The organism is Desulfomonilia bacterium, from assembly GCA_036567785.1.
Classification (GTDB): Bacteria; Desulfobacterota; Desulfomonilia; order UBA1062; family UBA1062; genus DATCTV01.
The window spans coordinates 115,344-173,014 of sequence record DATCTV010000060.1 but is presented as its reverse complement, the minus strand read 5'-3'; the positions used below and the strand labels follow the sequence as shown (position 1 = coordinate 173,014).

The following is a 57,671-nucleotide window of genomic DNA, read 5'->3' as shown; positions in this document are numbered from 1 at the left end:
CCAGCGACTATATGGACCTGTACAAAAAAATTCAGGCCGCGGGCAAGGGAATCCAGCTGCAGGAGGTCGAGGTCGACGAGGTGGACATTCTGATAGCCGGGCTCAGACCCGAAGGCGTATGGATGCATGTGAACGTTGCCGACAGGGACCAGGCCGAAACCGTGCTGAAGAAATTCAACAGGTGGAAATAGGACAAAATATCCACGAGTAGTTCCCTGCGATGCCTGTGAAAAACAGACAAGGGGATGTCAAATATGCAGTAAAAGAAACCGATCTTGCAATTATTAAGCCCTAAGCAAGGATCAGTCCTGGAACCGGAAATTTCATGCAGAATTCTTCGATCTCCTGCTTCATATTGCGGATCAATTCTTCATCCCGTGCATTTTTAAGAAGCCTGCTGATCCAGTTACCGATCTGAACCATTTCCGGCTCTTTCATGCCGCGGGTTGTTGCGGCAGGCGTTCCGAGGCGGATGCCGCTCGGTTTAAGAGGCGGGTTTGTGTCATCCGGAATAATCTGTTTATTGGTGGTTATGGATATGCGGTCGAGAAGCCATTCCGCCTCTTTCCCGTCTATTCCGAAACTCTTTACCGCATTTATCACCATCATGTGATTATCCGTGCCGTTGGTAATCAGTTTTACTCTGTTCTTCATGAGCGTTTCTGCAAGCACCCTGGAATTCTTTAAAATCTGCGCAGCATATTCCTTGAATTGAGGGGAAAGAGCCTTGCCCAGTGTCACGGCGATTGCTGCTATTGTCTGCATGTGAGGCCCGCCCTGGAGCCCCGGAAATACGGACTTATCTATTGCATTGGCGTATTCGGACCTACACATGATCAGGGCGCCTCTGGGGCCTCTGAGGCTTTTATGCGTCGTCGTGGTAACGATATCGAATCCGCTGTCAAAGGGGTTTTTCATGACCCCGCCTGCGATCAGCCCTCCGATGTGGGAGATATCCGCCATGGTGATTGCGCCGACCTTATCTGCCACCCTTTTGAAATCCTCATAGTTATAGTCTCTCGGGTATGATGTATAACCGCAGAGCACAATCTTCGGCTTCGTTTCCATCGCTGTTTTCATTAAAAGATCGAAATCGATCCTGCCCGAATTCTCGGGATCGGTTTTATATCTGACAAAATTGAAGAGCTTCCCCATATGGGATACCGGTGCGCCGTGCGTAAGGTGCCCTCCATGGGAAAGGTCCATGCCGAGGATTGTGTCGCCAGGCTTCAGAAAAGCCAGATAAACAGCCTGGTTCATGGGAGAGCCCGAGAGCGCCTGGACGTTTACATGGTCACATCGGAAAACCTTTTTTGCCCTCTCGATTGCCAGGCTCTCGATTTTATCCGTAAATTCCTGTCCGCCGTAATAGCGCTTTCCCGGGTATCCTTCGGAATACTTGTTCGTGAATATGGAGCCGTTGGCGGCCAGAACTTCCGGATAGGTGTAGTTTTCAGACGGGATCAGTTCAATCCCTTTTCGTTCCCTTTGCTCTTCACCCAGAATGGCCTGAAATACTTCAGGATCGTTTTGCTCAAGAGCCTCCCAGTTGCTGTTGATCTGATTTTCATGATTTTCAAAATGAGATTTTTCGATTGTTGCGTCTTGTCTCTTTTTAACCATGGGTCCCTCCATTTATTTTGAATTGTTGTCTCCTGCCCAGGCGTACGGCAGAAGAATGGAGCTTCCCGATGGTTATTTCCATCTAGAACGCCAGTTGCGACTGAAGTGTATTTTAAAGAATTGATAATTTTTTGCAAGTTTTTTGCTTAAATCATGAGGTTATTAAACCCGGTTTTACAATGCATTTTTTTCTGTGGCCTTCAGACATTGGCAGTTTTTATTTACGCTCGAAGCGCGTGCCGGGTCTAAAGCTGTTGACCTCTGAGTTAAGGCTTGGTCCCGCAGTTGTTACTTGTTGACCCCCGCCATCTCTTCAGGCGAGTACCGGTCTCCTAACACCCGATCCGCCAGTTTATTGAGTTTAGCTCGATCCTCTTCTGTTAGGCGGCAGTCAAGCGCCCCGAGGTTGGTCTCAAGATTGGCTAGCTTGGTCGTGCCTGGAATAGCTACGACATGATCTCCTTGGTCCAGCACCCAGGCCAAGGCAACCTGCGCCGCCATGCATCCCTTTTGAGCGGCGATCTCATTTACAGCTTCCACCAGCTTGAGGTTGGACTCGATATTTCCCGGCTGAAACCGGGGCTGCATCTGTGACCGGTAATCATCATCACTGGTTGGCCTATCACCGATTGATGTATAACGGCCGGTCAGCATCCCCCTGCCCAGGGGCGAGTAGGCTACCAGACTGATACCGAGTTTTACGCAGATGGGGAGGATGTCCTTCTCAATATCACGGCTGAATATGGAGTACTCGGTCTGAAGCGCTGCAATGGGATGAACGGCATGCGCCCGCTCGATGGTTTTTGCAGAAGCCTCTGACAGGCCAAGGGCCCTTATCTTGCCCTCTTGAGCCAGCTTAGCCATCTCGTAAACTGTATCTTCAATTGGCGTCGACGGATCGACACGATGGAGATAATAGAGGTCAATCCTTTCGGTACCCAGACGCTTTAGACTCTTTTCGCAGGATTTCCGGACATTGGCTGGAGAGCCGTCCACCCCCAAGAAGGCCCCTGTGGCCTGGTCTCTTTGCGGACCGAATTTGGTAGCCAGAACAATCCGGTCCCAGCGTCCGGCAAAGGCCTTACCCAGCAGTTGCTCATTGCGTCCCAGGCCGTAGATTTCCGCAGTATCGAAATGAGTGATCCCTAAATCTAGAGCCTTGTGGAGCAGATAGATCGCATCAGATTCCTGCGCGGGTTGTCCGTAAAATTCGGAAAGCCCCATACATCCAAGTCCGATGGCCGATACTGAAATCCCTGATTGTCCAAGATTACGTGATAGCATAACGCCTCCTGATACTTTATCATTAAACCCGGACTTGTTCCCAGGTCCCATATTCAGCACCTGACAATTAATACACCTTATTGCTTTTTTCTTGGAAGACCTTATGTATCAGACCGTGAAATGAGACGAAATGGTCAATTTGTCATGGATCAAGGCCTGCAGAATAATAAAATCCCGAGCCAGAGAGAAAGCCTTAGCTTCTTATAATAATTTGGCGATAATATCTTTTGTTCTCTTTTTGTTAATTCCATTCATTTCCTCCTAATAAATTTGTATTAACATTAAAGGACATAATCCCAAGTATCCTTTGATATCTTATTCCCATAGTGCATACCTGAGGCCGCTTGCTCTGAGTGCTGTCCTTTTCGAAGCAGTCTCCAGAATATCGGGATTCGTCCATATCTCAAGGGTGTTTCTGGCGCGGGTGATCCCGGTGTAGATGAGCTCTTTTGTGAGCACCTCGGAATCCTTTTCGGGCAGGATAAGAAGGACATTATCAAATTCCGAGCCCTGCGACTTGTGGACAGTCATGGCAAAGACGGGTTCGTTCTCCGGAAGCCTTGCCACCGGGATATTCCTAATCGTCTGCACATTGCCTGATGTCTGGGAGAACCATGCCTCCAGCCTGCCGTCCGGCCTCTTCGCAACTATGCCTATGTCACCGTTAAAGAGCCTCAACGTGTAGTCATTTCTGGTTATCATGACAGGCATCATATCATAGTATTCGCCGCGGGGAGAGATAAGTCCGGCCGAGGCTAGTATGCCCTCGACAGCCGCATTCATGCCCGATACGCCGTAAGGGCCTTCACGCAGCGCACACAGTATCCTGAACGAGTTGAAAAGATCGAGCTTTTCACCCATGTCCCTGGCCTTTATGTACGGCGAGAAGCGCTCTATCACGGTTTCGGCAAGTGCCTTTCTTATCCCGGCCCTTCCGGGCGAAGGCCTGATGACAACGCCGCCATCCTGCTCCGGCATTCCGGCTCTGAAGCGGCCCTCTTTTATGCATGTGCTCAAAAGGCCAATCCCGGAAGACGAAGAGAAGCGGTAGTTCTTCCTGAGTTCGACAATGGAATCCTGCAGGGATTTTCCGCCGTGCTGTAGTTCATGGCTTGTCAGGTCTTTCACTAGCAGGGAGAATTCCCTCGAATATTCATGGACGGTTCCGTTATCACATATGTCGCCAAGCACGAAGCCTGCCTCGACAGAAGAGAGCTGGTCCCTGTCGCCAAGGAGTATAAGGCGCGAGCCGTTCTTCATGGCCGAAACAAGCCTTGACATGAGCGGCAGAGACACCATGGAGGCCTCGTCGATGACGATGACGTCTGCAGCAAGGGGCCTTTTCTCGTTGTATGCAGGTCTGGACGGGTCGCTGCCAAGCCCTATGAGACGGTGAATGGTCAGGGCCTCGTACGGTACGGCGTCTTTTATGCTCTTTTCGCAGTCGAGCGCGCCGAGCGCATTCGACACCGCCTCGCCCAGACGCTTGGCGGCCTTTCCGGTGGGCGCGGCAAGGGCTATCTTAAGCGAGGGGTCCTGCTCCAGGATAAGGCAGAGTATCCTGGCCACGGTCGTGGTCTTGCCCGTTCCCGGCCCGCCCGTGATAACGGAAAAGCTCCTTGTGGCCGCGGCTATGGAGGCGATCTTCTGCCAGTCGATCTCATCTGCATTTCCGGGGAAGAGTCTGGCGAGGCCTTCTCTGAGCCTGCGCGCGTCAAAACATACAGGCTGTGATGCGAGCGAAAGAATTCTACCGGCAAGTCTCTGTTCATACAGGAAATATCTCATCAGGTAGAGCCTGCCCGCGTTATCGAGTACGAGAGGGGCGATATCATCACCTTGGCTCACGACGCCTGAAGCCAGAAGCTCCTTTTCCCATGACGCGGCATCGGGCAAGACTCCGATGCTTTCAATTTCTCTGCCAGCGTATCCGGCAAGGTCTGCGCAGATGTTACGCTCGCTCAAGGCCCTGCCTGCGAGCGCTGCCGCTGACCCAGCCGTACGGCTGCCGGAAAGCCTCTCTATCAGCCCGGCAAGGTGGAGGTCTATTTGGGCGAATGCTTCTTCAGACATTGTCCATCTCCCCCAGCAGTCCGGCGGCCAGCGCGCCGACGGTTTTCTCATCAGGCCTTGCGCGGTATATACCGGTCTGCTTCTTATTATTCACGCCCCTTAGAAAGATATAGAGCACTCCGCCGAAATGTCTTTCATAGCTGTATCCGGGGAGCCTCAGCATGAGGTATCTGTGAAGGGCCAGGGTATAGATATGGTACTGCAGCACATAATATTCGGCGGTCATTTCATTTTTCAAGGCTTCATCACCATAGTCTTCCGGCTCGGGTCCGAGATAGTTCGATTTCCAGTCGACGATGTAGAACTTGCAGTTCAGTTCAAACACGAGATCAATGAAACCCCTTAAAAACCCGCGCGAAGGTTTTATGTCGAGCGCCTCGAGGATGGACTTCAGGTCGGTGTCCATATATGAACGTTTCAAGACCGGGTTCAGGTGCTGTGAGTCAAGGCTTGCGACTGGAAGCATGAATTCGAGTTCCGAAAGCCTTTTATCCATGCCTATGCCTTCCAGCCTGGAACCCGGCTCAACCTCCACTGAAAGGACGTTTTGTATAATTAAACTTACAGCATCGAGCCACTTCTCATCGAAACCGTGTCTTTTCATTACCTCTTTGATGAGGTCTGCATCCGGATTTTTAAAGTCGATAAGCTCCATTACTTCATGGAGCATGTTGCCGGTTGCAGCGCCTTTGGGCATGGACGGTATGCCGAGGCCCGCGGGCTGGTCTCCGCGGCGGTTGGTGGATGCATCCACATCGCGGCCTTCCGAATAAACGCCCTTGCTGAGCGATGTATAGCTCATGATGCCGAAGCTCATGTCAATGCCTGCCTCGAACTGCCTTGCAGCAAGTTCAGGTGCTGCCTTTTCAGGGGGTACACTTTTTATGACATCTGTTTGCGGTGCAGGTTCGAGTCTTATGTAATCCGAGTTGAGCGATGATGCGTCTTCGCCCAGCAGAAGCGTTTCAAGCGCCGTATTATAGCTCCTGTGGATATTGCAGTTCATCAGATAGCACCTGTCGGTCGCGCGTGTGAGCGCCACGTACAGAAGGCGCATGCTCTCCTGCATGGATTCTTCGGTGCTTTTTTGTCTGTTCAATGCCATATCCTCGGAGCCCAGGTCGAGGACGCGCGTACCGCTGTCATTGAAGACGACGTCTTTTGTATCGGTTTCGTCCCAGGCGAACGGGATGAAGACCACCGGGTACTGCAGGCCCTTGCTCTTGTGGACCGTGGTTATAATTACCGCATCCTCGTCGCTTTCAAGCCTCAGCTCGGATTCGCCGGATCCGGTATTTCCGCCAGTCTTCTCGTTCAGCCAGACTATCAGGGAATCCATTCCGGTTTTACCGGAGGTCTCGGCCAGGTGCAGAAGCTCGGCCAGGTGCTGCATGTTCGTAAGCCTCCGCTCGGCCCCGGGCAGCGCGGCAAGCCTTTCTCTCGCACCGCCGCCGTAGAACTCCCTGAACATGCGCATGAAACCATAGTCCCTCCAGAGCTCGTGATATTGCAGAAATCCGGTTATAAGAACATCCCTGGCGACGGAATCTTCATCAAGTGTCGCCAGTTCATCAGCCGACATACCGAAAAGGGGGCTTGCCAGACATGCCTTTATAAGGTCGAACCTGGAAGGTTCCCTTGCTGCGTCGAGGAAGAGTCTCATCAACAGAGCCTCCGGGCTTGAAAAGACTTTTTCATCGCTCGTTATGATGCACTTTATGCCTCGACGGACAAGGGCATCACGGACAAGATCTGCCTGTCGCCATTTGCGTGAAAGCACGGCTATGTATCCCGGCCGCAGGTGTTCAATGTTTATGAGTCTGGCCGCCTCGGCCGCAACCGCCTCAGCCGCCTGTCGTGCAGCATCATCCTTGTTCATTTCCGCTGAGGGGTCTCCCAGCGTCCATATCCTGAGAGGCTCTCCTGTGAGCCCTGTCTGCGGCTCTTTTCCATAGGGCTCGACCCTTTCATAAGGTATGCCCGCATGACCGAACGGCCCTTTTGCGAACAGCCTGTTGACCGCTTCCACCAGAGGGCTTACAGACCTGCGGTTCGTATCGAGCCGGTGGATGTTTTTTTCGGGAATGCCCTTCTTGGCATCTAGATATGTGAATATGTCAGCACCCCTGAAGCCGTATATGGACTGTTTGGGGTCACCGATGAGGTACATCGTGCCGTCCGAGAAAATCGTGCTGAATATCTCCCACTGCACGGGGTCAGTGTCCTGGAATTCGTCAATGAGCGCGGCCTTGAATTTCTCCCTCACGGCGTTCTTCATGCCTTCGCCGCCTGAAGCGAGCGCCTGCCTCATCTTGAGGAGCAGGTCGTCGAAATGAAGACTGCCGAGCGATTCCTTTTTAAGAGGCATGTTGCTCATATAAAAGTCTGTGAACTTACGCTTGAGCCATATTGTCATGGCATTGAATGCATCGTTCAGTCCGGTGAAAATCTCGGCAAAACCGTCACAGTGTTCGAAAAACGGGTGAAGCGGCCTGTCGATGTGAATTTCCGCCCTGTTCGACATTTCCGCCATAAAAGAATGTCTGAAATATTTGAACCTGTCGAATAGGACCGTGGTGAAACCATCTTCAACAAAACCGTCCATTTCCTCTATGGCTTTTGCGACTGTTTTTCTCTGGTAGGATTTTCTGTTCAGGAGACTTGATGTCTCGAGTATGCCGCAGACCTGATGCCTCGACTGCTTCCATGTCGCCTGGATATCGCTGTATGCTGTCTTGGCAGAGACTATCCCGCTTTCGATGCCGGGCCTTGCAACCTCTGGGATTATGCGTGTTCCCGGGCCTGCCATGCGGGCTGTTTTCAGGAAATCGTCTGGAGACAGCTTAGCCCTGGCGAGGTACTCCTGCGGCAGATTGTAGATATATTTCCTGAAGAAGTCCCAGACCGTATCCATTGCGATGTCCGTCTGATCCGTGATGAGTTCGAGTGCATATGCGGAGCCCGTTTCAAAGGCCATCTCGTTCAGCATGCGGTAGCAGAACCCGTGTATGGTGAATATGGCCGCAGTATCGAAAGCAAGTACGGCAGAGCGCAGGAGACCGGCCTTTCCGCTGTCGCCCTCTTTTTCCCGCATGGACTGATTTTTTCTGAGGCGCGTGCGAATCCTGTCCCTCAATTCCGATGTAGCGGCCTCGGTGAACGTTACCACGAGTATCTGATCCGGCCTCAGACCGCTTTCTATGAGCCTTATGTAGAGCCCTTCTATCGAGTATGTCTTTCCTGTGCCTGCGCTGGCTTCGATCAGATGAACGCCGTGAAGGGGAATTTTTTCAAGGTCGAAAATCATAATTCTTCCCACGTGCAGTTTTCAAGAAGTTCGCTGAAGAAGGCTGCGCTTGCTTCCTTGAAGCCTTCGTCTATGGGGGATGTCTCGCCCGGATATATGAGGTAATAAGGGTCTTTATCCTTTTCTCCCTGATCGAAATCGTTTCCGATCCATGCGTTTTTTGCTGCTATGAACGCCTTATCCTCGCCTTTTTTCCTTATGCTTTCGACATAGTTCATGGATATCTCGGGGAAGAAATGGACAGGACGGGAAATGCCGGATGAGAAAAGTTCAAGAATGTTCCCGAGTGTTTTTTCGGGATCCGTGAGGGGTCCGAATCTTATTACGGCAGGTACGCGCTGTTTATCCTTTTTCTCGAATCCTGCAAGGAGAGATGTCCCGCCCTCATTGAGAACGTTGAACATGACATGCGTAAGCCAGGCGTTTAAGATATGCTTGGCACTTATGACAGAGGGCCTGAAGGAAAACGGGCACCCGCCTTTGAGTTCGAAGCTGCCCGATATTACACGGCCGTTATGGTTCAATTCAAAAGCTTTAATCTCGGTAGGGCCCGAGCCTGCAATATTCATCACGGTCGCGATCAGCTCTTTTGCCTGTCCGAGAAGCTCCCTGTAAAGGGCCTCTCCCAGCGAGCCATGCGGAAGCAGGCCGCTTGCCATAAGCAGGGGCAGGGGATCCGTTTCCTTCATGAGGCTTTCCACGATAGTCTGGCTTATTTTGAAATTCTGGAGGCTGCCGGTTTTTATGGCCTCCCTGTCCTCGATCTCTTCATCGCTGCCCCTTATGCTTATACCGAGCCTTCTTCTCAGGAAGAACCTTACAGGGTTTCTGAAGAACTCGGCGAGAGTCTCTGCGGAAAGGTTTCTGAATTCCGCAGGATCACACTTTACAGGTGAGCAGATAAACGGCTTTATGGGGATTGGATCCTTGCGGATAAGAGCCTTTGCGGTTTCGCAGTCGCCTTTCGAATAGCTGAAAAGCCTTCCGTCTTCGCCCGTGAAATATTTCGGGGAAAACCCCTGAAGTCTGTGTTTTGTGACGAACCTGTCTTCAAAGGCCTTGTCTCTTTCATCCGGATCGTCCTCTTTGAGTCCGTCTATGTAGAAATTAGCTTTTATATGGTCAAGCAGTTCGCTTACCAGAACTGACGGCGGCCTCTTCGAATTGTCCCGTATGTCCTGTCCTGTATAGCTTATGTATAGCCTCTTGCCTGCAGAAATAATGGATTCGAGGAAAAGGTACCTATCGTCATCTCTCAGCGAGCGGTCGCCCTTTCTGGGGTTTTTACGAATCAGGTTGAATCCGGCGGGGATATCCTGCCTGGGATAGGCGTCGTCGTTTATGCCGATGAGGCAGATGATCTTCATAGGTATGCTCCTCATTGGAAGCAGAGAGCAGAATGTAACACCTTTTGTGAGGAACCGTCCCGTTACGGGTTTTCTAATCGAGGTCTTAATCAGGTACTCGACTGCCTGTATGCAAAGCCTGCCATGATAACCGTTTGTTTGCGCCAGCTCCGATATTGCGGACCTGAGACTTGCTGCCCCCTGAATGCATTCACTGGTATCGAGCATGTCATCCACCATTTTCAGAAGGAGATCTTTCCATTCGTTAAGATCCAGTTTTTCCGAAAGCCTCATGCCGTAATGAAACGCCATATCGGTGAATGTGAGGAATCTCCCCAGCAGGTGGGCCCTCTCGCCCTCGATGCCGTGAGCGGTCAGGATGCCTTTGTAGAGGATGCCGCCAGGCATGGCGTATCCCAGGAGCAGACTGTCGAGGCCTGCCCGCCATGTGTTCTCGCCGGTCGCGTCGAAGCCCAGCCCTTTTCTGTTTTCCGCATCTATCCCCCAGCGTATGCAGGCTGCACTTATCCACTCCCTTATGACGGTGGTCTCATCATCTGTTATGTCGAATCTGGTCCTTATTACCGGCTCATCCAGCAGGGAGATGATATGAGAGGCCCTGAAGCGCCTGTCGGAAAGGCCGAGCAGGCCGAAAAAACCGTCGGAGAGGGGTCTTTCAATCTCCTGAGTATCGGAAATGTTAAACGGTATGTATGTCCCCGAACCCGTCTCGCCGCCGAATACGGCCTCCACATATGGCGCATACATGTTAATATCAGGCGACATAACGAGGATTTCTTCCGGTTTGAGTGAAGGGTCCTTTTCGAACATAGACAGGATATTGTCCCTGAGCACCTCCACTTCGCGCATCGGGCTGTGGCAGGAATGTACGGCAATGGATTCGTCGCGGGGGTCTATCATGCGTTTCGAGGAATCATTGCCGTCTGAAAGGTCGAGTATGCCTTTTTTTATCCGGCCCAGGACGGTGGCTTCATCAGGTTCTTCCCAGAGGCCCTCTTCATCCGTTATCGTTTCGTCCTGGCCGTAGAGGTACCCGAGAAAATCACCGCCCTGCTTTCCCATAGAGGCAAGCAGGCTGTTTCCTGTCTCAAGATGCAGTTCCTGTGATGATAACCCCGCCTTTTTTTCTTTTCCGAGGATATTCCTTTCGGATTCGATATCCATCCAGTACTGGCGGCAGGGATTGAGAACGAAGACATGCACGTCCGCAGTCAAGGCGTAAGCCTTCAGTATTTCAAGATGGAAATTGGGAAGATGCGATATTCCGAACATGGATATGCGCTCTGGATGATGAAGCGGTTTTTCAGAGATGAGCCTTGCTATAAGATCCCTCTTTAAACCTGCGGGATGGGGTCCAAGGCCGGAAATTATTTTTTTCCATATTATTGCCTGCCATTCCTCTGCCTCTTTTTCCTGGCCGTCCGCAAAGAACCTCTTGTCGTTTTCCCATCCAAGAATTATCTCAGGCCTGAAGATAAGGTACTGATCGAATGCATCCGCTATGTGCTCCGAGAGCTGTACTAGTCTGATGCCGGTATCGTCACCTGAGATGTATTTTTTAAGCGCCTTAAAAATCTTCTCTTCCCCTGCAGCCTCTATTATTCCCATTACCGCAAAAAGAAGACGTTCGGGAGCATATCTCTTATCAGGCGCTGAGCCGAGAACACGCTCGAAAAGCTCATTAATAAAGGCGTTGGGGAAGGGGAAGCGGAAATTCGAAGCAATGCCCAGCCCTTCGGACAAACGCATTGACAACCATCTCTGCATGCCCCGGCTCTGTACAAGTATTGTTTCGGGCTCCAGGGGTGTTTCCGGAGGGTTTATCCTGATGATGTCCGTAAGCCTTTCCGAAAGCCTTGATAAGCTGTTTCCTGAATGCAGGTAGAGGCCGGGCATGTTCAGGCCCTTTTCATGAAGGTCCCGTCCTGCATCATTATCCTGCCCGTATTATAAAGCCTTTGAAGATGCTTTAAGACCATATTTGTTTCTCCATAAAAGAGGATCTCATCCATTTTGTTCTTATAGTCGCACCCGTAAATGGGGGAAATCCATGTTATGTCAGAAGGGATCACAGGTCTATCCTGAGGCATAAGTTCGAAGATGAGGCTGTCCCTGAAATCGATTACGGATTCATAAGCGGACAGGCGCCTTAAAGCATGAGCCCTGCTGACCGGTTTTGCGTGGGAAGAAAGGTATGTCTCAAAAGGCAGTTCCCTTATTCTGGCAATTGATTTTATAAACAGGCCGATGTCGCTTTCAGGGTTTCCATACCAGGGGCCGAACGGGCTCAGGTCTATATCGAAACCGAATATGATCTTTCTCTCAGGTTCCCACAGACAGTAATGATCGTTTGTATGCCCGGGGGTGGAGATTGCGGTAAGCGTAATCTTGCCGGTGAAAAATTCATGTCCCTCGGAAAATGACCCGGCAAAGGTAAAGTCCTTGTATCCTGTTGCGGGCAGATACTGGGTTTTCCATGCTTCAGACAGTTCTTTTCCCACCATCCGGGTTGCGAGGCTATCGGAGTTTCCTATTGAGTCCGAGTTTTCTTCAGGCACGAAAATGCCTGTACCCGAATTGTTTAAAAGCCATGAACCCGATGTGTGGTCGGGATGTGAATGCGACAGTACCGCCTGATCGATTTTGATGCTCTGAAGAAGAGGCTCGATAATACTGATTCCGCAGCCTGTATCAAGGAGCATATTGATGCCGTCAGTGATCAGAAAAGAGTTGGAGTAAGGGGAACGGCTCCTGTTAAGCCCCTGAAGTATATGGATCTTTTCATCGATATCAATGATTTTGATTCCATTTGCGATAAGCTTTTCAATAGGCATTGTTTCCAGGGGATTATTCTAAATATTCACGGCCCTTCCCTTAAAGGGAAGCGGCCGTGATGTATTCATAAACAAGTATGCCGGTTATACCGGCTGTAAATATTCTACAGCCCGAGCATTCCGAGGACTTTTTTACGTCTTTCCTCGCAGCTGAAAACAAATGCTGCTGCTCCACCGAGTCCGAGAAGAAGAACCAGAGGATTGAGGAAAAGTTTTATAACCTTGAAGATGAGCTTTGTAATCGAACCTAATACCGAAAAGACAAGCTTTATGATTTTTAAGGGAAGGGTGATGACAAACATCGCCAGCTTTATGGGAAGCAGAATAAGATTTTTTATCAGTGCAAAAATTGCCTTCATCTAAAACACCTCCTGAAGAATTTTTTATTGTCGGGATTATAAACCCTTAGCCGGTTCACTTCAATCTTTTTCATCGGTTTTCAGAAGCAGGGAAAGCTTGAAAAGTGAAGGAAGCACATTTACATTTTCCACCCTGACATGCCTGGGGACCTTGAGCGCTACATGCGTGAAGTTCCATATACCTTTTATGCCTGACAAAACAAGTGAATCTGCAACCTCCTGGGCTGAAGAAGGCGTAGTGGCAATAATGCCAATAGTGATGCGCTCGCTTTGAATTACTTCGGGCATAACATACATGGGATAAACAGGTATGCCGTCAATGACCGAGCCGATGATATCCGGCTTTTTGTCAAACAGCGCCCTTATGATAAAGTTTTTTTCCATGAACTGCCTGCTGTGCGCCAGAGCAAGACCCAGGCTTCCGATACCGATAAGCGCCATGTTTGCGCCTTTTGATATGCCGAGCACATCTTCAAGGGCAGCCTTAAGGCTTGATATGCTGTAGCCGCTGGATGAACTGTCGATTTTTCCAAGCGACATCATGTCCTGGCGGATTGTCGATGATGTATAGCCCAGTTGCCCGGCAATCATGTTTGAAGAAATGAAGGGCATACCCGCTTTTTCCGTTTCAAGAACATATTCATAATAAAGCGGCAGCCTGGCCGCCACTGGTAAGGGGATTTTGGGCATTACATCACCTTCATGAAATGTCAGAGACTTCAATCCTGGCTGTTGACGACATAACTATCCTTGAACAAATATAATTTCCAAACCACTTTTTCATATATGCATTGGCCTGATTTTGATACCGCAACCGGGTTGTTTTTCTGAAACATTCCTATTTGCTTTTTTTCATTGGATGAAATATTTCTTTAAAGTCCTTGAGGTTTGTCAATTCGTCAAATCTGCTCTCCAATTTTGCAAAATTTTCCATCAGCTTTTTCCCGTCAGGCGTCAGCTTTGCGCCGGTTCTGCCCTGTCTGCCTTTTTCAACAAGTGTCATGTCCAGCCTTTTCTCATATTCCCTTATCCTTCCCCATGCCGCCCGGTATGACATCTTGAGCTCTTCTGCGGCCTTATGAAGGGATCCCGTACTTTCGACAAGTTCAAGCAGGTTGTGGACTCCTCTTCCGAATACGGGTTTTCCGTTTTTTTCAATCCAGAGTCTATATAATATTTTCATATTTGATAATTAGTAACATCAAGGATTATATTTTCAAGATGAATCGTCATTAAATCTATTGCATGAGGTTGTCTCATTACTTTTTGCCTGATATAGTAACAGATAAGCCTATGGTGATAAATCTATGAAAATTAAAGGTGTTTTCAATTTTCTGACAAGCTCGGCTTCATCATTAAGGCTTGTGGTTTTTATCTTATTGTCACTGGCCGTTCTGCTGATTGCAGAGAATTTTGTGATATTGGGACTTTCTCTTTTTTCAGAGAACTCTGTCAGCATAAGGCACCTGCTTGGTTTTTTTGCCGCCATGACTCAGATACTGCTTGGAATTATCGCATTAATGCTCTGTCTGTGCATTACGGCCTATATCTTGAGAATACTGATAAAATCAAAAATAAACTTCAGGCGTACGGGTATAATATTGCTTCATCTGGGAATTCCTGTAGTCCTTGCCGGTTACCTGGCTGGGAAGTTCGGTATAGATGCAGAGGTACAGATACCGAAGGGACAGTCATCAAATGTCATATACCATAAAAACGGGAGGACAGAGCGGCTTGATTTTTCAATAAGGTGCGACGAATTCAAAGTGATTTATTATGATGACGGCTCTCCGTCCGAGTTCATTTCTTATCTGAGTTTTATAAAAAACGGAGAGATTCAAAAGAAGTCAATCCTGCGTGTAAACCATCCGGTCAGATTTGAAGGCGTGAGTCTGTATCAGTCCGGATATACCTGCGAAGAAGCGGCAATAATAAAAATTACAGACAGCAGCAAAGTTACATGGATAGAAGCCAGGCATGGGGATGAACTTAAACTTGATGAAAGTGTGACCATCAGAACAGGCCATATAATTTCAGATCTTATGAATGCGGGACCGGCCGTTGAGCTCTTCATTGAAACGCCCGCAGGCAATAATGAAATATGGATTTTAAAAAATCTGGAAAAAGTGATTCAGAGAAAACCTGACTTCCTTGACATTCATCCTGAATTCAATCCGAAGCTGGTCAGGCCGTTCACATTCCTGCTTCAGGATGTAAATTCAAGCTGCAGTACGGGTCTTTCTGTCAGGAAAGACCCGGGGGTAACCCTTGCTGCAACAGGAGGGATAATCTTTTTAATCGGGATGATCATGATTTTTATTCCGAAGCATAAATACCAGGACAAAAAAGATGGACATTAAACTGATAATAGTTTCACTGGCCTTATATGTGCTTTCATTTCTGTTCTTAATAAGCAGAAAAAATTCATTTGTAACCGCGGGAAAGGTCTTTGCCTCGATTGCTTTCGGGCTCCAGACAACAGCACTTGTTCTGCGCTGGATTGTTTCATACAGGGCAGGTTTCGGCCATGCGCCGGTATCAAACCTTTACGAGTCTCTTGTCGTACTCTCGTGGGCCATCATGCTCGCCTCTCTTATATTTTTATGGGTGAAGAAATCCTTACAGGCCGTCATTTTTGCCTGTCCGATAATAGTAATGATCCTTTTATACGCAAGCTTTGCCCCAGGGATGGACAATTCAGTAAGGCCGCTCGTTCCTGCGCTTAAAAGCAACTGGCTGCTTATACATGTGATAACCTGTATGATGGGCTATGCATTGCTGGCCCTTGGCACTGTTCTGACTGTCTATGACAATTATTTCAAATCACGGAGAAACAACTATAGGGCAAAGGAAGCGGCATATATATTTATAACGAGCGGCTTTGTTGTTTTTTCAATAGGCATCATGACAGGGTCTGTCTGGGCCCAAACTGCCTGGGGCAGATATTGGGGATGGGACCCCAAGGAGACATGGGCATTGATCGCATGGCTCGTTTATGCCGCCTGCCTTCATGCCAGGAAGAGATACGGCGCTTCAAGCATGCTGTATGCAGGCCTGGCCGTATTTGGTCTGGCCTGCATACTGTTCACATATTTCGGCGTCAATTATCTGCCCGGACTGCATAGCTATTTTTAAAACCGGACGAAACCGCAGTATTTCAATATATCGTAATTAAAGAGAATTCACCTTACAGTTTATAAAGTCCGTGTCATCGGTTTGCATGCTTTGAATATGTATCATTATGCATTCTCAACTTGACATATTGTGTCATGCCAAACATAATATCCGGATTACAGAATTTGCTTTTCTCTTAATAACGAAGAAGGTTTGAAAGCAGAAGACGGGATTTTCTAAAAAGGCAATAAGCTCTGATTAATCGCAATATTATGGAAAAGAGGAACTCATGAAAACTCGAAAAATCTGGATTACGGCAACAGGAACCGTGCTTTTTATATGCGCGGCTTTTATATGCTATGCGGCATACACACATGAGAACGAGATCGATTCTCCAAAATTTCGTGCCGTCTATTCCCAGACGGCAGGTACTAAACTTGATGACTGTTCTTTGTGCCACAGGGGCGGTTCCTATGTGTCCGGAGGAAAGACGACCAATCTCGGCAGCTGTCAGTGGTGCCACTATAAGAGCGACTATGGCAAAACAGTAGAATACGATTATGCGGAAACCCTCAATAATTTTGGTAAGGACTACCTCAAACACGGAAGAAATGAAGCTGCTGTAATTGCTATCCAAGATCTCGACTCCGATGGAGACGGGTATTCGAACAAGATTGAGATTACTGCCCTCAGATATCCGGGTGATCCGAATGATGACCCGACCAAAGTAGCCGCACCCTCCAAAGTTTTCACGCGGGATCAAATCGAAGCAATGCCGCAGCACACCCAGTTTCTCTTGCTGAATGCCAGCAAGTCAACCGATACCTATGCCGAATACACGGGCGTTCCGATGGAGGACCTGTTGAAGCCGCTGTTGCTGCCTTCTGCAACAGAAGTGACGGTACTCTCGCCGGATGGTTATTCGCAAACCCATCCATTTGGCTATGATGCAACACTGAACGTCTATTATATAAACGGCAAATACCCTCCTGCAATATTCTTTTATAATGAACAGGCCGACGTTGCAAAACACCCGGCAACCGGGTGGTGTGACTATTCTGCTCCTTCGGTGGTGAAAAGGCTCAACGGCCAGCAGATCGTCAACAAAGCCGGATTGAAGATGATACTCGCCTTCAAGAGAGATGGACAGTATCTGACGCCAGGGGTTCTGAATTCCGAAAATAAACTCGATGGCGAGGGACCGTTCAGGGTCGTACCTCCCCAGAAGGAGATTGTGCCTCCGGACCAGAGATCGACTGCGAAAAACGCGCAGGATCCAGGCACATGGATATGGCCGTACCTTCCGAACGGAGACCATAACGTAGGGGCCTCGACCCGTTCTACAACGATCATGAAGGTTGGCCCTTTGCCAAAAGGGACGACTGATATAAACCTCCTCGAGGCCGGCTGGAACTATATCGGCCAGGATAAGATCGTGATCTACGGGGCCATCAGTCCGCTTGAAAATATTAATGAAAAGCTCATTCACCTTGCGGCCGCCATCGACTCGATACCTCCAGACGGTTTTATGACTCCTTCGGGGAAGGCGGCGCTGAAGAACAATGTGAAAACGGTACAGAAGATGATTGGTAAAGGTCGTTACAGCGAGGCCTGTCAGAAGCTGCAGGAAGGCATCTTAGGGAAAATCGAAATATGCAAAGGCTCTGCTAGTCCCGGTGAAAACGATGCGCTGAAGGATTGCGATAACCGGACTAAACTTCACTGGGCTGCCAATGAAATCATGGTGCTGATGAAGATTTTAATTTGACCTTCTCAAAACGCTCACTCAAGATGATATGTGATAGGGATGACAAGCTGAGCCTCCCCGGGCGGCCTGGGGAAGGGCGCTGTGTCGCGGACTGTTTTTATGGCACTCCTGTCCAGCAGTGCAAAACCCGAACTCTTCAAAACCTTCAACTCTCTGACTGAACCGTCAGCAGTGATGACAAAGGAAAGAAGCACCTTTCCCTGCCAGCCCTTCCTTTTTGCCGGATCAGGGTAGCTTACGTTATTAAGGATCTTATTCCGGATGTAGGCAAAGTGTTCGTTTAAATATTTTGCCCTGGCCGATTCCATGCCGTCCTCTCCATTGCCTATGCTTGAGTTTGTCCCCGTTCCTTCTGGTGTCCCTCCTGCGATTCCGGGAGAACCTTCCTTTACATCCTTACCCTGGTCCGGCATTTCTGCTCCCGCAGGGCTAGTCTCAAGATTACTGGCTCCCGGGAGCTTTACCACCGGCGGGGTTTCCGGGATAGAGGATTTGCGTGGAGCCTCTTCCGGCTTTTTGGGAGGTTCTTCTTTATTTATGATCTGAGGGGTTGCAGGCTTTATCAGTTTTGCCAACGGTATAGGCTCAAGCTCCTTCTCCTTTTTGACTTCTGGTGCAGGCTTCAGCAGATCGAAATCCATGACAAGAGATTTCTTGTATTGCCCCAGGAAAAGGCTGCAGGTAATTACCAGGACAACAATTGCGGCATGAAGCAGGAAGGATATCTGAAAGGCCCTGCTCTGATAGCTCATGGACCTTCCTCGGTCTGCAGGCTGATACGTTTAAATTCGAGTCCTTTGATAACATCCAGGACACTTACGAAGTTTTGAAGGATGATGCTGCGGTCCGCCCTTATCAAGACTGGGGCTTTTCTGTTCATGGTTCCCAAATCGGTTTTCAATTCTTCCATAGATACAGGCCTTGAATTCAGATAAATTTTTCCGGCCTTATCGATTTCAACCGTCTGGGTCTTCAGGATTTCACCCGAACTCCGGTGAGCCTTGGGCAGATCCATGGGAATCATCCCGCTGGCGATAAAGGAAGAGGTGGTCAGCACAATAGTAAGGAGCACAAGCATGACGTCGACCAGGGGGATGACGTTGATGTAATCAAACTCTTTTTCTTTCATGTTCGATTTCCCAGCTCATTTGCAGGACTTTAACTTTTCTTAAGAGAAAATTATATAGAGAGACGGCAGGGATGGCCACCAGAAGACCTACGGCCGTGGCCTTGAGTGCCAGGGCCAGACCCACCATGATCTTTCCCGTATCCATGAAACCTTCCTTTCCGATCATATAAAAGGTGAGCATGATGCCAAGAACAGTTCCGAGCAGGCCTATATAGGGGGCATTGCTGCCGATGGTCGCAATGAGGTGGATTTTTTTTGTAAGCTCCAGTTCCAGATTCTTTTGATCGGGGTAGGCATCAAGTTTTATGTGTTTGAAAAAATAAAACCTTTCGATGGCAACCCCTAGGGCGATAATGCTCAGGAAGATCAAAAGACCTATGATTCCATAATCTACGACTGCTTTAAGCCATTCCATTTTGTCTCCTCTATGTGCGCTTCTTCATGTGACACATGTACATGCATTCAGGATTTCCTTTCAAAAGCTTGCCTTTGCGCCGACATACCACATTCTGCCCGGGCCGGGATTGAACGGATCGGCATTATAATCATCCAGTACGTTTTTGCACATTACATATGCCTCGTAATGTTTTAAAAATTTCTGTGAAAGCTTGATATCGAGTTGAACAGGATTATGGAGTTGTTGTTCATAGAAGTATGAAGTGGAGAAAGGATCGGTTGGTTGAGGTACGGATGCCATTGTATACTGGATCTGGTTAAATTCCATATAACCGAATATGATCAGGCTTGTGCCTGTTTTAAAATACGTCCTCAAGTCAAAGGTTATTTTATGTTCAGGAAGCTTCTCAAATCTGTCGCCTTTATATATGAAGGAATCGTCGACATCCGCCTGGTTCCTGGCAAATATATATGTATATGAGGGCGAGAAACTAATATCCGCTATATTAAAAACATCCATAAGATTCAAATTCAGTGTTGCCTCTATACCGTGTATAACTGCAGAATCAATGTTTCTGTAGATATAATCGTCAATCTTCGTAATGTATATTTTTGTGATTTTATCTTTGTAATCGCTGTAAAAATAATCCACGCCGAAGATCAGATTCTTGTTAAAGAATGAAAGTTCACATCCAAGATCGAGATTGAATATTTTTTCAGGTTGAATATTCACATCCCTGCTGCCCAGGTCGGACGACGTCTGATAGGGAGACAGTGTTTTAGTATATGCCTGAAGAGTAGGGAAAGACGTTTTCCGGGATGCTGCGGCCTTGAGCTTTAAAACGTCCTTTATAGGCTCATAAAGAATGTCTCCGACTGGATTGAAGGAATCGCGCGTCCCCCACAGCATGGAATCATCAGCGGCAATGTACTGGTCTATCATTTCCGTGCTTCCGTCAATTCCCAGTTTTTTCTTGTAATTTTCAAGGTCCTGCGCGTCATAAGAGACGCCTAGCGTTAAATCCAGATTATTCAACAGCTGCATTTCGTCTTCTATGGCACAGGTAAGATAAGCGGCTTCGATTTCGAGTGTTTCGTATTTGCCTGTGCCGTAATATTTGATTATCTTGGTCGATTCATCGTTGTATGCCTGTTCTTCTTCTATGTGGTTGTTTACGTAGTACAGAAAAGCAAAGTTCAGCCTGTTCCATGACGAGAGTTTGAATGATGGATACATATTGAATCCATAGGTGTCGCTTGTCCATATGGACCAGGTCATAGTATCCACATCCCTGTTGTATGCCAGGACTTTTTCCAGCGGATCATCATAAGCCATAAATTTGTTGGTGTTTTCATAGTAGTAAGCATTGGCTTTTAATCCGAAGCTGCCTTTCTCGTAAATTATATATGGAGACACGGCGAAATCATTGTATTCGGGCCAGCGGCTTGACGTGTTGCGCAGGATATAGGTGGTATCCGGCAGTCTCCAGCCTTTCTCCCCGGTATAATCGTTATAGGTATACATGCTTCTCATATCCGTAAAATATGAGCTATTTTCCATTTCAGTCAGATTATAAAAACCCGATGCCCCTATATCCAGGTCAGGTGTTATATGGTATCCCAGTTTCCCGTTAAACTTGTATTTTTCATACCCTATATGATCCCATATCCCTGATTCGTTAAGATAGTATGTGGCTGCAGAACTGCCCGGATGAGCATAGATATCATTTAAGGTAAATCCGTAAAGATCATAGCGGGAAAGTTTCAAAAGCCAGTCCTCACGTTCTTTGCGGTCGAGCTTGTCTGATACCTTATACCCGTCCGACTTGTCGTACATGGCCGAGAACTGATAGTAAAAATCACCTATCGGCGCACCGTGGGCAACGCTTGCCACGAAGTTATTATATTCGCCGTATTCTGCGGTGACATCAAGGTAGAGTTTGGTGGGTTTCTTTCTGATGAGATTGATTGAACCGACGGCGCCTTTCGTGCCGTACAGGGCAGACGTGGTGCCGCGGCTTACAATGATCTCCGCTATATCCGTCAGGCCTATATTATCTATATCTATGGTCCCGTTGAAGGAGTCGATCAGAGGAATGTCATCCACCATTATGGCTACTTTTGACATATCATATCCACGCATATAAAACTGGGTGGTGCCCTTTCTTTGCGTTGATACCTGGATGCCCGGCACCTGATACAGGACATCCTTCAGCTCTTTATCGCTCCTCTCTTCTATATCCTGTTCGGTGATTTCGGTTGTTGCGCCGCCTTTCACTACCTTACCTTGATCGATGTCTTTGATGCGGCGTTCCTTGACGACAATTTCCTCAAGCTGATATTCATTATTGGTTTTGGTTTTTTTAGCCGGCTTGTCCTGTTTTTCCAAAGGCTGGTTTTGCGATTGAACCTCGCCTGCGTTTTCCGCCTGTTTAGTTTCCTGCGCCATTAATGGAATACCAGTTACAAACAGCAACAGTGTTGTCAGAATTATTAATCTCATTGTTGCATCCCTATACCCAGATCTTTTTTTTATAGAGAAAATGAATGCCGGCAGAACTACCGGCATTCATTGTGCAGTTTGTTCGATGCGGTATTGATCGAATTTAATTAGTTCTTACCAAGGAGCTTCTTCATATGCCTTTGCAAGAGCCGGGGGATATTTTGCTGAGTAGTCATATTCAACAGGGGAACTGCTGATTACTTCAATCCTTACAGGATAGTTTAACTTTGTTCCGCTGACCTGTGCGCCGCCCGCAACCTGTACTATGAATTCATAATCAGGCAAATAATAAGCCTGCTGCATATTGGCATAGGTCCAGCCATTTCTTGAGAAACCGTCTACGGCAACTATCTTATATGTATAGGCATCCGGAGTGTCGGTAATATAATCCGTAAGGAACTGATCCAGTGAAATAGCCTTGACATTCGTGTAAGTTCCAAAGCTTATTGTTTCAACCGTGAATTTTGTAGTCCATTTGCCCCACACGGTGTTATAGGATGTGTCGTCAACATAGCTGTCTGTTGTAGCTGCGGTTTCAAATTTAGCAATCGAGCCTGCTGCGTCGGGTCTCTTCACATCAATCTTACGGAACATATATATGTCATAGGCCCATTTGGTTTTATGCTTTCCTACAACGCCTGCTATCGATGTCGGGTAGAATGTTCTTCCGTCTTTGTCTATCCTCAGCAGATATCCCAAGCTAAACTGATCCCATCCCAGATCGGGAGTGTATGCATTACTGGTATCTGAGCGGAGAAAATCCGTACGGTTGCTGTAATTATCATTATTGGACCTGGTGACAAAAGAATACAATGCCCTGGCGTCATTCGTTCCCAGCTTCGCGTCAGGGTCAGGTGTTGCTTCATTTACGGCATCCATGTCTACAAACTGAGAGAGCGCATATCCTGAAACGTATACTGCCGGGGGACCAGCGGAATACAGAATATTCTCCGTCAGTGTATAGTCTGAAAACAGTGCGGCGTGCTCATCTTCAAGTGTGCCTCCGCTGTTTCTATATGCCAGCTGGTCCGGGAAGGTGTAGTGTAAAAAACTACTGGCAACAGGTGCGATTACCTGAACAGTCCATGTGCGTTTGCCCTTTCCGAACATGGAGGTCTCGGTAACGGAGAGGGTATGTTCCCCGACATCAGCAGACTTGGGCGTATAGGTATAATCCAGCGTAGTGGCTCCGATGATCTCAACTTCATCAAGGCTCCAGACGATGCTGGTCGGTGCAACTAATGTCTTGATTGAAAAGACGCATGGATCACCTGCCGCGATCGACAAAGTCTGCGTCGACGGCGTACTCTTAGTGATACACCCATTCAGCAGGACAACAGCCAAGAACAAGAACAGAACTCCCGATAATCTCCTCTTAAATCTTTCCATAACACTCTCCTTATTGGTTTTTAAATATTTTGCCCTTTTATGATATCAACCAAGTTCGGTTGTTATTCATCAATATGCCTTTGCAAAAGCAGGGGGATTTTTTGCAGAATAGTTGTATTCAACAGTAGAGCTGCTTATAAGTTCAATCCTGGCCGGATAATTTATCTTGGTACCGCTTACCACATTGTCGGAGGTATCAAGGCGGATGATGATATCGTAATCCGGCAGATAATAAGCCTGCTGCATATCGGCATAAGTCCAGCCTTCTTTGAAAGTACCATCAAGGGCAACTATCTTATATGTGTAAGAACCAGGGGTATCCGTTATATAATCCGTTATAAACTGGACAAGGGGAATGGCCTTTACATCTGTGTAAGTCCCGAAGCTCTTAGTTGTTACATTGAACTTCGTAGTTGTTAAGGTAGTTACGGTAGTATAAGTTGCGTCGTTCACATAGCTTTCTGTAGTTGCCTGCGGTTCAAATGTAACAAGCGTGCCATCCGCATCAGGCCTTTTTACATCGATCTTCCGGAACATATATATGTCATAGGCGTATTTATTGTCATACATATTGGGTATATCGATTGTCGATGAGGGGAAATATGTTCTACCGCTGTAAATCAAATCCAGCAGATAGCCCTGTATATACTGATCCCATCTTAAATCGGCATTATACAAGCCTGAACTCAGGAACTTGGTTCGGTTTGTGAATCCGTCCTGGTTTGAGCGAACTACTACGGAATATAGTTTTCTGGCATCATTGGTTCCCAAAACACCGTCCGGGTCAGGTGTTGCAGCGTTAACGGCATCTTTGTCTATAAACTGATCCAGCGCATATCCTGAAACCAGTGTGACACCGTCTTTGTAAAGGATTCCGTCTGTAGGGGTATAAGAGGAAAACAGGGCTGCCCTCTCATTTGCAACGGGTTTTCCGCTGAGTTCATACGCATATTGATCAGGCAGGGTATAGTGTAAAAATTGAGGCGCTGTGCCATCGTAAGGCGTATTTTCGGAAGGCGTGCTGACGTTATCGGTTCCCCCGCCGCCGCCTCCTCCTCCACATGCGAGAATATTCAGAGCAAGCAATAAAACGAGAAGCAACGTAAATATATTTTTCATATAAAATATAACCTCCTGGAATTATTAATGATAAATCTAATATACGGCACCTCTAACAATTCATTTCCGACTAAGTTTAATTGCCGTTTCCAATCAATTTTTACTTAATGGAATTCAATCATTATAAGTATCCAATATAATATGCATACACAGGCATAATGTCAATTTAAGATTTAGTTAAGTAACAAACTAAGGTTTTTTTAATAATCTGTTCGGACTGAATTCTTGATAAAATTCTGCTGTGGCAACATGTGTATTACTGAAAAATAATGTTTCCAGCAGCAGGTTCAGCCGATGAGGAAGACCGTATCGCCTGCTGCTGGAAATTAATTCAGATAACTAACAGGAATATGTTTAACAATTAAATATCCGTTTTGTCCGGAGAATGCTGACCACAACCGGAACAAAAACAATCATCAAAAGAATGGATAAGCCAGTCAGACTAAAACCTGTTTCATTACTGCTGACCGTTGCTATCAGGCAAAGGCTTTTTGATATCTGGCTTGATGTAACAGTCTCATCATCAGGGTCCTGCGGGACAGGGCTGTCGGGATCAATCGAGCCGTAGACCACGATTTTCTTCTGATCGACATAATCCCAGCCTGCCTCATATACGTCAATATCCGTGCACCCCTGCGGCAGGGGCTCTACCTTAATAATTGTCGCCGTCCTTGCTGAATAGCCCGCGTTGTGGTCGTTCGACGAACTCCAAGGCCAGATCACATTCTGGTACGATGACTTCTGTGACTGGTCCGGGGCGCATATAGCCTTCTGAGGAACTACGATCCTGTAGGGGCCCTCGCCGTCGAGCTTGTTGTCAGCTGTGAGGTGTCCGACATCCAGATCAACACCTTCACGTTTTGTGGCAAGCATGGCTTTCAATCCGGCCGTCACGAATATAGGATCGCCATTGCTCCTGCCTATGCATGAAGGGGCGCTGTAGTCGCACCATCCTATGATGGTTTCGAGCGAGGCGTCCGCCTGGCTGTTATAGTAGTAAATAGAAGGCGGGTATTTGTAATCCTTGTCATAGACCGGATACAGGCCCGAACTCTCATTGTTATAGAGCGAGTAACTCATTGCAAAACCGTCGGGAGAATATACCGTGACTCCTGTTGCGGTTTGAAGTATTCCCGCGTCGTTCAGGAGCACCCTCAATGAAACCCCCGTATATTCGGCATAAAAGTCGACCGAACGGTTTGCATTCTGCAGCATGAACTGTGTGTGCTGCCTCAGCTTGCCCAGCATATCTTTCGTATAGACCTTTTGCGGCGGGTCGATCAGACCCGGATAGTCGGCTGCATTTCCCGGATAGGTCGGCCGTTTCTCGCTGCCTTCCATATTGTTTATCTCTACGGTATTCGTATATGAGTCTCCGTCCGAATCCAGAGCGTCTATTGCGAATACGGCCGCCGCGTTCCTTCCGTAATTCCTGTAGTCCCTTCCGTACTGATTAAGCGTATTGTCTCCCTGGCCGGATATCCTCCCGTAATTTGTGATTGCATGGCAATACTGGCAGCTTCCCATCTGGGAGCCTTTGTATGTCCCGCCGGTATGGCAAAGCTGGCACTGGTCGAGCTTTGTTCCGGCTATATCAGGATAAGCCAGCAGGAATTGCGGCGCGTCTTTTTCGCCTTCATGGTGGTATGCGGCAAAAGCGGATGTTGCAGCCATAATAAAAACAATAATCAGTCCGGATATTTTAAGCCATTTCATTTTGCTCACCCTTTGTCCTGAAATATTCTGTTATTTAGAAATCAAGGCAATATCTTAATGTGGCTGTCGATTCCTTGTCGATATAGTCGATGCTTCCATCCACCGGATTGACCCTGACCTTGATCGGGTCCGACAGGCTCGTATATGTATATTCCAGAAGCACTCTGTGCTGCGGCAGCAGGAACCAGTTCAATGCCGCGCTGAATGCATCTGCCCTTCTGGAAGATATATTCTCACCGTCCTTGATCCAGTCAGGGTCTCCTATGAAGTGATCCGTTCTCAGCGCAAGAGCGAAGGCGCCGTATGTCCCGGCTGAAGGCTTGAACGGCCTTGACGGCACTATGATATTCACCACACCGCCTGTTAGCGATATAGGTTCACCGGTTATGCACCATGCGGCTGCGGCATACCATGAATAGAATATTGCGTTCATCGCACGTGAATTAGCAGGCTTGAGCCCTGTGAATTCAAGATGCGTATATTCACCGGATACGGCAAAAGGCCCCATTGCCCATGCGGCTTCCAGTCCGTAACGCTGCCTCAGATCGGCTTCCTGTATTACCCCGAATTTTGTATTGGCATTGAGTACGTAGACATTGAGGCTGGTTCCGACCATTCCGGTGCTTTTTACCTGCAGGTTAATTGTCGACGCGTCGATTTTCTTGGTGCTGCCGGATGCGCCTATCTGGAATTGTTTGAGGGCATTTATGGAGGTTGCGGCAAACGGTTTGATTACAAGCCTTGCCGTCAGTTCAGGTTCATCATGATATGAACCTCTGGTCGAGCCGTCTTCACCGTTTCCGTTGAACACGCCTGCCCCGAAATTGAACATATCCTTATAGAATCCACCCGCAGCCATCAGCCCCACGTCACGGTGAGGGCTGAGATAATAGCCCATGGACCTCTCGGCAAAAAGTATCGCCCGGTCAGTGGTCTGCCATTCAAGGCTGAACGGCTCCTTGAACTGGCCGCCCCTCAGTCTGACAGGCTTGCTGACGAGCCAGTCCACATAGACATCGGTCATGTGTTTTTCCGCAGAAGAACCGTTGAATTCATACTCAGCGTAGTATTGCAGCCAGTTGATCACCTGGCCGGAAACCCTCAGCCTGGCCTTCTTTATATCGAAGCGGTTGTCCGCCCTGTCTTTCTCGCCATAGTAATGATACTCCGCCCAGATCGAGCCTCCGAACTTCAACATGGGGCCATTGGGGTCAGTGCTTCTCAGATAGAAACCGTCCTGATATCCTGTTTCAACTTGAAAAGAATCGGATGCAGTGGCAGGAACAGCTGCGACCAAGCAAAGCAAAATAAATGCTGAAGATACCAATGTAAACCTTCGCTCAAACATAATGAAATCCTCCTCGTTGAATATTTGATAAATTGCCCGACTATCAACAATACCTATCGGAAATTTATTATGCCAAACATTACATAAAAATAAAAAAATCTGCTTCATAATGATAAAGAACATATGAAGCAGAAGAGATCTGTCTGTTATTAATTAATCAATTCCCACCATGACATCGGACGCCTTTATGATTGCATAGACATCCTTGCCTTCAGCTATACCCAGCGTCTTGGCTGATTCGAGTGTAATGATGGAAGTCACCTTTGCTCCGCCCGCCATTTCAATCACGATCTCGGCATTGACGGCGCCCTTCGAAAACTTGACGACTTTTCCTTTTAGAACGTTTCTTGCGCTGATTTTCATGTTTTTCTCCTTTCATCTTACCGGTTTTTTTATCACATGAACCCCTGTGGCCTTGAATGATGCGGTCACTTTACTGCCTTCCTTGAGCATCAATTCGGCTGCCGAATTTTCAGTTACATAAGCGGTCAGGGAAAAACCACAGTCTATATCTACCTTCAGATAAAAGCTTTTCGGCACGATACGGGTTATCGTACCGGCAAAAACGTTCCTTGCGCTTGTTTGAAGATCCCGGGAAGTCGAGACAGTTATGTTTTCCGGTCTTATTCCCAGCAGAACTCTCTCTCCCGGCTCTGCCCGGCCTATGGCTGCAAGCTGCTTGTTCGCTGTTTCTCCAACAATCATGTTGTTTTCTGACGATTTCACTATGCCTTCTATCAGGCTTTCCATGCCCATGAAGGATGCTATGAATTCGTTTTCAGGATGGTTCATTACATCCACCGGGGCGCCTCTCTGAACTATTATCCCTTTATCCATTACCGCGATTTCGGTCGAAAGTCTTAATGCCTCGTCCTGGTCATGTGTAACCATAACGGCAGTTGTTCCGGTTTCCTTTAGAACTTTTCCGAAATCGTCGATCAATGTATCTCGGGTAGGCTTGTCGAGCGCCGAAAAAGGCTCATCCATGAATATAATGTCCGGCATGACAGCAAAGGCGCGAGCCAGACTTACCCTTTGCGCTTCACCGCCTGAAAGTGTTCTTGCAGAGCGCTTTAAAAGATGAGCGATACCGAAACGTTCCGCCTGAAGATTGACCATTTCATTTATGTCCTTCCTGCTTGCCTTCCTGAACCTCAGACCTGATGAAATATTTGCGTAGACGCTCGTGTCAAAAAGAAGAGCCTCCTGGAAGATGCAGGCTGTAGAACGCCTGTAGTCAAGCATGTCTTTATTGCGGGATACCCTTTCGCCCCTGAAACGTATTGTTCCGGAAGAAGGCTTTAGCAGGCCTGCGGCGGCGAGCAACAGGCTTGACTTGCCTGCTCCGTTGGGGCCTATGAGTGTAAGATGTGAGCCCTTTTCTATATCCAGTCTGTTTACGTTAACGACCTCGACCCCGCCACGGGAGACCTTGAATGATTCTATTGAAAGCAATGGAGATTGTGTGCTCATCTGGGACGTTTCCTCTGTTGTATCAAAGTGAGTCCGAGGTTTATAAGGAATGTTATCAGGAGCAGGATAACCCCTAATGCTATCGCTATGTCGAAATTTCCTTTCCCTGTTTCCATGACGGTCGCAGTAGTAAGCACCCGTGTATAACCTTTTATATTTCCGCCTACCATGATGGAGGCCCCTACTTCAGAGATAACTCCCCCGAAGCCTGCCATGATGGCTGCCATCAACGGCAGCCTTGCTTCCTTTGCAAGCATCCACAGCATCTGCGCCCTGGTTGCGCCTAGCCCCAATATCTGCAGGCGCATCTTTTCTGGAAGATTCTGTATGGCTGCTATGGAAAGGCCCATGATTATGGGTGTGGCAATAACAGCCTGTGCGATGATTATTGCAGAAGGCGTATAAAGAAGCCCCAAGCTTCCAAGAGGGCCGTTTCTCCATAAAAAGATGGTGACGAAAAGACCTACTACAACAGGGGGCAGCCCCATGCCTGTGTTGATTGTGCTTATGATGAGCTGTCTGCCCGGGAAATTGTTCAGGCCTATAAGCATTCCGAAGCCTATACCTAAAAAAAGGCTTATAAATGTAGCGAGCCCCGAAACCTTAAGCGTAAGCAGTGTTATCCCGATTACTTCAGGGTCAAAAGAAAAAAGCAGGACAATAGCCTGCCATATGCCTTTAATGATTAAATCCATTGTTTAAATATAAGGGCCTTCCTTGTTTAGGGAAAGGCCCGCTAAGCAGAAATAAGGATAAATTGCCGGATTGAGTTCAAAATATTAATATTTTCTATTCGGCTTTGCCTGCGTCAGGGAAGAACAGTGGTGAACCGTATTTTTTCACGCCGAATTTTTCTATAAAGGCTTGGGTTTTTTTTGAGACCATGAAGTCGGAGAACGCCTGGGCTCCTGCCGCATTTACTTTCGGGAACTTTGCGGGATTGACCTCGATCACATGATAAATATTGAGCAGGCTTTTATCACCCTCACAGAGGATGACCAGTCCGAGGTTTTTCTTCAATGAGAGGTATGTGCCTCTGTCCGTAAGGGTATAGCCGTTCTTTTCGGCTGCGATATTGAGTGTCTGTCCCATACCGAGTCCGGTCTGCTGATACCATTTCTGGCCTTCAGGGTTTATGCCCGCCGCTTTCCAGAGGTTCTTTTCCTTTACATGCGTACCTGAATTGTCGCCTCGGGAAATGAACAAAGAGCCGCTGTCGGCTATGAGCTTCATTGCTTCCTTTGCTGTTTTGGCTGATTTTATTTTGGCTGGGTCTGCCGAGGGTCCGATAATTATGAAATCATTGTGCATGACAAGCTTACGGTTTATTCCGTTTCCTGCATCCACGAACTCTTTTTCCGCATCAGGGGAATGAACAAGCAGTACGTCCGCCTCGCCCCTTTTGCCCATTGCTATTGCCTGACCCGAGCCGACTGCTATTGTTTTGACAAAATAGCCGGTTTCTTTTTCGAATATGGGCAGAAGTTCGTCAAGAAGGCCTGTGTCCTGTGTGCTTGTCGTTGTCGCGAGGATGACGGTCTTGTCGGCAGATGCCGCCTGAGCCGGTGCGGCAAGCATTAACGCAGTAAAAAGGGCAATGAATACAGTCAGAAATTGCTTTTTCATAATAATAATCTCCTTTTATTTTTCAGGCCAAACAACCATGCCCGAGTTTTTAAAATCGTAATGCCCGAATGCATAAGCCTGGTTTTTGAATTCATCGGACCTTAAAACAGATATCAGGGCCTGAACCTGGCGTTTGAAAAAATTATCTCTGAAAAGCACCATGTCGAATTTTTCATTTGAAAGCGGAACGAAATTAAGCCCCAGCATGGATGCAACCGAACCTGTGGCGATACCTGCATCTGCATTTCCAGACAACACGGCGAGTCCAACTTCCAGATGGGTAAAAACCGTATTGTCATAACCATATATCGATGAGGGCTCGATATGAGCCTTTTCGATAAGGTCATCAAGCAGAAGCCTTGTGCCTGAACCTGTCTGGCGGTTTATTATCCTGATATTTTCTCTGCCGAAATCAGCTATTGTTTTTATATGTTCAGGGTTTTCAGCGGATGTTACAATGCCTGTCTCCCGTGTAAACATGTTCACAACTACTGCATCAAGACCCGGTGCTAACCTTGAAATGAAAGGGATTGTATATTGTCCGGTTTCCTTATCGAACAGGTGAGACCATGCAATATCGACCAGGCCATTCCCCAGCGCGGTGAGTCCCTGAGAACTCCCGGTGTTGGCAGAGAATATGAAGATGTCAGGATATAATAATCTGATTTTTGAAAGCAGGAGATCGAGAACCGGATCGTTGCTGCCGGCGGCAAGGAGAGCACCCGGCACACGGGCGGCCTTTTCCTTTGCCTGGTGCATTCCGGCCCTGGCATTATCTTCAATCCATGAATCGATCATGTGCTTCGGGAAAATCCATTTTCCGGTAGCCTTGGTGCACGGGAGCTTGCTTTCCTTTATTAGGGCGTAAACCTGTTTTTCGTGTATTTCGAGGTAGGAGGCAACCTCTTTTGTATTCATCATTTCTTTTGACATGACCGTTTTCTAATAAAGCGAAATTTATATGATGTCCAGAAAAAAGATACTTATATTAACTCATATTTACTTATATAGGAATGTTTGGATTAAAACTTAAGCTGATTTCTTCGTTCTGATTCGTTCAAAAAGCAGCCTTCGACACATTTCGGTGTACATTTATCGTTGCACGGCTCGACATGAATTGTAACGCTTGTGTCGGGAAAGTGTTCGGAAATGTGCATTGTAAGGTCATCGGTAATTTCATGAGAGGCCTCCACCGTCATGTTAGGATCGACCATGAGATGAAATTCCACAAATCTGAAGTGGCCTGCTTTTCTGGTGCGCAGTTGATGAAGCCCGAGGACCTGTGGCCTGTGCATGATTACAAGCTCGCGGATCCAATTTATCTCAGAAGAAGGCAGACCTGCATCCAACAGATCCTTTGCAGATTCCCTGGTGAGTTGGAAAGCGGCTTTGATTATCATGAGTGCGACAACCATAGCTGCAACAGGGTCAACCCAGTGGAGGTTGAAGGGGAGTTTCATAATATCATCGATGTATAGGGCTGCCATTCCGATCATGACGCCGCCCGATGTATAGACATCGGTCCTCAAATGCCACGCATCCGCCATAAGGGCCACTGAATCGGTCTCTTTTCCGACTTTGAAAAGGTTATGCGAAACAATAATGTTCACCGTAACCGATATGAGCATTACAATAACGCCCAGACCGGTTTCACCGACACCTGTCGGGTTGATGAGTTTGTGGATTGCTTCATAAATGATCCAGGCAGCAGCTAGAAATATAAGGATGGCTTCAATGGTTCCCGATATATTCTCAATCTTGCCGTGACCCCAGGGATGCTTCCTGTCTGCAGGGATACCTGATGTGCGTACTGAAAACAATGCAATCACCGCAGCGAGAAGGTCAACTCCTGAGTGTATCGCTTCCGATATGATCGACACTGATCCGATCATTATGCCGACTATGAGCTTCAAAAGAACAAGAATTGAGTTCGATGCAACGGATAGAGTGGCAACCCTTGTTTTTTTTATGTAATTATCAGACTTTTTGGAGGGCATGATGAAATCCTTATTAAGCACATTTTCTGCGCAGATTTTTCTGATGTGAGTTTAATTGCATATACACAGGATTTTGACAATACAACAATCATAAACTCCTTCTTAAAAAAGCCGGAGTTATAATATTACTGCCTTTGGGAGGGACTGCTATGCCGACTCGGGGAGGATTTTACTGATACGTTCGAGCAAGCCGATTACTATCTTGTCACGTTCTTTGAGCATATCCTTGAATTCATACGTGCGCGCATGATGAAGCTCAATTCTCATTACAACCTCTTCTTTTTTTAACAGCATGCTGATAAGGCCAAGTTCTTCTTTACTGACTTCAAGATTTAACATGGTTTCCTCCTTATCAAACAATTCTTTTCGTATCTTTTATCTCATTCATTCCTCTATAGTGTTCCTGGTTTCAAGCATGAATTCATAGAATTTTTTCATCATAGACATAAACTTGCGCTTCTTATTGTAAACAATGAAAAATTCTCTATGCGAATCGATGCCTTTAACTGTAAGAGCTGACAGAGATCCTTCTCTGACCTCCCTGCTGACCACGTTTCTTGACAGGATAGCAACGCCAAGATTGGCTTCCACAGATGCCTTGACAGCTTCAGTACTTGTCAGTTCCATGGCAATCTTGACTTCGATATTGTATTTCCTGCTCATGTAGTCGATAATGTCTCTTGTTCCTGAACCTTCTTCCCTGGCGATAACCTCGACAGGCTCTTCTTTGATTTTTTCAATAGTCAGATAAGGAAGTTTTGCCCATTTGTGTTTGTTCGAACAGATAATGACGAGTTCATCCTTCATGAAAAATTCTGATTTAAGGTCAGGATGCTTTGGAATCATCTGCACAAATGCAAAGTCAATTTCACCTGAAAGTACCTGATCTGTTGCTTCCTGTCTGTTTAATGAATGAAGAGATATTTCGGCTTTCGGGAAAAGTTCTTTGAACTTTCCAAGAAAACGCGGGAGTATATAGATACCTATTGTGTTCGGGGCGCCAATAATAATTTTTCCTTTATCGCCGGTCCCGAACTCGCTCATCACCGCTTTGGTTTCTTCAATAAGAGAAATTATCCTTCCAGAGTATTCATAAAACACCTGTCCTGCATCGGTCAGTGATATTTTCCTGCTTATTCTGTCAAACAGTCTAACATTAAGGGAATCTTCGAGATCTTTTATCTGGATGCTAACCGAAGGCTGTGAAAGGTGAAGTTTTTTTGCCGTTTTTGTAATACTAAGAGTTTGAGCAGCTATATAAAAAATTCTTACCTGATGAATATTCATTTTCCCTCCAAACGGGGCCTGTTACATTTAATTTTCTTTAATAACGTCATTGGATAAATATATTTGACATATGTTTAATTATCCTTATATATACTTATAAGCTATAGCACAAGTCTATGGGCTATAGACCTCCTTTTTTAGGCCCACTACCACCTTATTGAGTGGGCCCTTTTTTTTTGCTATTTAGATGATAATGAAAAAAGAGGCCGGATTCAATACACCGTTCGATATTCTTAAAAGCGTGGTGTCTGTCAAAAGCAAACCTGAACAGGATAAAACGAAAAAACCTGAGATAAAACCTCAAGTGACCACTGATCTAACTGATGAAGATGTCTTTAACGCGGCAATGGCTGGTACGAAGCGTCTGGAGCATAACAGGATCACACCTGAACCAGCGGATAAAGTGATGTATCTGGACAACATAAGCAAATCGATAAACTCTGATAATGTTGAAGTTATGAATGTTCTGAGGGCTATAGTAAGTGGCGGCACAAGGTTTGATATAAGGCAGACAGGGGAATATGTTGAAGGGCATATAATAACCCTTGAACCTTTGATAATTGAGAAATTGAAAAATGGAGAACTGGCCGTGCAGTCTTATCTGGATCTTCATGGTTTTATGGCTGAAGAGGCTAAAGAAAAAGTCTCTCTGTTTGTCAGAAACAGTTATTCAATGGGGTACCGGTGCATTATGATTATTCATGGCCGTGGTCTTAAATCCCATGAAGGCCCTGTTCTCAAAAATCATGTCATCAACTGGCTGTCTTCAGGGCCCCTCTCCGGATATATTCTGGCATTCTGTTCGGCCAGACCTTGCGACGGCGGTACAGGTGCAGTGTACGTACTTTTAAAAGCAAGGCCTGATAAAAAAAAGAGGATAAAAAGAACAGCATAGTATTTTTTAAAAGAAATCCGGTTTCATCTTTGTATTATATCGCCCATCTGGTAAAAAATTCCGCTGAGGGCTGTCTTCAGATTGATACTACTGTCCCTCATAGACCTGATTTCATTAAGTGTTTTTAAAATGCTATCAAAATAATAACTGTCCATATTGTTTAGAGGAAGCAAAAGCACTTCTTCATTGATGACATGGCTGCTTCCGAGATGCGCAACCATAAAATCCCTTATGAAAGATTCAATGATGGAAAATGCAATCATTATATCACCGTCTTTTCTTGCGACGGATTCCGCAGTACTGAAAGGGTCACTGCCGTGAAGAATATTGATTATTTTGTTTCTTATAAAGGAAACATACTCAAGATCGCTGTCAAGAATGCCTCCGATTGCACCGGAGGTCAGTCTCAGGATGACCGGATCAATATTAATCTCTGAATTGTCAGATGCTATCGGTTTGAATGTGATCTCCTGACATCTCGAAATAATTGTCGGCAGCAGCAGGCCTGGTTTATGGCTGATTAAAATGAATATTGTAGTATTGGGAGGTTCTTCAAGGGATTTTAAAAGTATGTTGGCGCTGGATTTGTTAAGCATCTCGGCCGGCTCTATGACAACGACTCTGTATCTTGCAAGAAAAGGTTTCAGGCCGAGTTCATTAAGTACTCTACGGATATCGTCTATTTTTATTTCAGAACCATCCGGGATAATTTTAATGAAATCGGGGTGATTCCCGCTGGCTGCTTTTATGCAACTGCCGCATTTATCACATGGTTCTGCAGGTGATGCAATGCAGTTAAGCGCCTTGAAAAATTCAAGGGCCACCATGCTTTTTCCTATCCCCTTCATACCTGAAAAGAGAAGTGTCCGTGGAATCTTGTCTGTCTGAACATAAGATTTGAGAAGCTCTATTTCATTGTGATGGCTTATTATTTGTTTCCACATGGCAATATTTCTTTTGTACTACCTCAAATCCTTAAGAAGTTTTCTTCTCTCTTTAGTCAGGTCGATAATTTTCTGTTCGACGGCTTCTGTCTGCTTGATCTTGTCAGCAGCTATATATGCATCAAGGGCGTCCTTGACATATTTTGCCTTAACGCTGCCATATTTGGTATCAGCGACCTTTTCCAGGGTTTTTGCCAGTATCAAGGCAACATCATAGTCCTGATATCTGGCAAGGTATTTTTTGCATGCGCTTATCGTTTTCTGAGGATCATTCAATGCGTAAGATGATTCAACAAGTCCTCTCAGGTTTTCTTTTGTCTCTTTCGAACCGGAAAGCATGCTGAAGTACTTGTACGCTTCAGCATTGCGGCCCTGCTTAAGGTAAAGTGATGATATTCTTGAAAGGGCATCCGGGTCACCCGGTTTTATTTTCAGAAGCGAACTGTATGTTTTCAATGCGTCCTTGTTATTACCTGCCTTCTCATAGGCTACACCAAGGTTGAACATTACAACGGTGTCATTCGGCGACAGGGCCAGGGCCTTCTTGTAATATTCCACCTGTGACTCCGGATCACCGATGTTTCCCATTATCTTTCCCAGAAGAGCGACTGCATTTTTATCTGTAGGATAGAGATCTATATATTTTTTAAGCAGAGGCTCTGCCGTTTCATAATCCTTTTTCTTTACCGCATCCTGAATTACCGCAATGAGCACTTCCCTGCTGGTGGATTCATACGAGATGGATTTGTAAAGTTCGAGGGCTTTTGCCTTATCGCCTTTTTCTTCATAGGCTCTTCCCAGCTCAAGGATTATGTCGTTGCTTTTCCTGTCTATAAGAAGGCCCTTTTCAAGATATGAAATTTTTTTGTCCAGATCAGACCTTGCCCCTGCAATCAAGGCCAGCCTGTAATAGGTATGGGCGGTCTGTTGGTTGTTGCCGATTATGTCCGTATTCAATTTCTCTGCATCATCAAGAAGGCCGAGTCTGATGTATGTGTTTGTCAGCTTTGTCAATACGTTTTCATCAAGGCCGTCATTTTCCAGCTGCTTTTTATATATGCTGACAAGGCCCTGAAGGTCCCCCTTGTTCGTCAGCAAGTCTTCAAGCTGTTTTATGAAAAAGCTGTTTTTGGGGAAGGCGTTGAATGCATTTCTAAGGATCGTGATCTGTTCATTTGCATCTTTGGCTGTTTTAAGCTGCTTAATAAAATCATCCTCTCCCACCTCGATCTCAATAGGGACCTTTGCAATGACATGGCTGATGTAATATATATCGATGGGGATCGACCTGATACCGGTATCGATAAGCTGGTTCCTTATCTCTGTTGTTGAAATACTCTGATTCAGTTCACTCTGTTTGCCGAAGCCTTCAATATCTGCATTAAGGTAGCTTTTGAAAAATGTATTGGCATTTATTCCGGTAATAACGAGTGTTTCGTTTCCATGAATAAGAAGCGACTGTCCTGCCCTTATAATCCTGGGCTCATCATTAACCTTGACTTCAATGGATATGAATCTTGGCGGTGTCCTCATTACAAAGGACGTGATGGACTCTTTTATTTGTCCTGCTGTCCCCCCGAGAGGAAGGATAAAAAAAAGGGCTGTCACGACAGCAATCAGAATCAGGACAATTATAAGTGCATTACCTGAGACGGTTTTATAAATATTTCTCATAGGCATGTATTATCTGTAAAGACCGAAAGTTGTCCACCGGATTTTATCTGAGGAACCGCAGATGCCTTATAAAGACCATCTGTGTTCTCTGACCTTTATGGAGTTGACAATGAATATATAAGCAATTAGTTTGACTTTTGCATGTTTGAAAAATATCTTTCCTTTAACAGGGGTTAGTATGTATATGTACAGGAATTTTGCTTTTAAAATTTTATTGCCGGTCATTATTTTAGGTCTTTGTTCATGCACATCAGGTATGAAATCCCGTCAGGAAGATGCGAGTAATCAGAAAACCCAGGATTATAATGAGAATATCGCATCGGATCATGAAGGATCAACTTTCAAGGATTATGATACAGACAATGACAACAGGATATCTTCGAATGAATACGTTTCAAAACAGATGAAATATTACGATCAGCTATACAAAGATGGAGGTGGAGAACCTGACGTCGAAAAATTTATTATTTACTGGTGCAGTGATACGGCTCTGAAAAAAGGAATTATGGATCCGACCCTGGCGCCCGTTTACCGGGAAATGGATAAAAATAATGACGGCAATGTTACCACTCAGGAATGCAGGGCCTACTGGATGATGAAATTCAATAATGCAGATAGTGACAAGAACAATAGGTTATCCAGGCAGGAGTTTGATTACATGATGAGAGACCGTTTCAAGAGCCTGTTGGATGGACCCGATCAGGATGGACATATCTCTAACGATGATTACAGATCTTTCGGGACATACATGAGGCCTTAATCAAAGAAATGAAAGTGAGGGGAATATGGCAGGTTCGCTCAATAAGGTAATTCTTATAGGAAGGCTAGGAAAGGACCCGGAAATGAGATTCACTCCGTCAGGAAGGGCCGTGACAAACTTTACAATGGCAACAAGTGACTACTGGATGGATCAGAACAACGAGCGTCAGGAAAGAACGGAGTGGCACAGGATAGTGGTATGGTCAAAACTTGCAGAGACTTGTGCAAAGATCTTATCCAAAGGCAAACTGGTTTATATTGAAGGCAGGCTTCAGACAAGGTCATGGGATGACCGTGACGGGAATAAACGCTATACGACGGAGATCGTAGCGAATGCGATGCAGATTTTGAGTCCGATGGATAATTCGGAATCAAAGGATTTCAACGATCCGGGAGCAGCATCTCAGGAGCCAGAGGGGTTTGATGACATTCCATTCTGATTCTGAAAGGTTATGCATCAATGTTTAACATTATGCGGGCTGTCAGTTGTGATAGTTTTCTTGGAGACTTTCAGTTCTTTTCGGTGTCTGTTTCTCAAATAAGGCAGTGAATACATCAACAATCTCCGGGTCAAGTACGTTTCCTTTCATGGAGGATAAGATCTCTAGCGCGGTTTCTTTTGAATACGCATCACGATAAGATCTTTTAGTGGTAAGCGCGTCATATACATCAGCCACAGCTACTATTCTTGCTTCAATAGGTATATTATGAGCTTTCGAGCCGAATGGGTAACCATTTCCGTCGAATCTCTCATGATGGTATCTAATTATGTTTACGGTAGATTCTGATAGATGGGCATCTTTCACAATATCGGCACCCCACAACGGGTGGTTTTTTATGATATGCAGCTGTGCCTCATCCAGGGGGCCTTCGCCATGCAGTATGTTTTCAGAAATTCCGATCTTTCCGCAGTCATGAAGCCAGCCGCCGTACTTGATCGCATTGAGCTTCTCAGGCTGGACATCAAGGGCAAGTGCAAGCATGATGGAATATTCTGCAACCCTTTCAGAATGACCTTTTGTATATGGATCTCTTAATTCAAGGGCATGGATCAGGGAAAGCATAGTCGCTTCATCACCCGTTCTGATTGATTTTTTAAGTTTATAGCGTTTCATTGCATCATCAATCATTTCAATAAGGGACTTGTTGTCCCATGGTTTAACTATGAATCTGAAGGCCTCAGCCTTGTTGATGGCATCGAGGGCCGTCTGCAGATTAACATAACCGGTCATCAGGATGCAGACGGTATCAGGTGAAATGGCACGTACCTTTGACAGCAGCTCTATTCCGGTCATGGTAGGCATCATGTTATCGGACACAAGAACGGCTATTTCATTGTTCTTTACGCATTTAAGGGCATCTTGAGCGTTCAGGAATGTAAGGATATCGAAACCCCGGTCCTGAAAGATTCTTTCAGCCAGGCTTAAAATGAATTTTTCATCATCTACAAAAAGTATCTGTTCGGACATTATCCCCCCGTAAGTACAGATCAATATATTGTTCATATCATATTTCTTGATTTTGTAAAAAATAAATGAAAAAAAATTATATGAAGGATTTCATCTGTTTGAAAAAAAGAGCGGTAATGTGTCAGGAGTAAAATATGCGAAAAATCGGTGAAATTGTTGCTGTGTACATAGATAACCAGCCCTCCGTATATGCCAGGATAGAGGATTATGAAGCGGATGTAAAACCAAGATGGTTCAAGGTCAAAATGCTTTTCCTCACTTTCCCGCCGCAGGAAATAACATGGCTTCTCAGGGAGGCGCAGGTGGATGGTGAACCGTTTACAATGAATAATATTCCAGTAAGGCTTGACTCGGTTAAAATATCTGCTCAGTCACCTGAAAGGACTGAAACGGAAAAACAGGTATCCAGGAAGACCGGCAGCAGGATTATAAATCTGGCCGACAGGGCAAGGAATTCAAAGGATGGAAAATAGCCTGTAATTGTTTTTCTATCAGTGCCGGTTGTTGATTTGTGGAATGCCTGGCATAAATATTGATACCATTTCAATAATTAAATATTATTTGGCTGTTTCGTTAAAGAAGATAAGAAGTCTTGCCGATAGGCTTACCGAGGAGTGTAATGGCTACCGAAAGAATTGGCGAACGATTGGTTAAAAACGCGCTTATCACACCGGAACAATTGATGGAAGCGCAGAAGGCCCAGAGAGCAAGCGGTGTGAGGCTTGGTTCTCAGCTTGTAAAGCTGGGATATATTTCCGAAGAGGAACTGGTGGGTTTCCTGGGGCAGCAATACGGGCTTCCGGCAATTGTATTAAAGAATACCAAGGTGGATCATGAAGCAATAAAGCTTGTTCCACAGAACATTGTCCTTAAATATAACGCAATTCCCTTTGCCAGGTCAGGCTCAACGCTGAAAGTTGCAATGACCGATCCGTCAAATATCTTCGCCGTTGATGACATTAAATTCCTTACCGGCTATTCAATAGAAGTATATGTGACATCAGAGGAATCCCTTAAATGGGCAATAGATAACCTTTATGGCAAGGCTGAAGAAAATGAAATGGAGTATGCCCTGTCAGGCCTTGAAGACTTTGAAGAGGGGGTCGAAATTGATGAAAGCTATGATGATGTCACTGCCGGTAATCTTGCCCATGAAGCTGAAGAGGCCCCGATAATAAAGCTTGTTAACCTTATCCTTGTCGATGCGATAAAAAAGGGGGCGAGCGACATTCATATCGAGCCCTATGAAAAGTTCGTACGTGTCAGGTTCAGGCTTGACGGTATGCTTCAGGAAATTATGAAACCGCCCATGCGCTTCAAAAATGCAATCACATCAAGACTGAAGATCATGAGCAAGCTTGACATTGCCGAAAGAAGGCTTCCGCAGGACGGAAGGATCAAGCTGAGGGTTCAGGGCGGCAAGGAGGTTGAATTCCGCGTATCTGTGCTGCCGACGCTGTTCGGGGAAAAGGTAGTTCTTCGTATTCTGGACAAGGCGACTTTGCAGCTTGACATGACAAAACTCGGATTTGAAGAGGAAGCATTAAAACAATTCAAGGAAGGCATCTACAAACCCTGGGGTATGGTTCTGGTCACGGGTCCTACAGGCTCAGGCAAAACAACTACATTGTATTCGGCCATCTCCGAATTAAACAGAATCGATACCAATATATCGACCGCAGAAGATCCGGTCGAATTCGATCTCCCCGGCATCAACCAGGTACAGATGCATGAGGAAATCGGATTGACGTTCGCTGCTGCGTTGAGATCTTTTTTGAGGCAGGATCCTGACATCATCCTCGTCGGTGAAATCAGGGATTTCGAGACGGCGGAGATATCAATCAAGGCCGCCCTCACAGGGCACCTTGTCCTTTCCACCCTCCACACTAACGATGCCCCGGCAACAATCAACAGGCTTCTTAATATGGGAATCGAGCCTTTCCTTGTGGCCTCTTCGGTCAACCTTATAGTTGCTCAAAGGCTTGCAAGAAAGATCTGCAGGGAATGCATTACAAACGATGATGTCCCTGTTGAAACACTGATCCAGATGGGCATGGATCCTGAGGTTGCAAAAAAGGTTACACCGAAGAGAGGCAGCGGATGCCCTGTGTGCAATAACTCGGGTTTCAAAGGCAGGGTGGCCCTTTATGAAGTAATGACGGTAGGGGATTCTCTCAAGGAACTGATACTGATGGGTGCTTCAGCATCCGAGCTAAAGAGAGAGGCGATAAACCAGGGCATGAAAACGCTCAGGCAGAGTGGTCTGACGAAAATAGCCGAAGGTGTGACATCCGTGTCAGAGGTTCTAAGGACAACTATGCCGGATTAATTGGAGGTGTTGTGGAAAGTACTATTTATGATCTGCTGAAAAAAATGGTTGAAAAAGGTGCATCCGACCTTCACATCACCACTGGTTCTTCACCACAGGTAAGGGTGAGGGGAGATCTTTATCCCCTGGATGAACCGGCTCTCACGCCGCCTGATACCAGGCAGCTGCTTTATTCCCTGTTAACCGAGGCCCAGAAACATAAATTTGAAGAAGACCTGGAGCTTGATTTCTCATTCGGACTGAAGGGCCTGGCGCGCTTCAGGGGGAATATTTTCATTCAAAGGGGCGCACCCGCAGGTGTCTTCAGGATGATCCCCTATGAGATCATGTCACTGGAGGCGCTAGGACTGCCTAGTGTTACCGGCAAGCTTACATCATATCCGAGAGGGATGATCCTGGTCACCGGCCCTACTGGAAGCGGTAAATCAACAACCCTAGCCGCCTTTCTTGACAAAATAAACCAGGAGCGCAGGGGGCATGTAATTACGATAGAAGACCCGATCGAGTTTGTGCACAAGCACAAGAACTGTCTGGTGAACCAGAGAGAAATAGGCAGCGATACAAGAAATTTCGGGAGTGCGCTGAAGCATATCCTTAGACAGGACCCGGATGTTGTTTTCATCGGGGAAATGAGGGACCTTGAAACAATGCAGGCGGCTCTTACGATCTCGGAAACCGGACACCTTGTTTTTGCGACGCTGCATACGAATTCTTCTGTTCAGACCATAAACAGGATAGTGGATTCATTCCCTTCGCACCAGCAGCCGCAGGTCCGTGCCCAGCTTGCATTCGTGCTTGAAGCGGTCATCGCCCAGCAGCTTCTTCCAAGGGCTGACGGGTTGGGCAGGGTGCTGGCATGTGAAGTGATGATAGCAACCTCTGCAATAAGAAATCTTATAAGGGAAGACAAGATTCACCAGATATACTCTCAGATGCAGGTCGGACAGTCAAAGCACAACATGCAGACCATGAACCAGTCTTTATATAACCTCTATCTGAAGAAGCTTATAACCCTTGAGGACGCCCTCGGGTGGGCGGTGGATGTTGAAGAACTCAAGCAGATGATGACTTCTACGGGAGGGATAAAGATAAATCCCGGGGGAGAGAGGAGATAACCAATGCCAGTATTCGTTTGGGAAGGCAAACTTGCTGACGGGACTTTAAAAAAAGGTGAAGTCGATGCCGAAAGCAAGGCATCGGTAAATACGATCCTCAGAAGGCAGAGAATCACTCCAATAAAGGTAAAGTCCAAACCCAAAAATATCGTATTATTAAAGCAAAAGGTCAGGACAAAGGAGCTGGTTGTCTTTGTCAGACAGTTCGCAACCATGATAAATGCGGGACTGCCCCTTGTTCAATGTCTGGAGATACTGGGAACCCAGCAGGCAAATGCTGAATTCAAGAGGATTATCACGACCATCAGGCAGGATGTTGAAGGCGGCTCGACATTTGCCGATGCACTGAAGAAGCATCCTCAGGTATTCGATGATCTTTTCATCAATCTGGTTGCAGCAGGAGAGCTTGGCGGTGTTCTTGATATCATCCTCAACAGGCTGGCGCTGCACATGGAGAAATCTGAAGCGATCAAGGGAAAGGTAAAAAGCGCAATGGTATATCCGATAATCGTCATCTGTGTGGCGGTTGTTGTCGTAGCCATACTGATGATATTCGTAATTCCTACATTCAAGGAGATGTTCACCTCTTTCGGAGGCTCTCTTCCCGCCCCGACCCAGATGGTTATAAGCATGAGCAATTTTTTCAGGGGATACTGGTGGGTGATGATAATAATCATTGTGGCTCTGTTGGCTGCTTTCAGATACGCCATGAAGGTTCCGAAGATCAGGTACCAGGTAGATAAGGTGTTTCTGAAACTCCCGTTATTCGGTCCCCTTCTCAGGAAGGTCGCGGTTGCAAAGTTTTCCAGGACGCTTTCGACAATGATATCTTCAGGCGTGCCTATAATGGACGGTCTCGAGATCACATCCAAGTCATCAGGAAACCTGGTAATTGAAGAGGGCATTAAAAATGTCAGGCAGGCGATCAGTGAAGGAAAACCGATGGCGGACCCGCTCGAAGCAACAGGGCTTTTCCCCGGCATGGTCGTTCAGATGGTTTCAGTCGGAGAGGCAACAGGTGCACTTGACAATATGCTTGCCAAAATAGCCGATTTCTATGATGAAGAAGTCGATGCCGCAGTCTCGGCCCTTACCGCGTCCCTTGAACCTATGCTTATGGTCTTTCTGGGCGGCACGATCGGCTTCCTTGTAGTGGCGATGTACCTGCCGATATTCAAGATGGGTGCGGTCGTCGGTTAATATCAGGTGAGCATTTTCGAGGCCATGATGCTTTTATGCTTCGGGGCGGCATGGCCTTCCTCGATCTATAAATCCTATACTTCGAGGACATCAAAGGGCAAGAGCATCGTTTTTCTGGTTATCGTTCTCATAGGATATACAGCTGGCATTCTTCACAAGATCTTTTATAATTTCGATATGGTCATATACCTGTATATAATCAATATGCTTATGGTTCTTGCCGACATATTCCTATATTTCAGGAACAGCAGGCTCGATCACAAACCTGTATAACCTGAGAAGAACAGCTCTTCATTGATGAGCGTTCTCTCTATCCCGTTTGCCTCGATCATCAGAAAACCGTCCGGATCGATATCCCTGATGGTGATCCCGGTTCCGTCGGGCAGCATGGGTTTGTAATCGGATTTGATATGGTATTTCAGGAAGTATTCTTTTATCGGTTCAAATCCCATGTCTGTTAGTTTGCCATACCACTTTTCAATTGAGCCGATTATCAGGTCTGCCACGTCACCTATCGCATGACACCGGCCTGAAAAAAGCTTGAGCGAACCTGCCTTGCCGGCAAGCTCTTCGGGCCATTCTATCTGGTTTATATTGACTCCGATCCCGACCGCGGTAATAGACGCCCTTGATTCGCACAGGATTCCCGCAACTTTTCTGCCTCTTATCAGGATGTCATTCGGCCATTTGATAAGGGGTTCTTCTGTGGGAAGGATATCAGCTATAGCCTCTCTTGCAGCAACACCCGCCAGAACCGTATATCGGGTATCCATGCCGGGAAGAGTGATTGTCAGATAGAGATTGCCTTCAGGCGAATACCACTGGTGTCCCCTCCGGCCTCTGCCAGCCTCCTGCTTTTCAGCGGTTACTGCTGCAAAAGGTTTCCCATAATCCAGGGCATACCTGTTTGTGGAATCAATTGAGGCTAGTTTTATGAACTCCTTGATGAAGTCTTTTCTTCTATCCTTCAAGGAGTTTTCTCGCCCTCTCGATCTTCTCAAGTTTGAAGCTCAGTTCTTCCTTGAGCCTCTTCTGCTCCTCGACAACTTCGGGGTCGGCCTTCTCAATGAAGTTTCTGTTGGAAAGCTTTTTTTCCTTTGCCTCAAGATCAGCCTTTACGTTCTTGAGCTGCTTGTTCAGCCTGTCCATTTCCTTGGCAATATCGATTACGCCTTCAAGAGGTATGTAAATCTCCATGTCGGCCGTTACAGCAAAGGCGCTCTTTTTAGGTGCGTCATTCTCGACAAATGAAAGCCCTTTGACCCTGGCAAGCCTTTTGACAAGATTCATGTGTCCCTCAAGTATGGTCCTTACATCTGGCGATTTAGGTTTAAGGACGGCTTCAAGCTCGACTGAAGGCGATATATTGGACTCTCCCCTTATGCTCCTTATTCCTGAAATAAGCTCGATAATGACATCCATATGGCGTGCTTCTTCAGCAAAGTTGAATGCATTGTTCCCGGACGGATAGGCCGTTATTGTAATGGAATCGGCTTTCTTTCCGGGAAGGAGCTGCCAGACCTCTTCGGTTACAAAGGGCATGATCGGGTGCAGCATTTCCAGGATTGTCCTGAACACATGAATAAGGACCCATCTGGTCGTATCCGAGGTCTCGCTTTCGAGCATGGGCTTTGAGAGTTCGATATACCAGTCGCAGAAGGTATGCCACGTGAAGTGATAGAGACCTTCAGCCGCATCGTTGAACCTGTATTCGTCCAGAGCGGAGCGTGTCTCAATAATCGTCTTGTTGAGTTCGGTCAGCACCCACTTATCCGCTGTGGAGAACTTGAGCCCTGCTGTTTCAACCGCCTCGGGATTGTAATTCTCGCCTGTGTTATTCAGAACGAATCTTCCCGCATTCCATATCTTGTTGATGAAGAAGCGGTAGCCCTGTATGCGTTTTTCGCTCATGCGCACGTCGCGCCCCATTGCGGCGAATGCCGCAAGAGTGAACCTGAGCGCGTCCGCGCCGAAGCGGTCCATCTCTACTATGGGATCGACGAAATTTCCCTTGGTCTTGCTCATCTTCTGACCGTGCTCGTCCCTGACCAGCGCATGCAGGTAAACGTCCCTGAAAGGTACGTCTCCCATGAACTTCAGCCCCATCATCATCATGCGCGCTACCCAGAAGAAGAGTATGTCGAAACCGGTGACCAGAACGCTTCCGGGGTAGAATATTTTCAGCTCCGGTGTTTCGTCCGGCCATCCCATGGTTGAGAATGGCCAGAGCGCGGATGAGAACCATGTATCGAGCACGTCGGTCTCCTGCCTGATATTTACTGAAGAGCACCTGGTGCATTTTTCCGGGTCGGTCGTGCTTACTATGACCTCGCCGCAGTCGTCGCAGAACCATGCCGGGATTCTGTGGCCCCACCATATCTGACGGGAAATGCACCATTCCCTTATATTGTTCATCCATTCGTAGTACGTTTTTTCCCACTGCTGCGGGATTATGCGCGTGGCACCGTTTTTCACGGCGTCGATGGCCTTTTCGGCGAGGGGCTTCGTCTTTACGAACCATTGCTTTGAAAGATATGGCTCAATCACGGTCTTGCAGCGGTAGCATTTCCCCACCGGGACTTTATAAGGCGTCTTGTCAACGAGATAGCCCTGCTCCTGCAAATCAATCTCTAGCTGCTTCCTGCATTCGAAGCGGTCCATGCCCTTGTAAGGGCCGGTATTCGGCGACATGTTGCCCGACTCGTCGATAATAACGATTGTTTCTAATTTGTGTCTTATCCCCATCTCGTAATCGTTGAGGTCATGGGCCGGAGTCACCTTCACAGCTCCGGTGCCGAATTCCAGGTCGACGACTGGGTCCGGTATGATCTTTATCGGTCTGTTGAGTATGGGCAGTATCGCGTTTTTGCCAACGAATGATTTGTAGCGCTCATCCTCGGGATTGACCGCAATGGCAGTGTCGCCCAGCATGGTCTCGGGCCTCGTGGTGGCCACCACAACCTCACCGCCTCCCTCCATGGGATAGCGGATGTGCCATAGGAAACTGTCCTCTTCCTCGTGGTCGACTTCAAGGTCTGATATTGCGCTGTGGCATCTCGGGCACCAGTTCACGATGTAATCGCTCCTGTAGATGAGCCCTTCGTTATAAAGTGTTACGAACACCTTGCGAACCGCTTTTGAAAGGCCCTCGTCCATGGTGAACCTTATCCTGTCCCAGTCGCATGATGCACCCAGACGTTTGAGCTGGTTTATTATGAGGCTGCCGTGCTTTTCCCTCCATTTCCAGATCTCGGCGATGAATGCGTCCCTTCCGAGTTCATGTCGGGAAGTTCCGTTTTCTGCGAGGTGCCTTTCGACAACAGTCTGTGTTGCAATGCCTGCGTGGTCGGTCCCCGGCATCCAGAGCGTGTTGTAGCCGTCCATGCGTTTGTAGCGGCAGAGAATGTCCTGAAGCGTGTTGTTGAGAGCATGCCCCATGTGGAGGACGCCGGTTATATTGGGAGGCGGAATGACTATGCAGAAGGCCTGCTTATTGTTTTCCGTGGATGCATGAAAATATTTTTTTTCAAGCCAGAATTCATACCATTTCTGTTCGATTTCACCTGGATTGTAATCCTGATCAAGCATATATTATCTCCTGGATATGATCTTAAGCCATCCACATATCATTTATTAACCGGTTTTAGTCAATTCTTTTTCAGATTTTCCTCAGGTGTATGCATAAGAAACAAAAATAGACATTGATTGGCGCATAATTAAAAAGCGAGTATAAATCCAGCAAGCCGTCAGTCTATTTTCTTGAGCTTTTCGATCTCCTCGCGGATGACTTTTTCGATTATGCCGGGCAGGTCCTTTTTAACAGACGCGACAATTTCATTTATGAGGTCCGTTATTACAGGCCTTGCTATGGATTCGACCATTTCAGGGATGTCTTTCGTCAGAGATTCTCTGGCCGCTTCGATCACGGCCTCTTTATCTGCAGATTTTGAATATTCTCCGGTATTGATTTTAAAAGTCTCTTCCGCTTTCTGCTCAAAAGTTTCTTCTGCCTGCTGATTGAATATATCTTCAGCGGGGGCCTCAACAGGCTTTTCTTCAAAAGGAAATTCCGGTTCTTCTTTTTTCTCAGGCTGAACAGGTTCGGACTTTTTAGGCGTGGCTATGCTTTCAAGCGATTCCCTGAATATCCTGTCAAAGTCGAAATCTTCCTTCGAGTTTTCCGAGGGTTTGTCGTCCTTTGAAAGCTCTCTGCCCAGGTCAAAGGTTGCCGTTTCGGGTCTGTGAGTTTTTACTTCAGGGGCCGGGTCAACGGGCACCTCTTTTTTGGCTGAGTCTTCTTCATCCATCAATTCGGTAAGGTCAATAATAAGGTCGTCATTGTCGCTTGACATGATGATCTCCTTTATTTTTTCATGAGTTTTTCATTACCGGCTGGCCGGTGGATTCCATGACGCTCATCCAGAGCGGTCCCTTAACATCAATCTTTTTTCTTTCTCTTACGCTTAAAGCGATGGGTATATGGACATAATTGTTTCCCCAGTTGCCTATGAGCATATCGGTCTTGCCCGACATACCAGCATGTACCGCCATCTGGGCAAGGAGCCCGCAGAATATGGAGTCGGTGGCGTCGGCCTCGACGCTCCTTATCATGTAGCTGGGATCGATGTATTTAAGGTTGATCGGCATATCTATCCTTGCGAAGAAATTCTGGATTGCGTCTTTCAGGAAGATGCCGATATCACCCATCTTTATATTTCCAGAGGCGTCCTTTTTCGCATTGGCGCTATCGAAGAATTTAAGGCCCGCGCCTTCTGCGACGACGATGACCGCATGGCCGCGATTTTTAATCCTTTTTTCAAGACACGATAGAAATCCGTTTTCCCCATCAAGGTCAAAATCCATTTCAGGTACAAGGACAAAATTTGCATCGCCCTGTGCCAGCGCTGCATAGGCGGTTATAAATCCGGAATCCCGGCCCATGAACTTTACGAGGCCTATGCCGTTTGGTGCGCCTTTGGCTTCGGCATGGGCACACATGATGGCTTTCTTGGCTTCTTTTACGGCGGTGTCGAAACCGAAGGTCTTGCTTACGAAACTGATGTCATTATCGATTGTCTTGGGGATGCCTATGACCGAACACTTGTAGTTTCTGGCAAGCACTTCCTTTGCAACGGCTGAAGCGGCCTTGAGCGTTCCGTCGCCTCCTATGAAAAAGAGGATATTCAAATTAAGCCTTTCGATTGCATCTACGATTTCAGATATGTCCTGTCCCCCGCGAGATGAGCCGAGGACTGTTCCCCCCCTCTCCTGTATGTGCTCTACCGATTGCGGTGTCAGATCGATTATGGGATGTGCGTATTTGGGTATAAAACCCTGAAGTCCGAACGGTATCCCGCATATGTTATGAACACCGTACATATAGTAGAATTCCATGACTATGCTTCTTATGACGTTGTTTATGCCCGGGCAGAGCCCGCCGCATGTAACAATGCCCGCTTTTGTCTTTGACGGGTCGAAGAATATCTTTTTCCTCGGGCCCGCTATTTCGAACGTCGAAGGATAGCGGCCTTGAAGCCTGCACTTTTCAAGAAATGCGAGAGATGTGTCGATCAGCGTGCGTTCGCCGTCTTCAATGAACATGGTGCCTTTTACCGGCGAATCTATTCTGGCGTTTCCAAGGGAAACGATATTGGTATCTATATCACCTTCCATATATTCGAATGAATTTTCCGAACCCATATTCCCTCCATGCAATCCTATTATCGGTTTTATAATGGCTTTTCTTTATTCATTGGTCTTAAAAAATTTGCTTCAAATCGCTTTTGATGAGAAGCGTATATGTGATATAGCCGCCTTATGCAAAAAGGCAAGTATGATTTGTTTGTATTAGGCGCCGGGCCCGGCGGATATACCGCTGCGATACTGGCTTCGAAAAAAGGGCTTAAAGTGGGTCTTGCCGAGGCGGGTAAACCTGGCGGGACCTGCACGAACCTGGGGTGCATTCCGACAAAGACCTATTGCGAGAGTGTAAAGCTATTTTCAGGAATGAAAAATGCGTCGAGGTTCGGGATAGAAGCGGAAGTAAGACCGCTCGACCTTGAAAATTTATTAAGCAGAAAGGAAAGGATCATCTCAAGACTTTCCAAAGGCATCGAACTGCTTCTGAAGACGAACGGCGTTGAGCTTATTAAAGGCGAGGCAGCCATTGCCGGAAGCGACGAAGTAATGATCGGCGATGATATCTATAAATTCGACAACCTGATGATATGCACAGGCTCGAAACCCAAGCCGTGTCCGTTTGACGTGCCCGGTATATGGACCAGCAACGAGGCTCTTTCGGTGAAAGAGATTCCCCGGACATTGCTGATAGTGGGAGGTGGTGTCATCGGCATGGAGATGGCAGGGATATTCTCTGCCCTTGGTGTTCAGGTAACTGTCGTCGAAGCGCTCGACAGGATTCTGCCCGGAGAAGAACCGGATGTGTCCCGGCTTCTTCTCAAAACGATGAGAAGTGTCCGCTTTCTGACTTCAGCACTGGTTAAAGGTATCGAAAAAAGAGAGTTGTTCAACACCACTGTCGAATCGGGTGAAAAAACAGAGGTGATAGAAACCGAAAAAATCCTGTGGTGCACGGGAAGGTCTCCGGTCGTGCCTGCAGGCCTGGAAAAGCTCGGGATTGATATGCATGCCTCAGGCGGCATAAAGGTTGATAAGGGCATGAGGACATCCGTTCCGGGCGTATACGTGGCAGGAGACGCCACAGGCGAATGGATGCTTGCCTACATTGCATCAAGGGAAGCGGAAATCGCGGTTGAAAACATTACCGGAGGAAATGCCCTGATGGATTATTCCTGCGTGCCTTCCATAATATTTACAAGTCCTGAAATAGCATCTGTAGGCGCCGTGCCACATGATGCCCCTGGGCTTAAAAAAGGGACTTTCCCGGTAGCGGCGCTTGGCAGGGCCAGAACCGCCGAGGCCAATGACGGATTTGCAAATGTCTATACCGACAGTGAAGGCAGGCTGGTCAGAGTTACAATAGCGGCACCGCATGCGACTGACCTCATTGCATGGGCGGCTCTCGCCGTAAAAAAGGGCATGACCGTAAGCGATTTTCTGGATCCGGTATATACGCACCCGACATTCTCGGAGATCGTGAAGGAAGCGGCTGAAGACTGTCTGGGACTGAGCGTTCACAAAGGATAGATGATAGTGGAAAATAGCGTAAAGGGCATTGTCATATCCGTAAACACGAGCCTTTTCAAAGGCGAAAAAAAATCCCCGGTAGAAAAGGCGGAGATAGTAAACTGCCATGGTATCAAGGGTGACGCGCATGCAGGCCCCGGCGAGCGGCAGATAAGCCTTCTTGCATGGGAAAGCATCGAGAAGATGAGGGAGAAAGGCTATGATGCCAGAAACGGTGACTTTGCCGAGAACCTTACGATCAAAGGCATAATTCTCTGGGAACTCAAGCCGGGGGATGTGCTTAAGGTGGGCGGTGGAGTGATTCTGAGAATAACAAGGATAGGCAAGATATGTCATGACAGATGCAAAATCTACTATCAGGTGGGCGACTGCGTAATGCCGAGAGAGGGGGTTTTTGCCGAGGTGGTATGCGGGGGCATCATCAGACCCGGCGACACTGTAGTGCTTGCCGATTCAATGACCGGGTCTGTTTCCGCTTGAGTTTATATAGACATTCTGACCTAATGTCCCGAATGAATAGAATCCTTCTGGTATGTATTTTTTTCTTTATCCTGTGCGGCAATACATTTGCCTTGCAGTCGATCGAAAAAGACGGAATCTACGTCTACTATCCCGAAGGTGAGGAAAAGATCGCAAACTCTCTTGTTGAAAAAATCGATCCGATCAAAAGTTTTTTGAAATCATATGGCCTCATTGTTCCAAAGCCCTTGCATGTTATTGTCGACGGAAAGAAGGATTCCCCTGATCTCATTGTCCACGTGATTCCCCACTACGAGATAAGGATACCCATAAAGGCCCCGGGCGTGCTCGATGACGGTTATATGGAAGAAGACCCCTGGGGATACTTTCTATTCAAGGGCATGTGTCTCGAGGCGGTCTATGCGGTCAGGTCGGGCCTGCCGGGAGCCCTGTATTATGCATTCGGCGTCGTGATGTCTCCGAACGCCATTATGGCTCCATGGTTCGATGACGGGTTTTCGAGCCTCATGTACAAGCGGTATTGCGGAAAGACAGTGATTGATTCTTATGACAGGGCCATATTCGATGAGTCGCTTCCTCCGGATATCGCCAAATTGAGCAACCATCCCGGAATATGGCCTGGCCATTATTCATACAGGATTTTCGGCAGACCGTTCATCGAATGGATTTGTGAAAAGTACGGGATGGACAAGCTTATGGATTTCGTAAGGGTTCACGGCAGGGGTTTCATCCCGCTTGAGATCGACATCAAGGCCAGGGAGGTATTCGGGGAATCCTGGCACGGTATGTGGGATGATTTCATGAAAGATGCGGCCGTAAAAAATGGAGATGCATCCGGCATGTTCATACAGGGATACTGGCCGGAACCCTTCATCTACTGGAACAACTCTGGAGTCTATCCGGGCGTGGAAAGAAATTCGATATGCAGTAGATACGGATACAGGGATAAGGGAGGCACACTGTGGCTTCAGGAATATGACTGGGAAGGCAAATCCCGCATAGTCTCATATATGGACGGGTTATCAAGAATTACGGAAGTGGAGCATGTCTGGGACCCGGGTCAGGGTGATATAGCCGTCACCCGAAAGGGTCATATACCTTATCTCATCGATTTCAGGTTCAGGAAAATACTGGGCATAGAGACGCTCAGAAAGAGCGATATGTTAATTGCAGGGCCCGAAGGGGCTATTCAGATGTCGGGTCCTGTCAGGAGCGAGGGTGGAAGGATCGCCGTATCTGCCAATGTTAAAGGAAACTGGGATATATGGGTCTATGACAAGTCCTGGGAACGTATCACCGATGCGCCATCAACCGAAATGGACCCGTGGTGGGACGGTGATACCCTTGTTTATTCATCCGACATATCAGGCAAATTCCAGATATATGCTCAGGGTATGGTTCAGCTTACGGATGTCCGGAACGGGGCAGTCATGCCAAGAGGCGGCAAATACCTTAATCTGGTGCACAACGGGTGGAAGGTGGATGAGTACAAACTCACAGCACGGATAAAGTATGATTTGCCATCTTATGATACATCCGGCAATGAGTCTTCTTCCTATAATGAAACCGGGGGAAAAGGGTATAATCCGCTCAACAGCCTTTTCCCCAACTGGATGATACCGGATATGTATGCCGACACGTCCGATATTCAGATCGGCCTTCTCACATTTGGAAGGGATGTATCGACAGACTATACAATAAACGGCGGATTCAGGTATTCTTTCTACGAAGAATATTTCATCTTTAACCTCGGGGCCAGCGCAAAAGGTCTGGGTGTGAACCTGTCAAGGTATCCGCTCGACTATTCGTCGGATATTGCAAGTGTCGATGAGTCGAGGCTTGAAGGAAAAATCTTTTTCAGACCTGTTGAACACGACTGGTTTACCGTTTCATGCAACTGGCTCGGATGGGACACCCGCGAAAGTCCCGATGATAACGGTGAGGATATCTGGGGTGCGGTAAGCATCAATAAAATCTTCGGAAGCCTTGGAACGTCCCTTAACTATGAATACTATTCAGGAGGAATGAGCTCTGCCTACGCGAGTCTCAGGCTGAGAACCGGGAAGGAGATATTCAGCGTATTCAGTCTGAGTGCGGCAAAGACCTGGGGCGGTTATGAACCCGGACACGGTTCCTTCAGGATGGGAGGGGATGTCGGAGAAGGTTACTTCACCAGAAGGCCCTCAAGACTCTATCCCTTAAGGGGATTTCCTTCCAATACGTTCGAGGCCGGTCAGGCGTACACGGCAGGAGCCGAAGTCTACTGGCCTCTTGCCAACCTGCAGAAAGGATATAAGACGATACCTCTGTTCCTGCACAGGCTCAAGCTGGGCACTTTCGTGGACAGCGGGATATGTTCCGATACGGTATCAACAGATGATATCGCACTGGGGGCAGGCATTGAACTGGTTACCTCCATGGAGATCGCATGGGGCGTTATGTCGGAATTCAGGTTCGGGGCGGCGGTACCGGTTGTAAGGCCTGATTATATAAACAGCGCGGATTATGTTATTCTGCTGCAGATCGGCAGACCATTGTAAGCTGAGACTCAGGCTTCTATCTCTTTAAGGATTTCCTTCAATCCTTTTTTAATCTGTTTCGCATCTTCCTTTTTCTGGAGGAAGGCCTTTTCGAGTTCATTGTGTCTTTTTGTGAGGTTTGCCAGTTCCTGTTTCAGCGATGCCAGTTCATCGTGCAGTTTCTTGACTTCACCGTTCAGGACGACATCGCCTGATATGTCATCGACAAGAGAGAAGAGGTCATTTACCTTCTGCTTTGTCTTAGAGTCCATATGCCTCCCGCTTCGCCTTGAGCCTTATCTGTGCAAGCGACGCATGCACCTGTTCCAGCGTAGATTTCAGTTCGACGATCTCTTCTTCTAGCGGCTTGCGCTTTCTGGTCTCCGATTCGAGAATGGACTCAAGGTCTTTTATTCTTTTATGTGCGGCATCAAGGTCTCTTTCGAGAATGGCGGCCTTGACGTCGAGAAGCGCCTTTTCTTTCACCTCATTCCCGATTCTGGTGAACCTTTCCTCCAGATCCTGTTTGAGGGCAATCTGTTCGCTCAAGGCCGCATCTTTTTCGCTTATGACGGTGAGCAGTCCCTGGATATAAAGATTGGCGTCCTGTATCTGCTCGCTTAGAAAATCGATCTCCCTGTTCAGGTGAACGGAAGATTCGGCTGTGTTCTGAAGTGATGACAGCTGCTGCTTCAGTTCGATATTTTCCTTCAATGCATCTTCAAGCGCATTTTCTTTTACTCCTAGCAGGCGCTCTGCCTCCTTCTTCTCAATCATCATGCTGGTAAACTGGGAATCGATTTCTTTTATTGTTTTTTCGGCCTGTTTTATTTCAGCTGTGTTTGTCTGGAAAGCGGGCGTGAGGGGTGTTTCAATTTTCATCTCCAGGGGCTCTTCACGTGTTGCAGTGACAGTTGTTTCATGCTGTTCGAAAAACGGTTCTTTCTCTGTTGCAGTCTCAATCTCTTCAGTTCGGGCCGGCAGTTGGACAGGATTGATATTCCATGGTCTGTTGGGGCGGACTTTCTGAATTTTCGGCATTTTTTCTGCAACATTCTTGTCAAAACCGTCTTTCATAATTTGCTCCCTTCTCTTTAGATTATGTAACCATGAATATTTTTTGTATCAAATTATTATAATATCCTAATTATCAAAAGACAATCGGCAGATCAGGGTAAATTTCTTTAATAAAAGAATCGATGTCGTATGACCCCCTGCCTTTTGACGTGTACAGATGTATGGGAAGTCCCATACTTGCCGCCTCGGCCATTTTCGTATCCTGTCTGATGATTGTCTCAAGAAGGTAGTCGCTGTAATGCTCCTGAAGGGCCTCTTTCGCCCTCTGGCAGATGTTTAACGCCGCATTGAAATGATTAATGATTATATGGATATTGTCCAGGATAAAGTCAAAATCTTCCTCTATCCCGGAAAGGGTCTCGAATAGAATCTTGAGCCCGTGATAAGAAAGAAAATCTGCAAGAACAGGAACGAAAAGTTCCGTGCTTGCCAGAATGCCGTTAAGGTTTAAAAGGCCGATTGAAGGGGATGCATCCATTACTATGACATCATACTGATTTTGAATCGAAGCCAGGCTTTTTTTTAACCGCAGTTCACGGGCGTTCATCGATGTAAGCGCCAGTTCAACAGGTGAAAGGTCAAGGCTTGCCGGAATGAGCTTGAGGTTGGGCATGGGCGTGTCGATTATTACATCCTTTATGTCCATGCGTTCAATCAGCACATTATAGAGTGTGGCCTCGAAATTATCATGAGAAATGCCAAGGCATTGTGTGAGGTGGCCCTGAGGGTCGAGGTCTATCAGAAGGACCTTTATGCCCAGCTGTGCAAGTCTGAATGCATAAAAGGCTGAGAGTGTTGTTTTTCCCGTGCCTCCCTTGAAGTTCAGAAAAATCTGCCTTCTTTTTGTTTTGACTAGAGGGCCTTTCTTCAACTTTTCAAGATAATTGGGGATTTCATGCGGACAGTAATAACGGACCCCGTCAATTATTTGAGGTTCCGGAAACCTGCCTTCCGACTCCAATTTCGTAAGATGTGATTTTGATATTCCGATTAGTGTGGCAAATTCCTTTGCCGTGTATTTAGGCTGATCCATTATGCATCCTTGACAATTTTCCACCAGCTCTGCCATTTTGCTACAATCCAGGAAAGCTCATCTTCACTAGCTCCTGTCGGGTTGCCGAAGTCTTCGCCGGTAATTTTCTTGAGAGTGCAGATCGCCTGGATTTTTACTTCGGTATCTTTATCCTTTAATGCATCAATGAGATTCCCCGCATCATTTTTTCTTCCCCATACGCTGGCGAGTTTCAGTGCGTCTTTTCTGACTTTCGGATCCGCATCCCTGACGGCGATGTGCATTATCGTACTAAGGCTCGATCTGTCATTCATCCATGAAAGATAACTTATCACCCTTCTCCTTACATAGGGATCCCGGTCATTCAGCCAGTCAATTCCTTCACTCGGTTTGAACGAGCCGTTTCTGAAAAGATATCTGATTGATTGGGAGCGGATGTGGGGATCTCTTTCTTTTGTGCCTTTATAAAACACTTTTGTAAAATTACCCGGGGAATCGAAAAGGGTGTCGTATATTATGGTTGCAGTATCTCTGTCAGCTGTTTCCAGGGCCTCTATTATAAGATTCTGTGACGAATCGCCGTGCTGCGCCAGAGCTTTTGCAGCCATCCTTTTGATTTCCGGGTTGCTGTCCCTCAGATCCTGTAGGATGTCATTTATATTTAATTTCAAGGAATTTTCCTCCTGCCCGAACACTGCAAGTATAAATGGGAAAAACAAAGGTAGTCAAGCCATTCATTGTAATGATACTTATATATTATGAAAGTCGCAGAGGTCGTAGTTTTCTCAGGTATGCCGAAAGTCCTGTCATACAAAATTCCTCCGGACTTTCATCTGTCCAGAGGCATGAGGGTCAAGGTACCTCTGAGAAATTCCATTAAAACAGGGCTCGTTGTTGAAATAACCAATGAGGAGAAAGAGGGATTGAAGGATGTTATCGAATCGCTTGATCCTGCTCCTATTATACCGGAAGATATAATAGATCTGCTTGCCTGGACTTCGAAATATTATCATGCCTCGATTGGCGCCACTATGCAGCTAGCTTTCCCTCCTCTTGTAAGGAAAGGCATGGATTTAAAAAAGATATCCGCCGGCAGGGCCGGCCATAACCGCAATATCGAAAACCCTCCGGAGCACACAAGAGAGCAGGCGCATGCGATCAAAACAATTGGTCACCTGATTGAGAAAAAACGGTTTCATGTTGCAGTGCTTCATGGCGTGACGGGTTCAGGAAAAACCGAGGTATACATCGAGGCAGCAATAAAAACCCTTTCACTGGGCGGTTCGGTTATTTACATGGTTCCTGAAATAGCCCTTACC

52 protein-coding genes (2 of these 52 cut by a window edge) are annotated in these 57,671 nt (G+C 46.9%); 16 read left to right on the top strand and 36 right to left on the bottom strand.

The annotated features are described in order from the left end of the window. Window positions 1–191 carry the 3' portion of a hypothetical protein gene (locus tag VIS94_15615; protein HEY9162506.1) on the top strand. 898 nt of this gene lie to the left of the window's left edge, so the window shows 191 of its 1,089 coding nt (coding positions 899–1,089); its start codon lies beyond the left edge, outside the window; it ends in the stop codon at window positions 189–191. A gap of 100 nt (window positions 192–291) precedes the next feature. Here the strand turns inward: VIS94_15615 and glyA are convergent, their stop codons facing one another. The 9 genes from glyA to VIS94_15570 form a co-directional block, all read right to left on the bottom strand. Next, window positions 292–1,623, bottom strand: coding sequence for a serine hydroxymethyltransferase (gene glyA / locus VIS94_15610; GenBank protein ID HEY9162505.1), 1,332 nt, complete (start codon window positions 1,621–1,623; stop codon window positions 292–294). A 288-nt stretch (window positions 1,624–1,911) separates the two neighbouring features. Next, on the bottom strand, window positions 1,912–2,907 hold the full coding sequence (locus VIS94_15605) for an aldo/keto reductase (GenBank protein HEY9162504.1): 996 nt from the start codon (window positions 2,905–2,907) through the stop codon (window positions 1,912–1,914). Window positions 2,908–3,222: 315 nt separating this feature from the next. Next, complete coding sequence (recD, locus tag VIS94_15600) at window positions 3,223–4,980, bottom strand: exodeoxyribonuclease V subunit alpha (protein ID HEY9162503.1); 1,758 nt, start codon at window positions 4,978–4,980, stop codon at window positions 3,223–3,225. Further along, window positions 4,973–8,287, bottom strand: coding sequence for an exodeoxyribonuclease V subunit beta (gene recB, locus VIS94_15595; protein ID HEY9162502.1), 3,315 nt, complete (start codon window positions 8,285–8,287; stop codon window positions 4,973–4,975). Before recB ends, recD begins: the two co-directional genes overlap by 8 nt. Continuing rightward, window positions 8,284–11,550 (bottom strand): exodeoxyribonuclease V subunit gamma, encoded by a 3,267-nt coding sequence (gene recC, locus VIS94_15590; GenBank protein ID HEY9162501.1) that lies wholly within the window; start codon window positions 11,548–11,550, stop codon window positions 8,284–8,286. Before recC ends, recB begins: the two co-directional genes overlap by 4 nt. A 2-nt stretch (window positions 11,551–11,552) precedes the next feature. Further along, window positions 11,553–12,488, bottom strand: a complete 936-nt coding sequence (locus tag VIS94_15585) for an MBL fold metallo-hydrolase (protein HEY9162500.1) — start codon at window positions 12,486–12,488, stop codon at window positions 11,553–11,555. Between the two features lie 104 nt (window positions 12,489–12,592). Continuing rightward, complete coding sequence (locus VIS94_15580; protein HEY9162499.1) at window positions 12,593–12,847, bottom strand: hypothetical protein; 255 nt, start codon at window positions 12,845–12,847, stop codon at window positions 12,593–12,595. 60 nt (window positions 12,848–12,907) lie between these two features. Next, window positions 12,908–13,537 (bottom strand): redox-sensing transcriptional repressor Rex, encoded by a 630-nt coding sequence (locus tag VIS94_15575; protein ID HEY9162498.1) that lies wholly within the window; start codon window positions 13,535–13,537, stop codon window positions 12,908–12,910. 148 nt (window positions 13,538–13,685) lie between these two features. Continuing rightward, window positions 13,686–14,030, bottom strand: a complete 345-nt coding sequence (locus VIS94_15570; protein HEY9162497.1) for a LysR family transcriptional regulator — start codon at window positions 14,028–14,030, stop codon at window positions 13,686–13,688. Between the two features lie 124 nt (window positions 14,031–14,154). Here VIS94_15570 and VIS94_15565 point away from each other — a divergent pair, with 124 nt between their 5' ends. The 3 genes from VIS94_15565 (at window position 14,155) to VIS94_15555 (ending at window position 17,729) form a co-directional block, all read left to right on the top strand. Beyond that, complete coding sequence (locus VIS94_15565) at window positions 14,155–15,207, top strand: cytochrome c biogenesis protein ResB (protein ID HEY9162496.1); 1,053 nt, start codon at window positions 14,155–14,157, stop codon at window positions 15,205–15,207. Continuing rightward, window positions 15,197–15,982, top strand: coding sequence for a cytochrome c biogenesis protein CcsA (gene ccsA, locus VIS94_15560; protein HEY9162495.1), 786 nt, complete (start codon window positions 15,197–15,199; stop codon window positions 15,980–15,982). Before VIS94_15565 ends, ccsA begins: the two co-directional genes overlap by 11 nt. A 268-nt stretch (window positions 15,983–16,250) precedes the next feature. Further along, entirely contained in the window at window positions 16,251–17,729 is a 1,479-nt protein-coding gene (locus VIS94_15555; GenBank protein HEY9162494.1) for a GEGP motif-containing diheme protein, read from the top strand. Between the two features lie 14 nt (window positions 17,730–17,743). Here VIS94_15555 and VIS94_15550 read toward each other — a convergent pair whose 3' ends face one another. The 16 genes from VIS94_15550 to VIS94_15475 form a co-directional block, all read right to left on the bottom strand. Beyond that, window positions 17,744–18,481: an energy transducer TonB gene (locus VIS94_15550; GenBank protein HEY9162493.1), complete on the bottom strand. Its 738-nt coding sequence runs from the start codon at window positions 18,479–18,481 to the stop codon at window positions 17,744–17,746. Beyond that, window positions 18,478–18,858, bottom strand: coding sequence for a biopolymer transporter ExbD (locus VIS94_15545; GenBank protein HEY9162492.1), 381 nt, complete (start codon window positions 18,856–18,858; stop codon window positions 18,478–18,480). The genes VIS94_15550 and VIS94_15545 overlap by 4 nt, the downstream gene beginning before the upstream one ends. Further along, window positions 18,839–19,273 (bottom strand): TonB-system energizer ExbB, encoded by a 435-nt coding sequence (gene exbB / locus VIS94_15540; GenBank protein ID HEY9162491.1) that lies wholly within the window; start codon window positions 19,271–19,273, stop codon window positions 18,839–18,841. Before exbB ends, VIS94_15545 begins: the two co-directional genes overlap by 20 nt. A gap of 60 nt (window positions 19,274–19,333) precedes the next feature. Continuing rightward, the gene (locus tag VIS94_15535) at window positions 19,334–21,757 is read right to left on the bottom strand and encodes a TonB-dependent receptor (GenBank protein ID HEY9162490.1); all 2,424 of its coding nucleotides are present in this window, start codon (window positions 21,755–21,757) and stop codon (window positions 19,334–19,336) included. A 114-nt stretch (window positions 21,758–21,871) separates the two neighbouring features. Continuing rightward, a complete protein-coding gene (locus tag VIS94_15530; protein ID HEY9162489.1) occupies window positions 21,872–23,146 on the bottom strand; it encodes a hypothetical protein in 1,275 nt (424 codons plus the stop codon). A 69-nt stretch (window positions 23,147–23,215) separates the two neighbouring features. Next, window positions 23,216–24,265 (bottom strand): hypothetical protein, encoded by a 1,050-nt coding sequence (locus VIS94_15525; GenBank protein HEY9162488.1) that lies wholly within the window; start codon window positions 24,263–24,265, stop codon window positions 23,216–23,218. Between the two features lie 354 nt (window positions 24,266–24,619). Continuing rightward, window positions 24,620–25,981: a GEGP motif-containing diheme protein gene (locus tag VIS94_15520; GenBank protein ID HEY9162487.1), complete on the bottom strand. Its 1,362-nt coding sequence runs from the start codon at window positions 25,979–25,981 to the stop codon at window positions 24,620–24,622. Window positions 25,982–26,015: 34 nt separating this feature from the next. Further along, a complete protein-coding gene (locus tag VIS94_15515) occupies window positions 26,016–27,329 on the bottom strand; it encodes a porin (protein HEY9162486.1) in 1,314 nt (437 codons plus the stop codon). A 153-nt stretch (window positions 27,330–27,482) separates the two neighbouring features. Beyond that, entirely contained in the window at window positions 27,483–27,692 is a 210-nt protein-coding gene (locus tag VIS94_15510) for a TOBE domain-containing protein (GenBank protein HEY9162485.1), read from the bottom strand. 12 nt (window positions 27,693–27,704) lie between these two features. Continuing rightward, window positions 27,705–28,802 (bottom strand): ABC transporter ATP-binding protein, encoded by a 1,098-nt coding sequence (locus VIS94_15505; GenBank protein HEY9162484.1) that lies wholly within the window; start codon window positions 28,800–28,802, stop codon window positions 27,705–27,707. Beyond that, window positions 28,799–29,497 (bottom strand): ABC transporter permease, encoded by a 699-nt coding sequence (locus tag VIS94_15500; GenBank protein ID HEY9162483.1) that lies wholly within the window; start codon window positions 29,495–29,497, stop codon window positions 28,799–28,801. Before VIS94_15500 ends, VIS94_15505 begins: the two co-directional genes overlap by 4 nt. A 94-nt stretch (window positions 29,498–29,591) precedes the next feature. After that, complete coding sequence (locus VIS94_15495) at window positions 29,592–30,428, bottom strand: substrate-binding domain-containing protein (GenBank protein ID HEY9162482.1); 837 nt, start codon at window positions 30,426–30,428, stop codon at window positions 29,592–29,594. A gap of 15 nt (window positions 30,429–30,443) precedes the next feature. Then, the gene (locus tag VIS94_15490; GenBank protein HEY9162481.1) at window positions 30,444–31,361 is read right to left on the bottom strand and encodes a substrate-binding domain-containing protein; all 918 of its coding nucleotides are present in this window, start codon (window positions 31,359–31,361) and stop codon (window positions 30,444–30,446) included. Between the two features lie 89 nt (window positions 31,362–31,450). Further along, entirely contained in the window at window positions 31,451–32,425 is a 975-nt protein-coding gene (locus VIS94_15485) for a cation diffusion facilitator family transporter (GenBank protein ID HEY9162480.1), read from the bottom strand. A gap of 147 nt (window positions 32,426–32,572) precedes the next feature. Then, window positions 32,573–32,764, bottom strand: coding sequence for a hypothetical protein (locus tag VIS94_15480; GenBank protein ID HEY9162479.1), 192 nt, complete (start codon window positions 32,762–32,764; stop codon window positions 32,573–32,575). A gap of 45 nt (window positions 32,765–32,809) precedes the next feature. Continuing rightward, entirely contained in the window at window positions 32,810–33,712 is a 903-nt protein-coding gene (locus VIS94_15475; GenBank protein ID HEY9162478.1) for a LysR family transcriptional regulator, read from the bottom strand. A 193-nt stretch (window positions 33,713–33,905) separates the two neighbouring features. Here VIS94_15475 and VIS94_15470 point away from each other — a divergent pair, with 193 nt between their 5' ends. Further along, window positions 33,906–34,607 carry a Smr/MutS family protein gene (locus VIS94_15470; protein HEY9162477.1) on the top strand — a complete coding sequence of 234 codons (702 nt, stop codon included), beginning with the start codon at window positions 33,906–33,908 and terminating at the stop codon, window positions 34,605–34,607. Between the two features lie 23 nt (window positions 34,608–34,630). On the opposite strand, the gene VIS94_15465 is transcribed toward VIS94_15470, so the two are convergent. Next, complete coding sequence (locus tag VIS94_15465; GenBank protein ID HEY9162476.1) at window positions 34,631–35,551, bottom strand: DNA polymerase III subunit delta'; 921 nt, start codon at window positions 35,549–35,551, stop codon at window positions 34,631–34,633. A gap of 18 nt (window positions 35,552–35,569) precedes the next feature. Beyond that, on the bottom strand, window positions 35,570–37,231 hold the full coding sequence (locus tag VIS94_15460; protein ID HEY9162475.1) for a tetratricopeptide repeat protein: 1,662 nt from the start codon (window positions 37,229–37,231) through the stop codon (window positions 35,570–35,572). A 250-nt stretch (window positions 37,232–37,481) separates the two neighbouring features. Between VIS94_15460 and VIS94_15455 the strand changes: the two genes are divergently transcribed. Both VIS94_15455 and VIS94_15450 read left to right on the top strand, forming a co-directional pair. Continuing rightward, a complete protein-coding gene (locus VIS94_15455) occupies window positions 37,482–37,985 on the top strand; it encodes a hypothetical protein (GenBank protein HEY9162474.1) in 504 nt (167 codons plus the stop codon). A gap of 25 nt (window positions 37,986–38,010) precedes the next feature. Then, window positions 38,011–38,424, top strand: coding sequence for a single-stranded DNA-binding protein (locus VIS94_15450; protein HEY9162473.1), 414 nt, complete (start codon window positions 38,011–38,013; stop codon window positions 38,422–38,424). A gap of 42 nt (window positions 38,425–38,466) precedes the next feature. Here VIS94_15450 and VIS94_15445 read toward each other — a convergent pair whose 3' ends face one another. Beyond that, the gene (locus VIS94_15445; protein HEY9162472.1) at window positions 38,467–39,453 is read right to left on the bottom strand and encodes an HD domain-containing phosphohydrolase; all 987 of its coding nucleotides are present in this window, start codon (window positions 39,451–39,453) and stop codon (window positions 38,467–38,469) included. Between the two features lie 134 nt (window positions 39,454–39,587). Here VIS94_15445 and VIS94_15440 point away from each other — a divergent pair, with 134 nt between their 5' ends. The 5 genes from VIS94_15440 (at window position 39,588) to VIS94_15420 (ending at window position 44,370) form a co-directional block, all read left to right on the top strand. Then, window positions 39,588–39,926 carry a hypothetical protein gene (locus tag VIS94_15440; protein HEY9162471.1) on the top strand — a complete coding sequence of 113 codons (339 nt, stop codon included), beginning with the start codon at window positions 39,588–39,590 and terminating at the stop codon, window positions 39,924–39,926. 146 nt (window positions 39,927–40,072) lie between these two features. Beyond that, entirely contained in the window at window positions 40,073–41,782 is a 1,710-nt protein-coding gene (gene pilB / locus VIS94_15435) for a type IV-A pilus assembly ATPase PilB (GenBank protein ID HEY9162470.1), read from the top strand. A gap of 11 nt (window positions 41,783–41,793) precedes the next feature. Further along, a complete protein-coding gene (locus tag VIS94_15430) occupies window positions 41,794–42,897 on the top strand; it encodes a type IV pilus twitching motility protein PilT (GenBank protein ID HEY9162469.1) in 1,104 nt (367 codons plus the stop codon). 3 nt (window positions 42,898–42,900) lie between these two features. Beyond that, the gene (locus tag VIS94_15425; protein HEY9162468.1) at window positions 42,901–44,097 is read left to right on the top strand and encodes a type II secretion system F family protein; all 1,197 of its coding nucleotides are present in this window, start codon (window positions 42,901–42,903) and stop codon (window positions 44,095–44,097) included. Between the two features lie 6 nt (window positions 44,098–44,103). Further along, a complete protein-coding gene (locus tag VIS94_15420) occupies window positions 44,104–44,370 on the top strand; it encodes a hypothetical protein (GenBank protein ID HEY9162467.1) in 267 nt (88 codons plus the stop codon). Here VIS94_15420 and VIS94_15415 read toward each other — a convergent pair. From VIS94_15415 to VIS94_15400, 4 genes are all read right to left on the bottom strand, one after another. Beyond that, window positions 44,355–45,068, bottom strand: a complete 714-nt coding sequence (locus VIS94_15415) for a biotin--[acetyl-CoA-carboxylase] ligase (GenBank protein ID HEY9162466.1) — start codon at window positions 45,066–45,068, stop codon at window positions 44,355–44,357. The genes VIS94_15420 and VIS94_15415 overlap by 16 nt on opposite strands. Continuing rightward, complete coding sequence (locus VIS94_15410; protein ID HEY9162465.1) at window positions 45,058–47,685, bottom strand: valine--tRNA ligase; 2,628 nt, start codon at window positions 47,683–47,685, stop codon at window positions 45,058–45,060. Before VIS94_15410 ends, VIS94_15415 begins: the two co-directional genes overlap by 11 nt. A 158-nt stretch (window positions 47,686–47,843) precedes the next feature. Then, window positions 47,844–48,449 carry a hypothetical protein gene (locus tag VIS94_15405; protein ID HEY9162464.1) on the bottom strand — a complete coding sequence of 202 codons (606 nt, stop codon included), beginning with the start codon at window positions 48,447–48,449 and terminating at the stop codon, window positions 47,844–47,846. Between the two features lie 19 nt (window positions 48,450–48,468). Then, window positions 48,469–49,797 carry an ATP-dependent 6-phosphofructokinase gene (locus VIS94_15400; GenBank protein ID HEY9162463.1) on the bottom strand — a complete coding sequence of 443 codons (1,329 nt, stop codon included), beginning with the start codon at window positions 49,795–49,797 and terminating at the stop codon, window positions 48,469–48,471. A gap of 117 nt (window positions 49,798–49,914) precedes the next feature. On the opposite strand from VIS94_15400, the gene lpdA reads away from it, so the two are divergent. From lpdA to VIS94_15385, 3 genes are read left to right on the top strand one after another with little or no spacing between them, the layout of a single operon-like run. Then, the gene (gene lpdA, locus VIS94_15395) at window positions 49,915–51,264 is read left to right on the top strand and encodes a dihydrolipoyl dehydrogenase (GenBank protein HEY9162462.1); all 1,350 of its coding nucleotides are present in this window, start codon (window positions 49,915–49,917) and stop codon (window positions 51,262–51,264) included. 6 nt (window positions 51,265–51,270) lie between these two features. Then, entirely contained in the window at window positions 51,271–51,744 is a 474-nt protein-coding gene (locus tag VIS94_15390) for an MOSC domain-containing protein (GenBank protein ID HEY9162461.1), read from the top strand. 32 nt (window positions 51,745–51,776) lie between these two features. Continuing rightward, a complete protein-coding gene (locus tag VIS94_15385) occupies window positions 51,777–54,284 on the top strand; it encodes a hypothetical protein (protein ID HEY9162460.1) in 2,508 nt (835 codons plus the stop codon). Between the two features lie 8 nt (window positions 54,285–54,292). Here VIS94_15385 and VIS94_15380 read toward each other — a convergent pair whose 3' ends face one another. The 4 genes from VIS94_15380 to VIS94_15365 all read right to left on the bottom strand — a co-directional run bounded on the left by VIS94_15380 (window position 54,293) and on the right by VIS94_15365 (window position 57,023). After that, the gene (locus VIS94_15380; GenBank protein ID HEY9162459.1) at window positions 54,293–54,535 is read right to left on the bottom strand and encodes a hypothetical protein; all 243 of its coding nucleotides are present in this window, start codon (window positions 54,533–54,535) and stop codon (window positions 54,293–54,295) included. After that, window positions 54,525–55,340 carry a hypothetical protein gene (locus tag VIS94_15375; GenBank protein ID HEY9162458.1) on the bottom strand — a complete coding sequence of 272 codons (816 nt, stop codon included), beginning with the start codon at window positions 55,338–55,340 and terminating at the stop codon, window positions 54,525–54,527. Before VIS94_15375 ends, VIS94_15380 begins: the two co-directional genes overlap by 11 nt. Before the next feature lie 73 nt (window positions 55,341–55,413). Continuing rightward, on the bottom strand, window positions 55,414–56,373 hold the full coding sequence (locus tag VIS94_15370; protein HEY9162457.1) for an AAA family ATPase: 960 nt from the start codon (window positions 56,371–56,373) through the stop codon (window positions 55,414–55,416). Continuing rightward, a complete protein-coding gene (locus tag VIS94_15365; GenBank protein HEY9162456.1) occupies window positions 56,373–57,023 on the bottom strand; it encodes a HEAT repeat domain-containing protein in 651 nt (216 codons plus the stop codon). Before VIS94_15365 ends, VIS94_15370 begins: the two co-directional genes overlap by 1 nt. Window positions 57,024–57,110: 87 nt before the next feature. Here VIS94_15365 and priA point away from each other — a divergent pair, with 87 nt between their 5' ends. Further along, a protein-coding gene (gene priA, locus VIS94_15360) for a primosomal protein N' (GenBank protein HEY9162455.1) crosses the window boundary here: on the top strand, window positions 57,111–57,671 show its 5' portion. The gene runs 1,395 nt beyond the window's last position; 561 of the gene's 1,956 nt are visible here — the first part of the coding sequence; its start codon is at window positions 57,111–57,113; its stop codon lies off the right edge, out of view.

Coding starts and splice junctions, on each gene's coding strand:
- VIS94_15495 (HEY9162482.1), bottom strand. CDS start 30,428: ATGAAAAAGCAATTTCTGACTGTATTCATTGCCCTTTTTACTGCGTTA.
- recD (HEY9162503.1), bottom strand. CDS start 4,980: ATGTCTGAAGAAGCATTCGCCCAAATAGACCTCCACCTTGCCGGGCTG.
- VIS94_15410 (HEY9162465.1), bottom strand. CDS start 47,685: ATGCTTGATCAGGATTACAATCCAGGTGAAATCGAACAGAAATGGTAT.
- VIS94_15470 (HEY9162477.1), top strand. CDS start 33,906: ATGAAAAAAGAGGCCGGATTCAATACACCGTTCGATATTCTTAAAAGC.
- VIS94_15405 (HEY9162464.1), bottom strand. CDS start 48,449: ATGTCAAGCGACAATGACGACCTTATTATTGACCTTACCGAATTGATG.
- recB (HEY9162502.1), bottom strand. CDS start 8,287: ATGATTTTCGACCTTGAAAAAATTCCCCTTCACGGCGTTCATCTGATC.
- VIS94_15445 (HEY9162472.1), bottom strand. CDS start 39,453: ATGTCCGAACAGATACTTTTTGTAGATGATGAAAAATTCATTTTAAGC.
- VIS94_15475 (HEY9162478.1), bottom strand. CDS start 33,712: ATGAATATTCATCAGGTAAGAATTTTTTATATAGCTGCTCAAACTCTT.
- VIS94_15565 (HEY9162496.1), top strand. CDS start 14,155: ATGAAAATTAAAGGTGTTTTCAATTTTCTGACAAGCTCGGCTTCATCA.
- VIS94_15505 (HEY9162484.1), bottom strand. CDS start 28,802: ATGAGCACACAATCTCCATTGCTTTCAATAGAATCATTCAAGGTCTCC.
- VIS94_15370 (HEY9162457.1), bottom strand. CDS start 56,373: ATGGATCAGCCTAAATACACGGCAAAGGAATTTGCCACACTAATCGGA.
- VIS94_15455 (HEY9162474.1), top strand. CDS start 37,482: ATGAAATCCCGTCAGGAAGATGCGAGTAATCAGAAAACCCAGGATTAT.
- recC (HEY9162501.1), bottom strand. CDS start 11,550: ATGCCCGGCCTCTACCTGCATTCAGGAAACAGCTTATCAAGGCTTTCG.
- VIS94_15580 (HEY9162499.1), bottom strand. CDS start 12,847: ATGAAGGCAATTTTTGCACTGATAAAAAATCTTATTCTGCTTCCCATA.
- exbB (HEY9162491.1), bottom strand. CDS start 19,273: ATGGAATGGCTTAAAGCAGTCGTAGATTATGGAATCATAGGTCTTTTG.
- VIS94_15450 (HEY9162473.1), top strand. CDS start 38,011: ATGGCAGGTTCGCTCAATAAGGTAATTCTTATAGGAAGGCTAGGAAAG.
- VIS94_15440 (HEY9162471.1), top strand. CDS start 39,588: ATGCGAAAAATCGGTGAAATTGTTGCTGTGTACATAGATAACCAGCCC.
- VIS94_15375 (HEY9162458.1), bottom strand. CDS start 55,340: ATGAAAGACGGTTTTGACAAGAATGTTGCAGAAAAAATGCCGAAAATT.
- VIS94_15535 (HEY9162490.1), bottom strand. CDS start 21,757: ATGAGATTAATAATTCTGACAACACTGTTGCTGTTTGTAACTGGTATT.
- lpdA (HEY9162462.1), top strand. CDS start 49,915: ATGCAAAAAGGCAAGTATGATTTGTTTGTATTAGGCGCCGGGCCCGGC.
- VIS94_15380 (HEY9162459.1), bottom strand. CDS start 54,535: ATGGACTCTAAGACAAAGCAGAAGGTAAATGACCTCTTCTCTCTTGTC.
- VIS94_15400 (HEY9162463.1), bottom strand. CDS start 49,797: ATGGGTTCGGAAAATTCATTCGAATATATGGAAGGTGATATAGATACC.
- VIS94_15570 (HEY9162497.1), bottom strand. CDS start 14,030: ATGAAAATATTATATAGACTCTGGATTGAAAAAAACGGAAAACCCGTA.
- VIS94_15545 (HEY9162492.1), bottom strand. CDS start 18,858: ATGAAAGAAAAAGAGTTTGATTACATCAACGTCATCCCCCTGGTCGAC.
- VIS94_15555 (HEY9162494.1), top strand. CDS start 16,251: ATGAAAACTCGAAAAATCTGGATTACGGCAACAGGAACCGTGCTTTTT.
- VIS94_15510 (HEY9162485.1), bottom strand. CDS start 27,692: ATGAAAATCAGCGCAAGAAACGTTCTAAAAGGAAAAGTCGTCAAGTTT.
- VIS94_15485 (HEY9162480.1), bottom strand. CDS start 32,425: ATGCCCTCCAAAAAGTCTGATAATTACATAAAAAAAACAAGGGTTGCC.
- VIS94_15605 (HEY9162504.1), bottom strand. CDS start 2,907: ATGCTATCACGTAATCTTGGACAATCAGGGATTTCAGTATCGGCCATC.
- VIS94_15575 (HEY9162498.1), bottom strand. CDS start 13,537: ATGCCCAAAATCCCCTTACCAGTGGCGGCCAGGCTGCCGCTTTATTAT.
- VIS94_15490 (HEY9162481.1), bottom strand. CDS start 31,361: ATGTCAAAAGAAATGATGAATACAAAAGAGGTTGCCTCCTACCTCGAA.
- VIS94_15500 (HEY9162483.1), bottom strand. CDS start 29,497: ATGGATTTAATCATTAAAGGCATATGGCAGGCTATTGTCCTGCTTTTT.
- pilB (HEY9162470.1), top strand. CDS start 40,073: ATGGCTACCGAAAGAATTGGCGAACGATTGGTTAAAAACGCGCTTATC.
- ccsA (HEY9162495.1), top strand. CDS start 15,197: ATGGACATTAAACTGATAATAGTTTCACTGGCCTTATATGTGCTTTCA.
- VIS94_15515 (HEY9162486.1), bottom strand. CDS start 27,329: ATGTTTGAGCGAAGGTTTACATTGGTATCTTCAGCATTTATTTTGCTT.
- glyA (HEY9162505.1), bottom strand. CDS start 1,623: ATGGTTAAAAAGAGACAAGACGCAACAATCGAAAAATCTCATTTTGAA.
- VIS94_15465 (HEY9162476.1), bottom strand. CDS start 35,551: ATGTGGAAACAAATAATAAGCCATCACAATGAAATAGAGCTTCTCAAA.
- VIS94_15425 (HEY9162468.1), top strand. CDS start 42,901: ATGCCAGTATTCGTTTGGGAAGGCAAACTTGCTGACGGGACTTTAAAA.
- VIS94_15550 (HEY9162493.1), bottom strand. CDS start 18,481: ATGAGCTATCAGAGCAGGGCCTTTCAGATATCCTTCCTGCTTCATGCC.
- VIS94_15480 (HEY9162479.1), bottom strand. CDS start 32,764: ATGTTAAATCTTGAAGTCAGTAAAGAAGAACTTGGCCTTATCAGCATG.
- VIS94_15585 (HEY9162500.1), bottom strand. CDS start 12,488: ATGCCTATTGAAAAGCTTATCGCAAATGGAATCAAAATCATTGATATC.
- VIS94_15460 (HEY9162475.1), bottom strand. CDS start 37,231: ATGCCTATGAGAAATATTTATAAAACCGTCTCAGGTAATGCACTTATA.
- VIS94_15530 (HEY9162489.1), bottom strand. CDS start 23,146: ATGGAAAGATTTAAGAGGAGATTATCGGGAGTTCTGTTCTTGTTCTTG.
- VIS94_15520 (HEY9162487.1), bottom strand. CDS start 25,981: ATGAAATGGCTTAAAATATCCGGACTGATTATTGTTTTTATTATGGCT.
- VIS94_15525 (HEY9162488.1), bottom strand. CDS start 24,265: ATGAAAAATATATTTACGTTGCTTCTCGTTTTATTGCTTGCTCTGAAT.
- VIS94_15385 (HEY9162460.1), top strand. CDS start 51,777: ATGAATAGAATCCTTCTGGTATGTATTTTTTTCTTTATCCTGTGCGGC.